A 56,453-nucleotide genomic window follows, 5' to 3' on the forward strand; every position below is an offset into this window, starting at 1 on the left:
TGCTGTACCTGCGCTCGGAGCAGTTTTTCAACGCCATGATGAAAGCTTTGGCCGACAAGACCATGGCGCAGTTCAAGAAACAATTCCAGCAGGTTGATGCATTGCTAATCGACGATATCCAGTTCTTCGCGGGCAAGAACACCACCCAAGAGGAGTTCTTCCACACCTTCAATTCACTGGTGGATGGTAAACAGCAGATCATTCTGACCTGCGACCGCTATCCGCGCGAAGTCGAAAATCTCGAGCCGCGCTTGAAATCGCGGCTGGGCTGGGGTCTTTCCGTCGTGGTGGAACCGCCCGATGACGAAACCCGTGCCACCATCCTGATGGATAAGGCACAACGCCGGGGTATCGATTTGCCGACCGATGTGGCCTGGCAAATCGCCAAGCGTCTGCACTCCAGTGTGCGCGACCTGGAGGGGGCGCTGAACACCCTGGCAGCGCGCGCCAATTTCACCGGAAAACCGATTACGCTTGAGTTCGCCCAGGAAACCCTGCGTGATTTGATGCGCGCACAAGCCACGGTCATTTCTTTGAGCAATATTCAGAAAACCGTGGCAGACTACTATCAATTGAAGCTATCCGATTTGCTTTCGGCACGCCGCACGCGTTCTCTGGCACGGCCAAGGCAGGTGGCGATGGCTTTGGCCAAGGAGCTGACCGAACACAGTTTGCCGGAAATCGGCGAGGCGTTCGGCGGTCGTGATCACACCACCGTACTGCATGGCTGCCGGGTTATTTCTGGCCTGCGCGAATCGGATGGAAAAATCAGGGAAGATTGGGATAAATTGGTTCGGAAATTGACGGAGTAATACAGGTAGGAAGTTGTGGATAATGTGTGGTTGGAAATCTGTGGGATAACTTATCCACAAATGACCAACAGTTCTTATGGTCGCTTTTCACCACCCCTTGCTGTCTTTTATTTTGTTTAAAATCAATGATATATATAGTTATCCCGTTGTTTTCTGGACACTACCACCACCACCAGTTTAAATAATTACTTTTAGTCATTGGAATCCCACTATGCGTTTTAGCCTCTCCCGTGAAGCGTTTCTAAAACCCCTGCAACAGGTCGTGAATGTGGTTGAGCGGCGACAAACGCTGCCCGTGCTGAGCAATTTGTTGGTTCAAGTGCAAAATGGGCAATTGAGCCTGAAAGGCACGGATCTTGAAGTGGAGTTGGCGGCGCGCTGCACTATCGATGATGGTCAGGATGGTGAGGTCACTATTCCCGCACGCAAACTTTTCGATATCGTGCGTGCCCTGCCTGAGGGCAGCAAAATCGTGCTCAGCCATTCCGGTGACAAAGCTACCATCCAGGCAGGAAAAAGTCGTTATACCCTGGCTACCCTGCCTGCCCGTGATTTTCCGGAAAACGACCAGCTCGCCATCATCGAGCGCATCCGTGTGCCGGAAGCCGCTTTGAAAGAGCTGATCGAGCGAACCGCCTTCGCCATGGCGCAGCAGGATGTCCGCTATTACCTCAATGGTCTGCTGTTTGATCTGAAAGGCACAACTTTGCGTTGTGTATCTACTGACGGCCACCGTTTGGCTCTGTGTGAAACCGAGTTGAGCGAAAGCGTCGAGAATCGCAAACAGATCATCATGCCGCGCAAAGGCGTGCTTGAACTGCAACGCTTACTGGAAGAGGGTAGTGACGACATCGAGCTCGAGGTCGGCAACAATCACCTGCGTATCAGCCGCAGTGATGTCACCTTCAGCACCAAACTCATCGAAGGAAAGTTTCCGGACTATGAAGCCGTTATTCCAATCGGCGCTGATAAGGAAATGCGGGTGGACCGCGACTTGCTGCGCAACGCCTTACAGCGCGCGGCGATTCTGTCGAACGAAAAATTCAAAGGCGTCAAGCTCGATATCAACCCCGGAGTGCTCAATATCGTGGCGCACAACCCTGAGCAGGAAGAGGCCCAGGAAGAAATCAGCATTGATTCGGCGATTCAAGGCATCAGTATCGGCTTCAACGTCAACTACTTACTGGAAGCCCTGTCCGCCCTGCGCGAAGACACCGTCCTTATCAAATTACGCGACGGCAATTCCTCAGCCCTGGTGCGCGAGGCCAGTCATGAGCGCAGCCGCCATGTGGTCATGCCTCTGCGTCTGTGATGCATCTGACTGAATTGCAGGGCGCCAACCTGCGCTGCTTCACTGAGTTCATCTTAACGCCCGTTCCGGGCGTTAATCTTTTGCTGGGCGAAAACGGTGCCGGAAAAACCAGCGTGATCGAAGCCATCCATATTCTCGGCTATGGCCGCAGCTTTCGCGGACGCATCCGCGATGGTTTGATTAAACAAGGCGCCGCCAGCCTGCAAATCAGCACCCGATGGCAGGATGCCCATGGCGGAACCCATCAAGCCGGACTGCAACACAGCGGCAATGAGTGGCAGGCGCGCCAAAACGGCGCGGATGTCGATAATCTCGGTCAGTTTTGCAGCCACTTCCCTGTACTCAGTTTCGAGCCCGGTAGCCATGCCCTGATTTCAGGCCCTGCGGATAACCGGAGACGCTTTCTGGATTGGGCCTTGTTTCACGTGGAACCAGAGTTCTTTAGCCAGTGGCGCCGCTTCAACCGCGCCCTCAAACAACGCAATGCCTTACTGAAAGCGCAACCGGGAGCGGAGGCTTTGGCGGCCTGGGACCATGAATTCGCCGAATCCGGCGAGGCCATCCATTATTACCGGCAACGGTACCTGGAGTCCTTGAAGCCTGTATTCCAGGATATTTGCCGGGGTTTCCTCCCGGAAGGCGGCCTTGCCACACTGGGCTATGCCGCGGGCTGGCGCCAACCCCAAATGAGTCTTTTGGACAGCTTACGCCTGAATCGCGATCGGGACTTGCAGACCGGGTTCTGCAATGTCGGCCCGCACCGTGCGGACTGGGAAGCCACACTGAACGGGCAATTGCAGCAGGAACACTTCTCACGCGGGCAGGCCAAGCTCCTGGCCTTATCCGCGCTCTTGGCCCAAGCCAAGAAATTTGTGGACGAAAAGGGGTTTTGGCCCATTCTCTGTTTTGATGATCTGGCCTCGGAGCTTGATTCCGAGCACTTCCGGCGCGTCTTGCGCTGGCTCTCTGGGAGTCGGGCCCAAATTTGGATCAGCGGCACGGACGACCAACCAGCCTATGCCGAAAACTTCAGTTTGCTGCAGCGGTTTCACGTGGAACAAGGCCGTATTGCCGACACTCAATAACTATAGGCTGCCGTAGCGATTTGATGTATAATTGGAGCATTGGTTATTTTAGTTAAATAGCTATATAAAACAAAAGCTTAGCACTCTATTCAGGAGCTTGAAAAATCACATGACGGAACAAGAACGCACGGGTTCGGAGTCGACCTATGATTCCAGTCGCATTACCGTCCTTCGCGGCCTGGAGGCTGTCCGCAAACGCCCCGGCATGTACATTGGTGATGTCCATGACGGCACCGGCCTCCATCACATGGTGTTCGAGGTGGTCGATAACGCTATCGACGAGGCCTTGGCGGGACATTGCGATACGGTCACGGTCACTTTGCACAATGACGGTTCCTGCTCTGTTTCCGATAATGGCCGCGGCATTCCGGTCGACACCCATAAGGAAGAGGGTGTTTCCGCCGCCGAAGTGATTCTGACCGTGCTGCATGCCGGCGGCAAGTTCGACGACAACAGCTACAAGGTTTCAGGTGGTCTGCATGGCGTCGGTGTTTCAGTGGTCAATGCGCTGTCGTCATCGCTGTGGCTGGACATCTGGCGCGACGGCGGCCACTACCAGCAGGAATACGCGCTTGGTGAGCCTGTGTATCCGATTAAGCGGGTTTCCGATTCCAGCAAACGCGGCACCACTCTGCGCTTCCTGCCCAGTGCCGAGATTTTCACCGACGTGGTATTCCATTACGACATTCTGGCTAAGCGCTTGCGTGAACTGAGCTTTCTGAATTCCGGCGTGCGCATCGAATTGATTGATGAGCGCCCGGAGGGTAAGCGCGATCTTTTCGAATACGAGGGAGGCATCGCAAGTTTCGTAGAGCATCTCGCCCAACTGAAGACGCCGCTGCACAGTAATGTCATCGCCGCTAGTGGTGAGAAAGACGGCATCGTGGTCGATATCGCGCTGCAGTGGACGGATTCCTACCAGGAAACCATGTTTTGTTTCACCAACAACATTCCGCAGAAAGACGGCGGCACCCACTTGATCGGTTTCCGTTCGGCCCTGACGCGTACGCTCAGCAATTACATCGAGCAGAGCGGCATCGCCAAACAAGCCAAGATCGCGCCGACCGGCGATGATATGCGCGAAGGCATGATTGCCGTGCTGTCGGTGAAGGTGCCTGACCCGAGCTTCAGCTCGCAGACCAAGGAAAAGCTGGTGTCCTCGGAAGTGCGTCCGGCGGTGGAGGCGGTCATCGGCCAGAAGCTGGAAGAATTCCTGCAGGAGAACCCGTCCGAGGCGAAAGTCATTGCCGGCAAAATCTGTGATGCCGCGCGTGCCCGTGAAGCCGCGCGCAAAGCGCGCGATCTCACCCGTCGTAAAGGCGCGTTGGATATCGCCGGCCTGCCCGGCAAGCTTGCCGATTGTCAGGAAAAAGATCCGGCCTTGTCGGAACTGTTTATTGTCGAAGGCGACTCCGCAGGCGGCTCCGCCAAGCAGGGCCGCAACCGCAAGACCCAGGCCATTCTTCCTTTGAAGGGAAAAATCCTCAATGTCGAGCGCGCCCGTTTCGACCGCATGCTGGGCTCTGCGGAAGTCGGCACGCTGATTACCGCGCTGGGTTGCGGCATCGGCAAGGAGGAATACAATCCGGATAAGCTGCGCTATCACCGTATCATCCTGATGACCGATGCCGATGTCGACGGCTCGCACATCCGTACCCTGCTGCTGACGTTCTTCTACCGGCAGATGCCGGAGTTGATCGAACGCGGCCATATTTACATCGGCCTGCCACCCTTGTTCAAAATCAAGCAGGGCAAGAACGAACTGTATCTCAAAGACGTGCCGGCACTGAACGCCTACTTGGTCAGCAATGCCGTCGAAAACGCCGAGCTGATTCCCGGCGAAGGTGCCCCGGCCATACGCGGCGAGGCGCTAGAAAAACTGATGCTGCAAGTGGTCGCCGCGCAGGAAGTAATGGAGCGATTTGCTTACCGTGTCGATGTCGATGTGTTGCAGGCCGTAATTGACAGTCGCGCGCTGCGCATGAACGATTTCGAAGACGCCGGCACGCTTGCCGAATGGGCGCTCGGTCTGGAAACGAAACTCAACAACCGCGGTGCCGGCAAAGCCCGCTATGCGATTACCGTCCAGCCCGGCAGCGACGAGCAACAGGGCGCCCTGGTCATCGAGAAGCAGCATAACGGGTTGCGGATCATCCAGACGGTTGCCGCCAGCCAGCTGGTGAATGGCGAACTGCGTCTGATCAATGAGGTCGCGCAGGTTTTGCATGGCCTGGTCCAGCCAGGAGCCAGCGTCCAGCGCGGCGGTAAAACCTTGTCCATCAGCCGCTTTGCCGAAGCGCAGGACTGGCTGCTCGATGAAGCCAAAAAGGGCCGCACTATTCAGCGCTTCAAAGGCCTGGGTGAAATGAACCCCGAGCAGTTATGGGAAACCACGGTCAATCCCGAGACCCGTCGGCTGCTCAAGGTCAAAATCGAGGATGCGGTTGCCGCCGACCAGATTTTCTCAACCCTAATGGGAGAGCTCGTCGAACCCCGTCGCGACTTCATCGAAGAAAACGCGCTCAAGGTCGGCAATCTCGATATCTAAATATGAACGGCCCGGGCCGGCTACTTGAGTGAATCGGCGAGAGCAATTACTCTATCCTTTCGGTTGTAAGGGCATTAGGAAAATCCATGAACAAGCAGAAATTCTGGGCAGCAGTTTTGGTTACGACGTTGATTTCGGTTTCGGTACAGGCACAAACGGGCGGTACTCGAGATCGTCTCAAGGCCGAGAAGTGCTTTGACAAAAAAGGCAATCCGGTCGGCTGCGATGAGCAGGCCGAAACCGAAGCCGTTGCACCGGTTGCCAGATACCCGAGCGCCACCCGCATCGAGCCGGTGATGCCAAAGACGAAAATCAAGAAAGAGTGGGAAGCCATGGTAAAGGCGTCCAATGGCAAGGACCCTGCAATCATCAGGGCCGCCGCGGACGCCGTTCTGGCAGCTCCCGAAGTATCCAATGAGGAAAAATCGGAAGCCTACTTCCAGAAGTACATCGCCCAGGTCACCACCGATGCGACCAATTATCCTGCCATGTCGCTGCTGGCTGAGGCGGCCGTCAAGCAGGGCGGCCTCAGCAACAACAAGCATTATGATCTGATGCGCAATCTCGGCCTGTTGAAAATCAATGACAAAAAATATTCCGAGGCCCTTGATTATCTCAACCGGTTCTCATCAGAAACCAGCATTGTCGATGATCTTCAGGTGCTCAAGAACAAGGGCAATGCCAACTATCGTTTGGGCAAATATCCGGAGGCGATTTCAACACTGAAGACCGCTTACACCCTCGACAAGGGCGCTGACCCCAACATCGCCATCATGCTGATGGATTCCTATAATAAAACCGGTCAGAAGGCCGAGGCCAACAAAGTCGCCGAGGATGTCGCCAAGACTGCCGGCACCAGTGCGGCCACCGGCGATAGCAGTGGCCAGGTGAAACAGCTTCTGGTTCTGGCCAATGCAAAGCAGTATGAAAAAGCGGCCAAGATCTTCGATGATCTTTATGCCAAAGGCCAAATCAGCAGTCTGGCCGAATATGAAGCCGGCTATGTGTCCTATTCCTATCTTGAAGGCAAGGAGGCGCAGGCCATTAAAATCATCAATGAGGGCATGGCCAAAGGCATTATCAAACCGGATGCCGGAGCCTACAATATTCTTGCTCAGTCTTACTACTACACCGATCAGCCCAAATCGGCCATCGAGGCCTGGGGCAAGGCAGCCGAATTGTCCGCAAAGGGCGCCTACGATGTCCTTCAGGCCCGTGTCTATGCCGAAGAAAGCGATTATGCCAAGGCCAAGGCTGCGGCTCAGCGGGGGTTAAGCAAGGGTGTTGACAATAAAGGTGACGCTTATTTAATCATCGCCGAGGCGGAATCGGAGTTCGGACTCGATAACCGGGCGGCAATGATTGCGGCACTGAAAGAGGCTGCTAAGGATCCTGAAACTCGGGCCGAGGCCGCCAAGCGCTTGAAACAGGCGGGCGCCAACTAGGCGCTTGGCAGAGCCAGAGGAACTGTTGTAGACTTCTAGGTTCCCGCATATTTGCGGGTCACGGCGCAGAAGCGTCATTGAACATCCATTTAAGCAGAGCCGCCGCCACATGACGGATTTGAATTCTAAATACGAGCAGCAGAACAAACTCAGCTGGCCACGCGTTGCGGCAAACTCCGCCGCCATTACCGTGCATGTGCTGATTTTCATGATGCTTATGGCCCCTGTTTCGGCGCCTGACAGCAAAAAAGGTGAGGACACCGTAACCCTGGTTTCGTTTGCCGAGCCACCACCACCACCACCGCCACCGCCGCCGCCGCCGCCGGATCCGCCGAAAGAATTGAAAAAACAAATTATCCAGACCACGCCGCAGAAGACGCCGCCGCCGCCGGACGAACCGCCGATGGTCTATGACACGCCCGGTCCGATGGACAGCCAGTCGCCCCCGACTCCTCCCGCCCCTCCCGCCGGTCCGCCGGCAGATTTCGGTGGTGGTGATGTCGATGCATCGACCCGCGCCCAGTATCCGATTAAATACCCGCCGGCTGCCGCCCGCGTTGGCGCAACGGGTACCGTTGTCATTCAGGTGACTTACGATGCCAACGGCACGGTGCTCGATGCCTCGGTGCACAGATCCAGCCGTAACCGTGACCTGGATCGTGCGGCCTTGACCGGCGTCCGGAAGTGGAAAATCAATCCAGGCAAAAAGAATGGTCAGCCGGTTGGCGGCTCCGCTCTGGTAAGCGTTGACTTCACGATGTAAATTGACTGTTGTACCGTTTTTTCTTCATTAACTAACTTATAAAGGTATTCCTTATGTTGCAGGACCTCATTTTAACCGCTACTGCCGCCGCTTCCGCTGCGGGCGGATCGTCCAACAACGCTGAAGCCCTGCAGCAAATGGGTTTCAGCCACATGGTGCAGAACATGGATATGGTTGGTTGGGTAGTTTTCATTACCCTGATCATCATGTCGATCGGTTCCTGGTGGTACACCGTAATCAATACGATCAACAATGGCCGCATCGCCGCCAATGCCGATCGCATCGTAGAGACCTTCTGGTCGATCAAGAATCCGCGGGAAGCCCGTCAGTTTCTGGAAGAGCAGAAGCCCAATGAGCCGTTCTCGAAAATCGCCCTGGACTCCATCGAGGCCGCCTCCCACCAGGAAGGCAATGCCTTGGCCCAAAGCCTCAGCAAATCCGAGTTCGTCGACCGTGCTCTGCGCCAAGCCGTCACGCGTGAGGGAGCCAATATGGAAAACGGCCTGACGTGGCTTGCTACCGTCGGCGCGACAGCGCCGTTCGTCGGCTTGCTGGGTACCGTATGGGGCATTTACCATGCTCTGATCCGCATCGGCGCCACCGGTCAGGCTTCGATTGATGCTGTTGCTGGCCCGGTCGGTGAGGCCTTGATCATGACGGCCTTCGGCCTGTTCGTTGCGATTCCAGCGGTGGTGGCTTACAACGCCTTTAACCGCACCAACCGCACGATTTATTCGAAGTTCGACACCTTCGCGCACGATCTGCACGATTTCTTCGCGACCGGCTCACGCGTCGGCAGCAAGTAATTCACTCTCCGTCCGAGGACTCCAGTCATGGCTTTCAGTTCAAACTCCAGCGGCGGCCCAATGGCCGAAATCAACGTGACCCCCTTGGTCGACGTGATGCTGGTGCTACTCATCATCTTTATGATTACCGCGCCACTGATGGCGCACAAAGTGAAGGTTGAGTTGCCGACCGCATCTTTGGATAAAAAGCCCGAAATCCTCGTGCCGCCGGTCACCGTCGCCATCAGCAGCAATGGCGACGTGTTCTGGAACGATCAGCCGATGGGCAGCGTTTCCGATGCACAAAACCTGAAAAACCGCTTGGAGGTCAATCTGGCCACCAATCTGGCCAAGGAGCCGCAACCGCAGGTTGATATCCGTGCCGACGAAGACACCAAGTACGAGAAGATCAAGACGGTCGTAACCATTATCAGGGAGTCCGGCATGCGCAAAGTCGGCTTCGTGTCGATGCCCGAGCGTAACTAAGGAAGTAAGACTATGGCATTCAGCTCCAACTCATCCGGCGGCGCAATGGCCGACATGAACGTGACCCCTTTGGTCGACGTCATGCTGGTGTTGCTGATCATCTTCATGGTGACCGCGCCGCCACTGTCGTATCAGATTCAGGTCGATCTTCCGCAGAAATCGACGGTTGATCCGCCGAAGGAAAAAGAACCGCCGGAGCCCATTGATATCCATGTCCAGGCCGGAGGCACCGTGGCCTGGAACGGTAGCCCGGTACCGATGGCGACTCTGCAGTCGCAGTTCAATGTTGAAGGTGCTCGCGATGTGCAACCGACCATCAACATAACGATTGATCCGGAAGCCGAGTACGAAACTCTGGCGAAGGTGCTGGCACGCACCAAGAACGCCGATCTTAAAAAGATTAGCTTCCAGGAATGAGAACACGCCCCGCAAGGGGCGTTTTTTTTGAAATGAAAATTTTCCTTAGAGTCGGTTTTGTATTCATGGCATTAGTGCTGGCAGGCTGTGTTGCTGTCAGCAAAAAGCCGGATTTGCAGGCGCTTTACAGCACGGCTTACATGAATGAAACCGGTGTACCACTGATTGTCATCCCCGGCATCATGGGCAGCGCCCTTGTCGATGCGGACGGAAAGGAAATCTGGCCGGTGTCGGTCAACAATTTGGCATTCACCCACTATGATGAGCTCGTACCCAGTGCCACTGATGGCGTCCATGCAGGACGCCTATTTGATGAGATAGCCGGCATTGATTTCTACGGCAAGCTCGTCGGCGTACTGGAAAGTGCCGGTAAATACCGGCAGACAAGCCTCGGGCAGCCCGTTACCGATAAAAGCCAGCGCCGGCTTTATGTGTTCGCCTATGACTGGCGCAAGAGCAACTTTGAAGCCGTCTCCGGACTGCATGCCTTGATTGAACAGATCCGCCGCGATTATCGCGATCCCGGCCTAAGGGTCGATATCATCGCCCACAGCAATGGTGGGTTGATTGCCCGCTATTATCTGCAGTACGGGCCGCAACATGTCGAAACACGTCCCGCTCCGCAGCCTTGGGCTGAGGGCGGCCAGCGCATCCGCCGACTGGTGATGCTGGGAACACCCAATCTGGGCTCCATCATCAGCGTCAAGCGCCTGCATCAGGGCTATGACATGGGATTGCGCACTGTTCCAGCCGATATCATGGCGTATTTCGCCACGCCCTTCGAAACCCTGCCCCTGCCCGACACGGTTGCCTTGATCGATGCCAATGGAACGCCTGTGCCGCTCGATTTTTATGATGTAGGGCTCTGGGAAAACAATCGCTGGTCTGTTTTTTCGGCGGAAACCGAAGCCCGCATGCATCCAGCTGCGTTGGCTGCTGCCCAGAGGGTTTTCCGAAACAATCTGGCGCAGGCTCGCCACTTCCAGAACGCACTTGCGCTGCCGATGGCCGATACACCGACCGAGGTTGCCCTGTTCGGCGGAGACTGCAGTCAGACGGAGTCCCGCGCACTGCTTGAAGGGGTTTCTGGCAACTACCATCTTGCCTTCAGCCAAGAGCAAATCAAGAGCCGACGGCAGAACGTCAATTACCAGGGGCTCCTGTTTGCTCCAGGCGATGGTCTGGTCACCCGTGAATCGGCATCGGCGCGCAAGGCCTTCGATTATCTTTCGGCAGTACCGCGCCGGGAATTGTTTCCGGTGGCCCAGACCACCTTCTTCTGTGAACGCCACAGTCTGCTGACCGGTAATCCGTTCTTCCAGAACAATCTGCTCTATTTCATATTCCACTGAAAATCGATGTAATAACCGCTTTATTCAGCACCCAAGCCCCGATATAATAGGGCTTTCCCCAGATTCGGGCTCCGACCTAGACAGGTGTTTTGTGCGTAATCACGATCTTGTGTTCATGAAAAATTTTGCCCAAGTCATCGCCGCTTTGGTGTTGATTACCTTTCTGCTGATTTTTGCCGGAATCTATTTCAATGGAAAACGCCCCGTTGAAGTCACGCCGGCGCAACAGGCCGCAACCCAGGCGCGCATTGCGCCGGTAGGTGCTGTGTATTCCGGACAGACCGGAGCCGCAGCACAAGCTGCCGCCATTGCCGCCGCTGCCGAAGCAGCCAAGGGCCAAGTGGCCTATGGTGGCACCCTTGATGGCGGTGAAATCTACAGCCAGTTGTGCGCCGGGTGCCATACTTCCGGTGCCGCTGGCGCCCCGAAGATGTTGAAGGCCGAGTGGGGCGCGCGTCTGGCCCAGGGCAACGATCTGCTCCATAAACACGCCATCGAGGGCATCCGTGGCATGCCGGCCCGAGGCGGAAATCCGTCGCTTACCGACGAACAGGTCATTGCCTCCGTGGATTGGATGATCGGCAATCTCAAGTAAGCGCGATTTCTGATTTCAAACGCCGCCTTCGGGCGGCGTTTTTGCATGCGTTATACTGGACCGATAATGGCTTTTCCCGTCGCCAATGCCGAAGTCCTGCTGCCCGGCCCTGCCGGCGGCCTGCAGACGCTTGTCGAATTTCCCCAGGTGCATACTGAGACCACCCCTGTAGCGGTGATCTGTCATCCGCATCCGCCCGATGGGGGCAGCATGCACAATAAAGTGGTCAGCACGCTTGCAAAAGCGTTTACCGAAGGCGGCTACATCGCGGTGCGTTTCAATTTCCGCGGCGTCGGCATCTCAGGAGGCGGCTATGACCAAGGCCGAGGCGAATTGGCAGACTGCCGAGCCGTCATTGACTGGGTCCAGGCCCAGCGTCCGCAATCACCCTTGGCTTTGGCCGGCTTTTCCTTCGGCGCCTGGGTGGCGCTGAACGCCGCCGCATTCTATTCGCCGGTGCAGATGGTTTCCATAGCGCCGCCGGTCGGTTTTCGCGACTTCAGCGAGATCCGCCATCCCCGGTGCCCTTGGCTGGCCGTGCAGGGCGAGGCCGATGAAATCGTACCCGCGGCCGGGGTTCTGGAATGGCTGAAGGCGCAGACCCCTCCGCCCGAAATCGTGGCGATGCCAGAAACCAGCCACTTTTTCCATGGCCAGTTAGTGCCCTTGCGGGAACATGTGAAGCACTTCCTGCAGGCCTTATCGTTATGACACCCCGCAGCGTGGGACAGCGCTATGCAGACATGGTCGCCACCGGCGACATCCACGCCGACCCGGCACAGCTGGAGGTTCTCGCCTATTTTGAAGCCTTGGCCAAAGGGTTGCGCGAAGCACAGCATCGGCCCTGGTGGAAGCGCCTTGCCAGTCGGCCGGTGACACTCAGAGGCCTCTATCTGTGGGGGCGTGTTGGCCGCGGAAAAACGCTGCTGACTGAATTATTCATCGAAGATCTGGGCGATATTCCGCATCAGCGCTGGCACTTCCATCGCTTCATGAACCATGTCCATCAGCAGCTTGCAGGAATGCCGGAGACCGCCGATACGCTGGCGGTGCTTTCCGGCAAAATCGCACAGGAATGCCGTTTGCTGGTCTTGGACGAGTTCTTCGTTTCCGATATCGGCGATGCCATGATTCTTCACCGCCTGCTCGATCAATTAATCCGCAGACAGGTTACGTTCATCACTACTTCGAATGTGCCGCCGGACGAACTTTACCCGAATGGCCTGCAGCGCGAGAGCTTCTTGCCGTGCATTGCCCTGCTCAAGCGCGAATGCGCGGTGATGGTGCTGGAAAGCGCGCAGGATTATCGGCTGCGCACCCTGAACCAGGCGCGCACCTATGCGCTTACCGCCGATGCCGACAGCAGAACGCTGCTTGCCGAGCAGTATCGGCGGCTGAGTGGCCGTTCACCCTTGGCGGGGTTCATCGAAATCAATCAACGCGACATTCCCGTGCTTGCGCTGAGCCCGGGCGTCGCCTGGTTCACGTTCGACGCGCTGTGCAACGGGCCGCGCTCGAGTGCCGATTACATCGAAATCGCCCGTGACTTCCATACCCTGCTGCTCTCGGACGTACCGCTTTTCAATGAGGAAACCGAAGATGCCGCGCGCCGGTTCATTCATCTGATCGATGAACTGTACGACCGTCATGTCAACCTGTTGTTGAGCGCCGCCGCCAATCCGGCTTCACTGTATACCGGTCGCCGCTTGCAGCGTGAGTTCGAGCGTACCGCCTCACGCCTGACTGAAATGCAGTCGGAAGCGTATCTGGCCAGCGAACATCGGCCCTGACCGTTCGGTACTGCGCGCTCCGTCACAGAACGCCATCCTCTGCACCGGCCTGTTTTTCCTGTGATAGCATGATTGCAATCACCTGCGGAGAGCTCCCCATGCGTCTGAAATCAACCGCCCTTGCCGTGGCCGCCGCACTGCTGTCATCTATGGCTGCACATGCCGCCGATATCGAGGCCTGGGCCAAGCCGGTCGATGCCAAGGTGTTGGAATGGCGCCGCGATTTCCATGAGTTTCCCGAGCTCGGCAATCGCGAATTCCGGACCTCGAAACGCGTTGCCGAACATTTGCGCAGTCTCGGGCTGGAGGTGACTACCGGAGTTGCGCACACCGGCGTAATCGCCATACTCAAAGGTGCTAAGCCTGGCAAGCGCATCGCTCTGCGTGCCGACATGGATGCGCTGCCGGTTACCGAAAATTCCGGTCTCCCATTCCAGTCCAAACAGACCGCCGAATTTCGCGGCGAGAAGGTTGGAGTGATGCACGCCTGCGGTCATGATTCGCATACCGCTATTCTGATGGGTGTAGCCGAGGCGATGGCTAGACATAAATCCGATATCGCTGGCGAGGTCCTGTTTATTTTCCAGCCGGCCGAAGAAGGGCCGCCGGACGGTGAAACCGGAGGCGCTGACCAAATGCTGGCAGAAGGCATTTTCAAAACCTTCAAGCCGGAAGCGGTTTTCGGGCTGCACGTTTTTTCCACCCTCAATGCCGGCCAGCTCGGATATCGTTCCGGTCCGCTGATGGCGGCCTCTGACCGTTTCAATATCGTGGTAAAAGGTCGTCAGACCCACGGTTCGCGGCCCTGGGGCGGTGTCGATCCTATCGTGGCCGCCGCCGAAATTGTGAGCAGTGCGCAGTCCATCGTGTCACGCCGGCAGAACCTGACCAAGCAGCCGGTGGTGCTCAGTTTCGGTGCCATCAAAGGCGGCATCCGCTACAACATCATTCCTGATTCGGTGGAACTGATCGGCACCATCCGGACCTTCGACGACGAGATGCGTGCGCAGGTGTTCAAGGATCTGGCCAACGTCGCCGAACACGTGGCGGCGGCCCATGGCGCGACGGTCGTTTCCAAAATTCCGGATACCATCGGCAATCCGGTCACCGTCAATGATCCGACCTTAACCGCCAAAGTACTGCCGAGCCTGCGAAAGGTCGCCGGCAAAGACGTGGTGGAAATGACGCTGACCACCGGTGCTGAGGATTTTGCCTATTACGCCAAGGAAGTCCCGGGCTTTTTCTTTTTCGTCGGTGCCACGCCGAAAGGCCAGGATCCGAATACCGCCCCGAGCAATCATTCACCGCAGTTCTTCCTGGACGAATCGGCGTTGCCGCTCGGCACCCGCGCCCTGCTGCAGATCAGCCTTGATTATCTCGCCGGGGCGCCCTGATGTTCGAAGATAGTCTTCTGGGCAAACCGGCCGAATACACCGGCCGCTATGATCCGCGCCTGCTGTTTCCGATCGCGCGCGCCGATGCTCGTGAAGGCCTGGGCATCCTGGAGCCGCTGCCGTTCTTCGGCCAGGACATCTGGAATGCCTATGAATTGAGCTGGCTGGACAAATCCGGCCGGCCCCGCGCCGGCCTGGCCGAAATCGTAGTGCGTGCCGATTCCAGCCACATCATCGAGTCGAAAAGCTTCAAGCTTTATCTCAATAGTTTCAACCAGACCCGGGTCGGCGACAGCGAGCGTCTGCGCCAGATGCTGATGCAGGACCTATCGGAGGCCTGCGGCGCAGCGGTGAACGTGACCATCCTGCCGGCGATGGCCAGCCATGCGTTTCCGATTGATTTATTCAGCGGCGAAGTGATTGACGATCTGGAAATCGACATCAATGATTACGGCCCGCCGGAGCCGCTGTATCTTTCGGTCAGCGGCGACAACCAGATCAGCGAGTCGCTGGTCAGTCACGTGTTCCGCTCCAACTGCCCAGTCACCAACCAGCCGGACTGGGCCAGTATCCAGATCCGATACCTCGGCCGCCGCATCGCACGTGAAGGCCTGCTGCGTTATTTGGTTTCGTACCGCACCCATAATGGCTTCCACGAAAACTGCATCGAGCACATCTTCATGGATCTGATGCGCCAGTGCCAGCCGATGCAGTTGTCTGTCTACGGCCGATTTACCCGCCGTGGCGGCCTCGACATCAACCCCTACCGCTGCACCGAGGGCATGGGCATGCCGGGCAATATTCGCCTGATCCGTCAATAAGTACCGCAAAACATCATGAAAAAATACGTCTATGCATTCCTGGCTCTGGTGTTGGCTCCGGCCGCCATGGCCAACACCGTCAATTATCAATTACGCATCAGCAATGCGGCGCAGCACACCGCCGAAGTCAGCGCCCGCTTTCCGGGCAGCACCAAAGCCAATCCTATCGTGCAACTTCCGAACTGGCGAACCGGACGCTATGAAATTCTGCCACTGGCCAACGGATTGCGCCATGTGGCCGCGAAAACCACCGATGGCAAAAGCGTGCCGATCCGGAAGACCGACAAGGCGACCTGGCAGCTCGCGTTGCCGGCCGGAGTGCCCTACACCGTGTCGTATGAGCTGTATGCCAACGAGCTCGGTCTGCGCACCCGTCATATTGATGATTCCCATGCCTATCTGAATGCCAGTGCCGTATTCGTATACAGTCCCGAATTCCGCGCCGCCCCAATCACCGTCAAGCTCGAGGTTCCGAATGATTGGCGGTCGCGCTCCGGTATGCCCGCGGGCGACTGTGGCCACTGTTTCACCGCAACTGATTATGATGTGCTGACCGACTCGCCGATTGAAACCGGCATCCACCGTTTCTACCAAACCATGGTGGATGCCAAGCCGATCGAGCTGGTGATCTGGGGCAACGGCAATCACGATGGCGAGACAATGCTGAAGGATTTAGCGGCCATCAGCAAAACCACTAACGCCCTGTTCGGAAGTACGCCTTATGCACGCTATCTGTACATCGTGCATGCTACCGACGGCGCCCGCGGCGCCACCGAGCACTTGAATTCCACCGTTATCCAGGTCGAGCGCTGGAGTTTTCAGCCGCGCAGCGAATACCTAAAGTTTGCGCGTACCGCCGCCCATGAATTCTTCCATACCTGGAACGTGAAAGCCTATCGGCCGTCCGAAATGGTCCCGTATGATTACCAAAAGGAAAATCCTACGAATCTGCTTTGGATATCCGAAGGTCACACCAGCTATTTCGAAAATCTGATTGCTCTGCGCGCCGGTGTGCAGGACGAGAAACAGTATCTAGGCGATATCTCCAACACGCTCGATGCCTATCTGCGTACGCCCGGCCGTTTCGAGCAGAGCGCCAATGAATCGAGTTTCGATGAGTGGGTCCAGCCGGACGGCGACCGTCATGCCAATGCCTCAGTCAGTATTTATCCAAAAGGGGAAATGCTCGGCTTGGTCATGGATCTGATACTGCGTAAGGAAAGCGGTGGTCGTAAAAGTCTGGCCGATGTCCATCGCGGACTCTGGCAAAAACATAAAGTTTCCCAAGGCGGTTTTACCGAGGCCGATATCCTGGCCTTGCTGCAACAGGTGTCCGGTCGAAGCTGGCAGGATTTCTGGAATCGTTACGTGATCGGTATCGAAGAGCTGCCGTTGCAGGCACTGTTGAAGGATGTCGGTATCGATTTCATGGCCGACAAGAAGCCCGATGACGGCAAGCCATTCTATGCCTGGGGCTTGAGCATTGCGCCCGGTGATGATGGTGCGTATGCCAAGGTCATCGCTGTGGAAAAGCACGGCCCGGCCTGGAAAGCCGGCATCACCGCCGGGGATACCCTGATTGCAGTGAATGGTAACCGTTTGAGTGCGAAGAATTTCACGGCCCGCAGCCAGCAGTTCGGTGGCGGTGCGCTGACCGTCGATTATTTTCGCCGGGACGCCAAGACCAGCACCGTGCTTATGCCGAAGCGCCAGGATGGTGCTGCCATGAAACTGCAGTTCAATGAAACGCCGAGTTCCGCGCAGCTGGCCCTGCGCAAAGCTTGGCTTGGAAACTAATTCGCCGTTCTAGGTGGCCGATTTCGGCCACCACCTCCGCCATCGCCAGCTTTTCGATCTCGGCCAGGCCCGAATTTCAGGCGTCCATCAGCAGGATGACGCACAGTACATGGCCATAGATAGCCGTGTTCACGGTAAACTACTCTTCCCAGAATGCTCTGCCAATAATGCCCCTTTCCCTATGGCCGAAGCGTCGTTATCCATGCCGAGTCTGCCTGAAGCCTATCAGGCATTGGCTTCGGGACGTTTCGCCGAAGTGCTGGTCTGGAGCGAATGTGTCCAGGCTACGGATACTTCAGCATTATCATGGAAAGCCCTGCGCGCCGTGGCCTTGAGTCTGTCGCAACGTCCGCAGGAAGCATTGCCAGAATATCAGTGGCTGTGCGCGCATGAGCCAGGCAATCCGGCGCACTGGTCAAATCTCGGCAATTGCCTATGCGAACTCGACCGCGAACGTGAGGCGCTCGAACCGCTGCAGAAAGCACAGCTGCTGGGCGCCACCGAGATCGCCCTGCATTTCGGACTGGCACGCGCCTATGCCGCCGATAGCCAATTGGAATTGGCGCGGCGGCATATTGAAACTGCCATCACGCACGATCCGGACGATATCGAATTTATGCTGCTGCACCTACGCATTCTGCAGGCGCAGGATTGCTGGCCGGAGGCCTTGCGGTTGGCCGAGCGTTTGCAGAACCTCCCCTTGGCCGAAGGCCAACGCATCGACCTGGGCTATCTGCTGTTCCATGGCCAATGGTACGACCAGGCCATCGCTCATTTCAGTCCGCCGGTCATTGATCCCGATCTCGCCATCGATGCCCGCATCGGTTTGATCATGGCCTATGAGCGTACCAACCGTATCATGCAGGCAGAGGCACTGCAGGCCACGATGGACGAAAGTGCTGTCTGCCATCATCCGAAACTTTTGGACAACTTCTTGCAGATGCAAGCCAAAATGGCCATGCGCCGAAAGGATTATCCGGCCGCGCGAGCGTTGTCTGAACGCATTCTGATGGCAGCGCATGCCGATCCGGTGCTGAGGCTTGGCCTGCAATTCGAATATGCGGCCGCGTTGGACAAGTGCGGCGACCACGATGCCGCCATGACCGTGCTGCAGACCGCCCATGCACTGCGCCGCAGATCAGTTAATCGCAGTCATCCTGCGTTGCAGGACAGGATCCAAGCTTTTACGGTACTCGAGCAGCCGGCGCCACATTGGAATCCGGCGGTACATATCCACGATGCCCATGCCGATCCGGTATTCGTGGTTGGCTTTCCGCGCTCGGGCACGACCCTGCTCGAACAGCTACTGGATGCCCATCCCGAACTGGTATCGTTCGACGAGCAACCGTTTCTGCAGAATCTACTAGGCCAAATCGGCGGTGATGACGAGGATGTCTGCCAGCTTATAAATTCATTGACGCCCGAGCAGACGGCCAGCGGACGTAGTGCCTATTTTGCCGAGGTCGCCGGCGTTGTTCCGACCATAGACCGCCAGCGCGCCGTCGACAAGAATCCGCTGAACATGGTGCGTCTTCCGCTGCTGCAGAATTTCTTCCCGCGTAGCCGCATCATTCTCGCCGTGCGCCATCCCTGTGATGTGGTGTTGAGCTGTTACATGCAGAATTTCCGCGCGCCAGCCTTCGCGCTGACCTTTGAAACCCTGGAAAGCACCGCTCATATGTATGACCGGGTCTTCGCGCATTGGTATGCCGCCGCAGCAGCGCTGCAGCTGCCGGTGCTGATTTGGAAATACGAAGATCTGGTAGCCAATACCGAAGGCCGGGCGCGCGTCCTGTTCGATTTCCTGCAGCTGCCTTGGCAGGACTCCCTGCTGGCCTTCACTGAGCGCGCCAAAGACAAAGGCGTCATCAAGACGCCTTCGTATACGCAGGTGGTGCAGCCGGTCAACGCGCGTGCCGTCGGGCGCTGGCTGGCGTATGAAGCCTATTTCACGCCGGCCGTGATGGCGCACTTGACGCCGTGGATTGCCCGCTTCGGCTACTGAGCTGCCTGCGCCGCAATCCAGGCATCCATGTGTTTTTCCAGGGCATCGAGCGGAATCGATCCGGTGCCGAGCACTTCATCGTTGAAAGCGCGTAGATTGAAACGGTTGCCGAGGCGATCTTGGGCGCGCGCACGCAGTTCGGAAATCTTCAGCTGGCCTATTTTGTAGGCCAGTGCCTGTCCGGGCGTTCCGATGTAGCGGTCGATTTCATTGACGATGTCTTGCTCGGTTTTCGGGGCATTGGCCTTGAAGTAATCGATGGCCTGCTGGCGCGTCCAGCCTTTGGCGTGCATGCCGGTATCCACCACCAGACGCACCGCCCTCCACATTTCGTACGTTAGCTGACCCATGCGGTCATACGGATCGTCGTACAGGCCCATGTCGTAGCCAAGCTGTTCGGCATACAGGCCCCAGCCTTCGCCATAAGCCACGAAGTAGGCGGTACGCCGGAACATCGGCATTTCCGGAAGTTCCATCCCGCGTGCGAATTGGAAGTGATGACCGGGCACGGCTTCATGCAGGCTGAGCGCCATCATTTCCCATTTCGGCCGGACTTCCGGTTTGTACAGATTCACATAATAGAACCCGGCCCGACTGCCATCGGTGGCGCCGGGCTGGTAATAGGCGGTGGTCACATCCGGGGCGATGCTGGCCGGAATCGGACGGACGCCATAGGTCATCCGCGGTAATACGCTGAAGACTTTCACCAGCTCCGGATCGATGCGCTTCGACATGGCCTGATAGCCCTCGAGCAAGGCTTCCGGAGATGTGTAGAAGAAACGCGGATCACTGCGCAGGAAGTTGAAAAATTCTGGCAGACTGCCTTTGAATCCGGTTTCGGCCTTCACCGCTTCCATGCGCGCGCGGATGCGCGCGACTTCCTTCAGCCCGATGCCGTGGATTTGGTCGGCGCTGATACCGGTGGTGGTGTAATAGCGCGCCAGCAGGTCGTAGTAGGCTTTGCCATCGGGCAGGGTGGCGGCGGCGATGCTGCTGCGTGTGGCTGGCAGGTATTCGTCATTGAAATAACGCCCGAGTACGATATAGGCCGGCACGACTTTTCCGGCGATGATTTCACGGGCTTCCTTGGACAGCGCCGCGCGCTGCGTAGCGGTGAACGATTCCGGATAGCGTTTGAACGGTGCGTAGAATCCGCTTTTCTCGGGATCGGAGACGATCTGTGCCGCGATCTGCGCCGACACCCGGGTCATGATTGCCTTCGGCGGCGTCCGCCCGCTGCGCACGCCTTCACGCATGAGCGTCATGGTCTGCTCGATCAGGGCCGGCAGTGCATTCAAGCGCGCCAGCCAGTCCCGGTAATCCTTTTCGGTGGTGAAGGCGAGCACTTCGGTGAGGCCGTCTGCGGTCTGTACGCCGACCTGGTGGGTCATCGGCATCAGGTATTCGCGGAACGGCTGGCGTTCGATGTCTTTCTTCAGCAACCACTCGAAGGTGTCGTAGTGCAGCTGGTCCGCTGCGCTCAGGATCTTGCGGTCGATGGCGTGCAGACGGGCCATGGCCGCGCGGTCGGCGGCTTCGCTATCGGCAATCGCCTTCAGGCTCAGATCAGCCCAGCGGTCATTGAAGCGCAAGTCGCCATAGTAAGAGGCGTACTCCGGACTTTCGCGCATGGATCGATCCCACTCGTCGGCGAACAGCCGGTGCAATGCGGGGTTGCCGTTATTGGCATAGGCGGTCGGTATCAGGGTGAACAGCAGGAACAAAAGGGCGGTAAATCGCATGAGTGAGCCTCTCTGGTTGATTTCCAAAGTGTATCAGCTACGGCCGAAAAAAACCGCAGCCTGGGGCTGCGGTTTCGTTTTCGATCATGGAAGATCAGAAGTTAACGGTCAGACTCGACCAATAGTACCGACCGACGGTGTCGAAGGTACGTTCGTCGGTATTGCCGTTCAGCGAGTTGTTCTCGTACAGGAGCGGTGGCTGCTTATCGAGCAGGTTGTCGATGCCAAGACGCAACTTGATTTTATCGATGGTGATACCGGCCTGCAGGTTGTGATAGGTCACGGCGCCGATCGAGAACTGGCAGCCGGGGCTGCCGGAAGGCAGACCGAGGTTGGCACAGGTACCGTCCGGTTCGGTGCTACCAACAGTGAAGCCATCAAGGAAACGCATGGTCCAGGACACGTCGAAGATGTCCTTGCTCCAGCCCAGGTTGCCAAGGGCGCGCCATTGGCTGTAGTTGCCGAGACCACCATTGCCCGAGGACAGGAAAGTACCGGCATTTTCCTGCCGTTGAAGAACCTTGCCGTTGTAGATCACGTCTACGTCGAATGTGTCGAGGTAGGTCGCATCCAGGCTGGCGCGGAACTTGCCGAACCAGGCGTCCTTGTGGTACTCGAAGCCGATGTCGACACCGGAAGTATCATATTTTCCGGCGTTGGCCTTGCGGTCGAAGATGATTTCCATCTCGCCGTTCGGGCGGCGACTGAACAGCGAGCACAGTGGCGACCGATCGGCGGAAGTGCTGTTGAAGCAAATGTTCAGAATGTTCTGTGAACCGATCGGATTAATGGCGTCGTCGAGCTTGGCATTCCAGAAATCGATTGTGCTCGAGAAGCCGTCAAGCCAAGACGGTTCGTATACGAAGCCAACCGTGATCATCTCCCCTTCTTCCGGCCTCAGATCAGCGTTGCCACCTTTGATTGCGTTCAGCTGGGTATCGGTCTGGCCAAAAGCGCCGTTGGCAGTGACATTGGAACAGGCTGGATTGGTCGAGAGGCCTCCACCAGTCTGAGTGATGCCATTACAGGGGTCGGAGAAGGTGTCCGAGGAAGCAAACTGACCACCATACAGATCGCTGATGGTGGGCGCCCTGAACACTTCGGCGTAAGTGCCGCGGAACAGCACTTGTTCCCACGGACGCCATTCCAAGCCCAATTTACTGTTGATCGAGCTTCCGAAGGCCGAATAATCTGACCAGCGGCTACCGATCAAGGCATTGAAGACTTCCGTCACCGGAATCAGCACTTCGCCGTAAATTTCCTTAACGGTCAGCTCGCCTTTGGTCGGTGCGGTACACAGCTCCGAAGAGATGCCGCAGGTATAGCCGGCGTTTGGATCGATGATAGCGGCGTCGAAGGGATTGAAGTCCAGGAAGTTCTTGCGGTACTCCACGCCCACGGCAGCCTGAAGGGTGCCAGCCCCGAGTTCGAACAGATTGCCGCTAAAGTTGGCTTGGAAGCCCTTTTGGGTTTCCATCGATTGGTGCAGCACGTCCAGACTGATGGCATCCAGTGCCGCCAGTTGGGCCTGACCCGCCGCGGTGGCCGGGTCGAAATGACCCACAAAGTCGATCGGTGTGCAACCCGGAATGGGCGTGGTGAAGCTGCCGTCGGTATAACAGATGCCGCCTCGCGACGGACCGAGACCTTTGGCCAGAGCGGTATAGTCAATGTAGCCCTGATTGTCATTTTCCTGCTTGATCTTGCCGTAACCGACGTTGAAGTCCCATGACCAGGAGCTCTCACCGATGCCGCCCTTTAAGCCAGCATTGAATTGTGATACGTCGGTCACGTATTCATAGCGGCGATTGCCGAGACGACTCAGGCGCAGACGGATATCGAACACATCCTGACCCCAGACGTTGTACTGATTAAATCGTGAGAGTGAAATTCCATCGGAAAGACCGTCGAAGGGCAGTGGCGCGATCTGTGAAGCTGAACGGGTCTTGTTGGCGAAGGCATCGACATACGCAGTGACATTATCGGCGATGCCGAAGTTTGCAGTGACGAACAAACCCGAACGCTCTTGCGGAGTCAGCTGCAGGCTGCCGACAGCCTGATAGTTGAATGCGTCGCGTCCGAAGCTCCAACAACGGAAATCGCTAGTGGCGGTACCCGGATTGACCGGATTGAGGGTGACCGAAGAGCAAGGATAGCCGGATACGAAATAACGGCCGGTGATAGCCCTGCTGGAGCCGCCCAGCACCACGCCGGTGCTGGAGGTCGAACCCAGCGACAATGCATAGTATGAATAAGCGCGGGATGAAGCACGCACCTCATCCTGTTTATTGTAGTTGGCGCTGATGATGATGTTGCCGCGCTCGCCGGAGGCCCCCCAGGTGATGCTGGCACCTTGGCGCTCGCCATCCTGGCGCGAAGAGATGCCGAAATCCACGCGGGCTTCAAGACCATCGAAATTGGGTTTCAGGATGAAGTTGACTACGCCGCCAACGGCATCGGAACCATAAATCGCGGAGGCACCGTCTTTCAGGACTTCCACGGCCTGCACCATCGACATCGGGATAGCGTTGACGTCGCGGATAACGATGCGGCGGCCATTGACCAGAATCAGGGTGCGCTCATCACCCAGACCGCGCAGGGATACAGTAGCAGCACCGGTACCGCCGCCATTGTTGACGGCGGGGTTGGTAGCGGCACCGGCAACCACCGGAATATCCTGCAGGAAATCACCGATGGTGAGCGCGCCAGTCTTGTCGATGGCTTCGCGTTCGAGTTGGAATACTGGGCTAGCAGTTTCGGTGTCCACGCGCATGATGCGCGAGCCAGTCACCAGCACCGTGTCGATGGTTTTAGCGTCTTCCTGGGCTTGGGCACCAGGAGCCAGCATGGCTCCGGTGCCCAGAATCAGGGCACTGCGCACAGCAGCGCTGAGCTTTTTACGATTGATCATGAGATGACACCCTATAGAAGATATAGTTCTTTGGAGCAGCTATAATTTTTTGGCGCCTCGCCCTGAAATCGGCGAATAGAAAAGACAGGCGATTTAAGGCCATTATTAAGAGTTTTTTAACACTTTGTCGAGTGCCTGCCCTTAAAAACCATCAAGCTCCTTGACGAGTTCTCTGAAATTGACGGTATCTATACTATCCTCAAGGGCATCGGTATCATGAGCACTTAGCTGTGCAATGTCTTCAATAAAACCGTGTAGAACACTATTCACCGCCGGAAATTCAGCGGCAATGGCGAAACCACCACGATCCGACATCCCTTAAGCGTTCAACTGATGACTGAAATCCGATTTGAATTGAATGATGAATTCATTGAGCTTAACCAGCTGCTGAAGCTGGTCGGATTGTGTGACAGTGGAGGCATTGGCAAGCAGATTGTGGCCAGTGGCATCGTGTCGGTGGATGGCCGGCCGGAGCTGCGTAAAACCGCCAAAATCCGCAGTGGTCAGACGGTCACCCTCGAGGATGTTCTTATCCGAATCGTCTGAACGCACCGCGCCTCAGGCCGAAACCGCCAGCTTTTCGTTATGGTAGCGGCGCGCTGCGATCCACCACAGCACCGCGCCCATTCCGAAACCGCAGGCCAGATAGACGCCCCATTCGGCAGTACCGATGGTTTCGCTACGCACGATTTTCAGGATCATCTGGTTCTGCGCCAGGAACGGCACCGCGAACTGCCAGAGCGCGTTCTTCATCGGATTGACCATCAGGATGATGGTCGGCAAGATCGGCAGCATCATCAGGATCGACATATAGCTCTGCGCTTCCTTGACCGATTTGGCACCGGCGGCGATCACGGTCAGCAGACCTGTACCGATCAGGACGATGGGCACCAGCACCAGCAGCATCTGTGCGATCTGCAGCCAGCTCAGCGAAAGTTTGATACCGAGGCTCGGCGCCAGCATGAACGCGGCCTTGAACGACAGCAGGGTCAGCAGCAGAGTCAACATGCCAAAGACACAGGCCGCCAGAATCTTGCCGCTCATGATCAGACCGCGCGCGGCTGGCGTAGCCAGCAATGGCTCCAGCGATTGCCGTTCGCGTTCTCCGGCGGTGGCGTCGATGACCAGATACGCGCCACCGATGAAGCCGCTCAGAATCAGCATATAGGGCAGAAACGCCAAGGCCTGCCCAATACGGCTTTCCGCTGTAGCCAGATCCTTGCGCTCGACCCGCACGGCTTGCGCCGCAGTGGGGCTGATGCCGCGCGAGAGCAGGCGCAGGGCGCCGGTGCTTTGGCTGTAGTTTTCCAGCAGACCGGAAACCCGCTCCACCGGAATGCGTGCGTCGTCGCGCGAACTATCGTGCCAGATCTCGACCGGCGCCGGTTCGCTGCCGCGCCATTTATCGGCGTACTCGGCCGGAATCATCAGAATCACCTCGATGTTCTGTGCGGCGATTTCGCCTTCCGGATTGGCCGGCGCCGGTTTGATCACGACATTGCGGCCGGACAGCCAATGCACCAGATTCGGCGCGTGCTCGGCACCGATCACCGGCAGCTCCAGCGGTTTTTCTAGCTGGGTGCTGACCCGGTTGCTGGCCAGCTTGCCCAGACCCAGAATCAGCGCCGGAAACAGCAGCGGGCCCATCAGCAGGGAAATGGCCACGGTCTTGCGGTCGCGGAACAGATCCAGCAGTTCTTTTTTCATTACGGCAATCATGGCGTTCATGCGTGCAGACCCTCCTCGCTACCGATGACTTTGACAAAAGCTTCTTCCAGATTGGTCTCCCCGGTCTGGGCGCGGATTTCGTCCGGCGTGCCGTTGGCCATGACCTTGCCGTGCGCGATCACCACGATGCGGTCACACAGCGCGGCCACTTCCTGCATGATGTGGCTGGAGAAAATCACGCAACGGCCCTCGGCTTTGAGCTGCAGCAGGAATTCGCGCAGGGCGCGGGTGGTCATCACATCCAGGCCGTTGGTCGGTTCGTCGAGGATGACATTTTTCGGATCATGCACCAGCGCGCGCGCAATCGCGGTTTTGGTGCGTTGGCCCTGCGAGAAGCCTTCGCACTGGCGGTCGATGAACTCGGCCATGCCCAGCGCCGCCACCAGACGCTCGGTGCGTTCGGCGATCAGCGCCTCGCTCATGCCGTGCAGACGGCCGAAGTAGGCGATGTTCTCACGCGCGGTCAGGCGCTTGTACACACCGCGCGCATCCGGCAATACGCCCAGACGCGTGCGCACGGCGGCACTGTCGGCAGCAGCCGAGAAGCCGTCAACCGCGATGCTGCCGGTGTCCGGCTGCATCAGGGTGTACAACATGCGCAGCGTGGTGGTTTTGCCGGCGCCGTTCGGGCCGAGCAAGCCGGTAATCTGGCCATCCGGTGCCGTGAAGCCGACGCCCTGTACGGCATGCACCGTGCCGGTTTTGGTTTTGAACTGTTTGTGCAGATCGTTGACGGTAATCATGGTGTTTCCTCAGGGCTCCCAGCCGTTCAGGCCGGTGAACATCGGTGCGTAAGTCAGGGTTTTGATGCAGGCATCGTCCAGATTTTTGGCGTCGGCACTTTCCAGAAACTTGGCGAACAGACGCGGCATGCAGCCGACCGGCAGCACGTTGTGGCCCTGGCCTTTGGCGATGATGTGTTTGGAATTGGGCAGATGCTTGGCGACCATGTCGCCGTAACGCGGCGGAGTGACCGGATCGAACTCGCCGGACAGGATCAGCACCGGCAGGTCGCCTTGCAGCGGCGTGCGGAAATCGGCCGGCCGGGTTTTGTGCGGCCAGACCCCGCACTGCGCTTTCATCAGCTCCACCAGGCCGGTGCCGAGCAGGCGCGTGCTGTCTTCCGGATCGACCACCAGATCGGGCACATCTTCGCCGCACATCACCGACAGCTGCATGCCATGCATGATCTGGTCGGAAATATCACGGGTCATCATTTCACTCAGTGCCATCAGAGTATCGACGCGGCCCTGGTTGGCTTCGGCGAATTGCAAGGGCAGCAGGCTGGCGGCCTGCGGCTGATAGGCCAGCAGACGGGTCAGCACGGCCAGATGGCCGCTGCTGAATTGCCCGTCTTTCCATTCGCCGGTGATGGCGTCGCGGTAGCGCACCGGCACCGGGCTCTTGGCCAGCGTGGCCAGCAGCGTATTCAATTGCGCGCGCGGATCGCCGAGTTTTTCACGGCAGGCCTTGTCCTTGGCGCATTGCGCGAATTGCAGATCGAGCGAGCTTTCCAGATTTTTCGCATGATCCTGGCCGAGCACGCTTTCCAGCGGCGCGATGCCGTCGATGGTGATGGTGCGCGTGTGCTGCGGATAGCGCTTGCCGTACAGCTGGGCCATGCGCGTGCCGTAGGAAATGCCGATCAGGTTGATCTGTTCGGCGCCCAAGGCTTTTCGGGCGGCATCCAGATCGCGGATGGCATCCGAGCTACTGAACTGGGCGACATCGACCTTGCCTTCGAACTGCGCGGCGCAGCGCTTGGCGAAGCTGGTAGCGGCATCGGTGGTGTAATCTTCGTCATCCACCACCGCGCTTTCGCCTTTTTCGTTCACGCACTTGAGCGGACTGGAGTCGCCGGTGCCGCGTTGGTCGAGCAGGATGATGTGGCGTTTCCTGCGCGCTTCGGTGAAGGCGCCAGACACCATCGGAAAGCTGCCGCGTGCGGCCTGGCCCGGCCCGCCGGCCAGCATGAAGATCGGATCCGGTTCGGCTTCGCCACTGGCCGGCAGCCAGGAAATCGCCAGCGTGATTTTGCGGCCATCGGGGGCGTCGTGGTTTTCCGGCACCTGCAGCGTGCCGCAGTAAGCCATCAGCGAATCGGTGCCTTTGGCCAGCGTGCACGGCGTGAAGCGGATGCTGCCGAGCAGGCGGCTGTTGTCGACCTTGTTCACGGCGGCCTTGGGTTTGCCGGCCTCGGGCTTGTCCGGCATCAGATACGGCTTGGCCAGCCATGCCGCGACGAGCAGCAGCACCGCGGCATTCAGCCATTTCTTGGGTTTGTCCTGCATGTTCAGTCCTCCTGAAAAATCGTTTCGATCGGCAATTCGAACAGGTGCGCCAGTTTGAATGCCAGCTTGATGCTTGGATCATACTTCTCGGTTTCAATCGCGTTTACGGTCTGACGCGAGACATCGAGGCGCTCGGCCAGCTCGGCCTGCGACCAGCCGAACTGTTCGCGCAGTTGCCGGACGCAGCTCTTCATGCCCGGAAGCGCCAGATGCCGATGTAGCGGGTGATCATGTACGCCAGGCAGATAATCAGCACCAGTAAGGTCAGTATGTCGCGCGTGTTCAGCTCCAACACCTGGAACCGGTGCAGCAGCAGCAAGGTATAGCCGGCCAGCAGGCCGGTCATCGAGGACACCGCCATGGCATCCATTTCAATCTTGCGTTCCAGCTCGTCGCATTCGCCGAGGTAGCGGAAGTACAGCCAGAAAAGCCAGACCAAGGGCAGCATCGGCAGCACGGCCAGTCCGGCTTTGATGGCCAGTGAGGACACCGAAGGCTCTAGAACAGATGTACCGATAATCAGCCCGATGAACAGCAGGAAGGGCAGGATGGATTTCACGTAATAGCGTTTCAGGGGTGCGCGCATGGGAATAGAGTGTCAAGTGAGCTTGACAAAATATTCGTATAATCTGAATGGCGGGTCAAGCTTGCTTTACATATTGTTTATTCCGCCGCCGGTCGCGCCCGCATCCGGGGTTTCGGGCCCGGGGCGGCCTGTTGCGCCGTGGTAGGGTAGGCCGAGGCCACCAGTGCGTAGAAATCGCCCGTCTCGCCCGGCGCTTTGGCCAGGGCGTCGTACTCGCGGTAAAGGGCCAAGAGCTTGCTGTACAGTTCCTGGGCCTGAGCCGGGCTGAGCTTCATCACGGTCCGGTAGGCCATCAACGCGCCCACCTCCGGCGGCAGCTTGCCGCTATCAATCCGGCCGCTGCGCAGGCCGTTGCTGATGTCGTGCCGGGTCTGGTCGAACACGAAAGCGAGCAGGGCCTGGCTACGGGCCGGGTCTTCCTGGCCGTCGGTGTTGCGGTCGATTACGAAGGCGCGGGCACTGGCCCGGTAGTACTTTTCAAAGATGCCGGACACCTTGCGGGTGCGCTCCACGAAGATCAGTCCGTGGCTCTGCAGTAGCTTCAGGTGGTAGTACAGGCGGGTGATCGGGCAGTCCATTTCCGCCGCCAGCTGCTTGGCCGACTTGGCGCTTTCGCCCAAGCGATGCACCAGCAGCGAACGGTTCGGGTCGGCCAGCACCTTGAAACTGGCCGAATCGATAACTTGTTGTTCTGAAATGGTTCGGGCCATATTTATTTTATTTGAAAGCATTAAACATTCAATATAATTGAATATTATGCCTCCGCCTTGCCCCTGTCAATTCCGGGGCGCGGGCGGCGCCCGGTCGCGGTATGATGGCCTATGCCCAAATCCCGCGACTTTCTGCTCTGTGATGTGTTCTCCGACCGCGTTGGCGCCGGCAACGGCCTGGCCGTGGTGCTCGACGGCAGCGGCCTGAGCACGGAACGCATGCAGGCCTTCGCGGCCTACATCAACCAGTCGGAAACCACCTTCGTGCTGCCGCCCACCCAGCCGGACGCCAGCTACCGCATCCGCATTTTCACCCCGGTCTCGGAACTGCCCTTTGCCGGGCACCCCAGCGTGGGCAGCGCGCATGCGGTGCTGGAAGCCGGATTGGCGCAGGCCAGCAATGGCGAACTAGTGCAGGAATGCGCGGCCGGTTTATTGCCGATGCGTGTGGATGGCGAAGGCGCCAACCGGGTGATTTCGGTGCGGGCGCCGCGTGGCCAACACATGGCAACAAGCGATGCAGCAAAGGCCTTACTGCCTGCGGCCTTGCAGGGTATGCGTTTGGGCGAACTGGCGCCGGCCTTGATCAACAACGGGCCGCTGTGGTGGTGCGTGCCATTGGCCGATGAAGCGGCGGTACGCACTTTGCAACCGGCGCAGGCCGCGATTGCCGCACTGAACTTCGCTACCCAGTCGGTGGGTTTTGCGGTGTTTGCCCCAGCCGATGCCGCCGATTATCAACTGGTGGTGCGCGCGTTCTGCCCGGCCGACAATATTCCCGAAGATCCGGTGACCGGCAGCGCCAATGCCGCCATTGCGGCGTATTTGCATCAATGTGGCGCGCTGGCACCAATTGGCAATCCGTACACCGCCAGCCAGGGCCGCGAACTCGGCCGAGATGGTTTGGTGCAAGTGCGGGTGGATGATGAAGGTGAGGTGTGGATTGGCGGAAAGACGCAGACGGTGATCAACGGAACTATGGATTGGGAATCCCAGGAGCGCGCATAAATTTTTGCGCGATGCGTGAATTTCCTCCACAAAAATTGAACAGAGATTATTTGCTGGACACGTACTTTTCGCGGCGGATGTGCTGCACCGACAGTCCGAATTCTTTCAGGGCTTCGAAACTGGCATCGACCATGTTCGGGTTGCCGCACAGGTAGGCGATATCGTGCGCGCCGTTCGGCACCAGTTCGGCCAGTTGCTCCTGCACATAGCCGCGCCGGGCATCGGCGGTGGCGTTGGCCGGCACTTCGCGGGAAAAGCAGGGCATGAAGCGGAATTTCGGATTTTCCGCGGCGAAGGCGTAGAAATCCTCGCGGTAGATCAGATCTTCTTCGGTGCGGGAGCCGAACAGCAGCACCACGTCCACGCCACGGGTGTCCATCATGTGCTTGAGCTGCGGCAGCATGGCGCGGTAGGGGGTGACCCCGGTGCCGGTGCCGATCAGCAGATAGCGGGCGTTCTGGTCTTTCTCGTTCAGGCAGAACCGGCCATAAGGGCCGCTGCATTGGATCTGCTGGCCTTCATCCAGCGCGGTGAACAGGGCCGAGGCGGCGCCGCCGGGCACGAAGCTGACCGCGATTTCAACGGTGTCGTTCACCCCGAAGGCGTGGTCGTGCTGGGTTGCCAGCGAGTAGCTGCGTTTGGTCGGGCTGCCGTCTGGGGCGTTGAAATGCACCTGGATGAACTGGCCGGCGATGAAATCAAGGGCTTGGCCATCATCGCGGGCGAATTCCAGATGGCGCACACTCGGCGCCAGCATGCGGCTGTCAACCAGTTTCAAGGGGAAATGTTCTGCCACAGGGACCTCGGTATCAAAAGAAAGATTCAGTGCGGGCGGCGAGCCCGATATACTAGACGTCTGAAAGTGAAAGACCCGCCACGTCGGAAAATCGCATGACCCAGCCCGCGCTCTGCATTACATCCTTGCACAAGACCTATGATAACGGAGTGATGGCCCTCAAGGGGGTCTCGCTGGACGTGGCCCCCGGTGATTTCTTCGCCCTGCTCGGCCCGAACGGGGCCGGTAAATCGACCCTGATCGGGGTGGTCAGCTCGCTAGTCAACGCCACCTCCGGCAGCGTCTCGGTGTTCGGCATCGACCTGATGGCCGACCGGTCCGCGGCCATGCGCCAGATCGGCTTGGTGCCGCAGGAAATCAATTTCAATATGTTCGAAAAGCCGATTGATATTCTGGTCAATTACGCCGGGTTTTACGGGGTGCCGCGCGTGCAGGCGCTGGAGCGCGCCGAACGGCAGTTGAAGGCCGCACAGCTCTGGGAAAAAGCCGAAGTGATGAGCCGCACCCTGTCGGGCGGCATGAAGCGCCGGTTGATGATTGCCCGCGCCATGATGACCGAACCCAAGCTGCTGATCCTGGATGAACCCACCGCCGGCGTTGATATCGAAATCCGCCGCGGCATGTGGAAGACCCTGCAGGACGTCAACGCCGCCGGCACCACGGTGATTCTGACTACGCATTATCTGGAAGAAGCCGAAAGTCTGTGCCGCAATCTGGCCATCATCGACAAGGGCGCCATCATCGAGCAGGGCCCGATGAAAACCCTGCTGGCCAAACTGGATGTGGAAGGCTTCGTGCTCGACATCAATGGCGAGCTGCCTGCCGCACTGCCGCAGATTCCGAAAGTCGATCTGCACGCCGCCGACAGCCGTACCCTGGTGGTGGAAAAGCCGCGCGATCTGCCGCTGAATGCCCTGTTCGATGCCTTGGCCGAATCCGGCATCACCGTGCGCTCGATGCGCAACCAGACCAACCGTCTGGAAGAACTGTTCGTGCGTCTGACCGGCAAGGAGCAGGCGGCATGAGCGGCCCGAATTTCACCGCGTTCAAAACCATCGCCCGCCGCGAAGTGGCGCGCATCCTGCGCATCTGGGGCCAGACTCTGGTGCCGCCGGCAATCACCATGACCCTGTACTTCCTGATCTTCGGCAAGCTGATCGGTTCGCGCATCGGCGACATGGGCGGCTTCGATTACATGGATTTCATCGTGCCCGGCCTGGTGATGATGTCGGTCATCCAGAATGCCTACGGCAACATCAGCTCCAGTTTCTTCGGCGCCAAGTTCGGCCGGCATGTGGAAGAACTGCTGGTCAGCCCGATGCCCAATCACGTCATCCTCGCCGGCTATGTGGCCGGCGGCGTACTGCGCGGTCTGATGGTCGGCCTGATCGTGCTGGCCATCGGCATGGCCTTCACCCATGTGCGTGTGCCGCATCCGCTGATCATGATCAGCACCATCCTGCTCGGCGCCACCATCTTCTCGCTGGCCGGCTTCGTCAATGCGGTGTATGCCAAGAAATTCGACGACATCGCCATCGTGCCGACCTTCATCCTGACCCCGCTGACCTACCTGGGCGGCGTGTTCTATTCGGTGCGCGTGTTGCCGGAATGGGCGCAGACCGCGACCCAGGCCAATCCGATTTTCTATATGGTCAACGCCTTCCGCTATGGCCTGCTTGGCGAGAACGCCACCGACATCAACATCGGCATCTCGTATGCGGTCATGCTGTTCTTCGTGGTCGCGCTTGGCGCCCTCGGCCTGTGGCTGCTGAAACGCGGCACCGGTCTACGCAGCTAAACGACTTATGTCCGGATTGAATGCGCCGCAGCAAGCGGCGGTGGCGTATGTCGAGGGTCCCTTGCTGGTGCTGGCCGGCGCCGGCAGTGGCAAGACCAAGGTCATCACCGAGAAGATCGCGCACCTGATTCACAGCAAGACCTTCCCGCCCGAACAGATCGCCGCCATCACCTTCACCAACAAGGCCGCGCGCGAAATGCGCGAGCGCGTGGCCAAGCGCATTTCCAAAACCGCGGCCGAAGCAGTCACCGTCACCACCTTCCATTCGCTCGGGCTGCAGTTCCTGCAGGTCGAAGCCAAGCTAGCCGGATTGCGCCGCGGCTTTTCCATTTTCGACACCGACGACCAGCAGGGCATTTTGAAGGAATTGTTGCCAGCCGGCGCCGATAAGGATGCGCTGTACGCCGCACACAACTGGATTTCGAAAGTAAAGAATCTGGCGCTGTCGCCCGAGCAGGTGGCCAAAACCGCGGCCAGCGTGCGCGAACGCCAGATCGCCGAACTGTACGCGCGTTATCAGGCGCGTCTGCAGGCCTTCAACGCGGTCGATTTCGACGACCTGATCCGCCTGCCGCTGCAGGTGCTGGAAGCCGATGTCCAAGCACGCACACGCTGGCAGGCCAAGATCCGCTACCTGCTGGTCGACGAATGCCAGGACACCAACGGCGCCCAGTACCGCATGATCAAAGCCCTGGCCGGAAGCCGCGGCATGTTCACCTGCGTCGGCGACGACGACCAGAGCATTTACGCCTGGCGCGGCGCCCAACCGGAAAATCTGGACGAACTCGGCCGTGATTATCCGGGGCTGAAGGTCATCAAGCTCGAACAGAATTACCGTTGCAGTGCGCGCATCCTGCGTGCCGCCAATGCTGTCATTGCCAACAACCCGCATGCGCACCTGAAGCAGCTCTGGTGCCAGCACGGCGAGGGCGCCCGCATCCGGGTCTGGTCGTGCAAGAACAACGAACACGAAGCGCAGCGCGTGGCCGCCGAAATTCAGTATCTGGTGCAGGCGCACAGCCTGCCGTATTCCGAATTCGCCATCCTTTTCCGCGGCAACCATCAATCGCGGCCGTTGGAAAAGGAGCTGCAGCTGCTGAAGATTCCGTATCACATCACCGGCGGCACCGCCCTGCTTGAGCGTGGCGAAGTCAAAGACGTGATGGCCTGGCTGCGCTGCATCGCCAATCCCGATGACGATGCCGCGTTCCTGCGTGCGGTCACTTCGCCCAAGCGCGAAATCGGCGCCACCAGTCTGGAGAAGCTGGCGCATCTGGCGCAGCAGGCGCATATCCCGATGGCGCTGGCGGCGCAGAACAGCAGCATGCGTACCGCACTGTCGGCACGCCCGGCCGCGGCCCTGGCCGAGTTCGTCGGTCTGCTCGGCCGTCTGCGCGAACACGCCAAGAAAGCCCCGGCCGCCGACATCGTGCGTGCGGTGGTGAACGACTCCGGCATCCTCAACCAGATGCGGGTGGAAACCAAAAACGAAGCCCTGTTCCTGCGCCGCAAGGAAAATCTGGAAGAGCTGGCGCAGTGGTTCGGTGCCGATCGCCGTGCGTCTGGGGCCGGCGATCTGGCCGCGCAGTTGGCCTTGCTGTCGAATGCCGACCGCGGCGAACCCGGCAATCAGGTGCGTCTGATGAGCCTGCATTCGGCCAAGGGTCTGGAATTCCGCACTGTGTTCATCGTTGGCTGCGAGCAAGGCAGCCTGCCGCATCAGGTCAGTCTCGACGAAGGCCAGCTGGCCGAAGAGCGCCGTCTGTTCTATGTCGGCATCACCCGCGCCAAAGAGCGCCTGATTCTGGCGCACAGTGCCGAGATCAAGCGCTGGGGTGAACAGGTCAGCCTGCTGCCCAGCCAGTTTCTGGCCGAACTGCCGGAAGCCGATCTGCACCGGGACGGCGTGGTGGTGGAAGGCCAGGAAGAAGAAAAGCAGGCGCGCGCCAGTGCTCACCGGCAGGCGATTTCGGCGCTTTTTGACAGCTGATTCCGGCAACTTTGCTATGCTTGAAGCCTGCCCCCGCAACGGAGTTGCCGTGCTGCTGAACCGTTTGTCCTGGATTGTCCTGCTCGGCCTGCTGATGCTGGCCGGTTGCCGCGCGCCCTGGGATGCGGCCAAGGCCGAACAGGCCAAAGCCGATGCCGAGGCCATCATGTTCAGCCTGCAGGGCCCGGACATGCTGCGTTACCGCAGCTTGACCCTGCCGCCCGAGCAGCAGGCGGCGCTGGCCCGGGCTTGGCCGACGATCCGCCGGAAAGTCGCGCTGGATGCCAGCGAACAGGAAACCTTCAACAAACTCTTGACCCGCTTCATCGAGCCGCGGGCTGAGGCGCATCTGCAGCGCGATCTGAACGCCAAGATTAAGCCGCTAAAAAGCGAAATTGACAGCAAATGGCCGCTGATGCAGAGCAGTTTGACGCTTTTGCTGCAAGGGTGGATCGAAACCAATGGCCAGCTCAGTGTGTCTGAAAAGGCCCATGGTAAGGCCCTGGTCAAGGCCATCATTGAGCAGATGCCGGCCGAATGGTTGCAGGACAAGGACTTGCGCCAGCGCGCCTTCAATCAGATGGCGGTCATTGCCCGGGAATCCGGGATTCAGAACTATCAGGATTACAGTTCGCTGGATTACACGCAATTTCACAGCAAATTGGCGAATTTTCTCGCCGGTTTAAAGGAGTTGGGCCTAATTTACGGTCTGGACTGGAACGCCGGCCAAAAGCGCCTGCAGGTGACGGTCATTGCCCAGTCCGGCAACACCGCCCAGGTCCGCATTCGCTACCCCTTGGGGCAAAAATGGGTAGAATTCCCCATGGATTTGATTGAACACAACGGCCATTGGTACGACGCCTCGGCCACCGCCCTGCTGCAAACCTCGCTCGCCGCGCGCTGAGCCCCTGCCCTATGCCCGACGCCAAGCAGGCCACCTTGCCCTTTCCGGTTCACTACGAAAAGCCGCCGCTGTGGCTGCGGGTGGCCGCCTGGTTCCTGCGCCCGTGGATCGACATTTCACGGGAGCCGCTGGTACCGCCGTTCCAGGTCGACCGTCCGGTCTGTTATGTGCTGGAAAACTACGGCCTGACCAATCTGCTCATTCTCGACCGCGCCTGCCGCGATGCCGGGCTGCCCTCGCCCTTGGCCTCCCTGCCCGGCAATCCGCTCGGGCGCAAGCGTTCGTATTTCGCGCTGTCGCGCCGGGGCGGCTCCAGCGGTATCAATGCCGCCAAGAACAAACGCCATTCCGATGCGCTGTCACGGGTAATCATGGCGCATCGCCTGTATCCCGAGCAGGATGTGCAGTTGGTGCCGGTGTCGATTTTCGTCGGCCGCGCACCGACCCGCCAATCCGGTTGGTTCTCGGTGCTGTTCTCGGAAAACTGGGCGCTGGTCGGTCGCTTCCGCCGGTTTGTGTCGGTGCTGCTCAATGGCCGGGACACCTTGGTGCGCTTCTCGCCGAGTTACCGCGTACGCGACATGCTTGCCGACGACATTCCGCACGAGCGTCTGGTGCGCAAGGCTCAGCGCCTGCTGCGCGCCCACCTGCGCAAGGTGCGCGCCGCGGTCATCGGTCCCGATCTATCCACGCGTCGCTTGCTGGTCGACCGCGTACTGGACGCCGAGCCGGTGCGCAAGGCCATCGCCGAACAGGCGCGCCGTGATAAAAGCAGTTACGCGCAGGCCTGGAACAAGGCGCACGAATGCGCCTGGGAAATCGCCGCCGATTATTCGCATCCGGTAGTACGTTCGCTGTCCTTCGCGTTGACCGGATTCTGGAACCGCATCTACGACGGCGTCATCATCCATCATATGGAGCTGCTCAAGGAAGCCGCGCCCGGTCATGAAGTGGTATATGTGCCCTGCCACCGCAGTCACATGGATTACCTGCTGCTCAGCTATCTGCTGTATACCAAGGGCATGGTGCCACCGCATATCGCGGCCGGGGTCAATCTTAATCTGCCGGTCATCGGTCCGATTCTGCGCCGCGGCGGCGCCTTCTTCCTGCGCCGCAGCTTCAAGGCCAACGCCCTGTATTCGGCAGTATTCTCGGAATACGTGGCGCAGCTGGTCGGCGGCGGCTATTCGCTGGAATACTTCATCGAAGGCGGCCGTTCGCGTACCGGGCGCCTGCTGGCGCCGAAAGCCGGCATGATTGCAATGACGGTGAAGGCCTTCCTGCGTGCACCGCAGCGGCCGGTGGTATTCCAGCCGGTATACATCGGCTACGAGCGCCTGATCGAAGGCAAAAGCTACCTCGATGAACTGTCCGGTCAGCCCAAAGAAAAGGAAACCATCTGGGCGCTGATCAAGGCCGCGTTCGAGGTGTTGCGTGAACATTACGGCAAGGTCACCGTTAATTTCGGCGAGCCGGTGTATCTCAATGACAGTCTGGCCCGGCATGCGCCGGAATGGCGGGCCGAACGTGACAGCGAAGACGGCAAGCTGCCGTGGCTGTCGACCGTGGTTGACGAACTGGCACAGAACATCCATGTCAACATCAATCGTGCTGCCGACGTCAATCCGATCAATCTGCTGGCCTTGGCGCTGCTGTCCACGCCCAAGCATGCCATGGATGAAAACGATCTGATTGAACAGATCGAGCTGTCCAAACGCATCCTCAGTTGCGAACCCTATGGGCCCCGCGTGACCGTGACCGCCATGGATGCGCGTGCCGTGATCGCCTACGGCGAAGACATGGGTGTAGTCACCCGCACCAAACACCCGCTCGGTGACGTATTGTCGATGCCGGGCGAGACCGCTGTCCTGCAGAGCTATTTCAAGAACAACATCCTGCACCTGTTCAGTGCTGCAGCGTGGATTGCGTTGTGTTTCCAGAACAATCGCCGGCTGTCGCGCCACGGTCTAGTCAGTCTCGGCCTGAACGTGTATCCGTTCATGAAGAGCGAATTGTTCCTGCCTTGGAACGATGTTGAATTCGCCGAGCGCCTGAATCGCACCATTGATCTATTCATTCGCGAAGGCTTTTTAACCACCACCGGCGACGACAGCGAAACCCTGTACCGCGCACCCGGCCAGACCGACGAAGTGTTCCATCTGCGCGCCATCGCGCACAGCATGCAGCAGGCCTTCGAGCGCTATTTCATCGCCATCACCAGCCTGGTCAAGAACGGCAGCGGCATGCTCAGCGCCTCCGAGCTGGAAAGCCTGTGCCATCTGACTGCGCAGCGGCTGTCACTGCTTTATGCGCCGGCGGCGCCGGAGTTCTTCGACAAATCCCTTTTCCGCGGCTTCATCGCCAACATGCGCGAACAGAAACTGATCTGGCTGAATGAGTTCGCCAAGCTGGAGTTCGACCAGCATCTGAACGATTGGGAGCAGGATGCCCGTCTGGTGCTCAACCGCGAGCTCCGGCACACCATCCATAAGATTTCACCGGATGCGCCGGCACCGAAAACGAAAACGCCGGAATCAGGCGTTTAAGTCGGGTATCAGCAGGTTTTCCAGAGCCGAAATCTGGTCTTTGATTTTCAGTTTGCGTTTTTTCAGGCGCTTGATGCCGAGTTCGTCATCGGGCCGGTTGCGGGTGAATACTTCAATGGCGGCATCCAGATCGCGGTGCTCGCTGCGCAGCTCGAGTAGCATGGCGGTGTATCGGCGCTGGGTGAATGGGTCGAGCATTCGGGAGTCCGCGGGCGGGGCAACACAGGTAGAATAAACCAAGCCGTATCTCTTTTGGAATCCATATGTTTTTCCGCAATATCATCCTGTTCGCCCTGCCTGAAATCCATCGCCTCGATCTTGAAACCCTGGAAGACGTGCTATCCGCCCATGCCCTCAAACCGGTCGGATCGTTGGCTATGCAATCACGTGGTTTTGTGCCGCCTCTGGGTAATGGTGCCTATGTGCAGCGCGCCGGACATAGCTTCTGGCTTAGCCTCGGTGGCGAAGACCGTATCCTCCCGGCGGCGGTGGTGCAGCGCGAGTGGCAGGCGAAAATCGCCAAACTGGAAGACTCCAAGGGAGTTCCGCTCGGCAAGCGTGCGCGCAGCCAGCTCAAACAGGAAACGCTCGACGAATTGATGCCGCGCGCCTTCATCAAACCCTCGCACACCCATGCCGTGATCGATCCGAAAGCCGGCATCATCGCTATCGATACCTCGTCCCTGAAAGCGGCCGAAGCACTGGTCAGCAAGTTGCGCGAGGCCTTCGGCAGCTTTCCGACGCTGCCCCTGCAGACCGCACAGTCACCGCGTGCGATGCTGACCCGTTTCCTGCTCGGCGAGGCTCTGCCGGAAAACTGGTTTCTCGGTGAGGAGTGCGAGCTTACCGATCCCGCCGAAAAAGGCGCGGTGGTGAAGTGCCTGCGTTCCGATCTGGCCAGCGAGGAGGTGTTAGCGCATCTGCATGCCGGCAAGCAGGTGACCCGGCTTGCGATTCTTGCCGATACCCAGCTGGCCTGCGTGATCGGCGACGACCTGGTGCTGCGCAAATTCAAATTGCTGGAAGGTGCGGTCAACGGTCTTGAAAATACCAACACCGAATCGGTCGAAGACGAGCTGATGGCGCGTTTCGCGCTGTTCGGCGCCGAGCTTGCACGTTTTTATGCCATATTCGCCAAGGCCTTCAGCGTAAGCGCCAAGGCGGCCTGATGTTCGGCCGTGACCGGAAAGCCGCTGACGGCCAATGGCTCGAGCGCGATGATGAACGCTTCTGGTTGCCCTGGAAGCGGCATGCCAGGGCCCGACGGTTGAAGTTGCTGGTTGGCAGCAATGGTCCGCGCTTGACCCTGCCAGCACGCGTTTCGGAAAAAGCAGCACGCGCCTTCGTGGATGAACACACCGAATGGCTATGGTCGCAGTGGACGCGGCACACCGACATCCAGCAATCACCCTTGTCCATCGGGGAATCCGCGGAACTACCCTGGTTCGGACAGCGGCTTCCGGTGCAATGGTATGCCGACCGCGCCCTGCACATCCTGCGCCAAGACATGCACTGGCGCATCCACACCAGCACCCGCAGCAGCGATCGGCAACTGCAGGCCGCTCTGTTGCAGACCTACCGGCAGTATGGCCAGGGCTGGTTTCTGCAGCGCGCACAATCCTATCTGTCACAGCTTCCAAAGAGTCCCGCGGCAGTGCGTGTGAAACCGCTGCGCTCCCTGTGGGGCTCGCTCAATGCCACCGACACCATCACGCTGGATGTGGCGCTGCTGTTCGCACCCGAGCCGGTCGCTGAATATGTGCTGGTGCATGAGCTCTGCCATCTGCTGCAGCGCAATCATTCCCCGAAGTTCTGGCATGAAGTGGAAGCACGCTGCCCGGATTGGCGCGATCACCGCGATTATCTCCGCACACACGGACCGACCATCAAGGCCGAGGCGCGGAGGCTGTTCGGTTAATTGCCAGACGCTTCCTGACAACGCACGCCGCGCTCAAGACAGAACGTGACCTGGATCAGGTTTCCGGAACGGCGAACCGGCTTGCCGTCCTTCACCGCCGGAAGGTATTTGCTCTGCTTCAGCGCCGACAGCACCGGGTAGGACAGGTAATAGCCTTCGTGCCGGATGAAATCGAAATTCTCCGCACGCCCAGTTTCGTTGATGTCGAATCGGATCTGCACGTTGTAAGTCCGGCCTGGGTCGGCGGTCTTAACCCAGCTGATCGGGGTCTGGAAAATCGGATTGGTCAGAAACATCGGTTCCCGGTCCGCCCGCGCGAATAATTTGTCGAGCTCTTCGCTGCGGCAGAGTTCGAAGGCATCCGGATTGGCATCAAGCGCGTCCGATAGCAGCAGCGCGCGGTATAGACCCTGACACGCCTGGTCCAGCGGCTTCATGTCATTGAGGTCATGATATTGCCGGATCTGTGCACGGTATATTCCAGCTGCTTCACGGTAGCGGCGCTCGGCAATCAGAATCTCCGGATTGGCCCGGCTCTCGGCGGCGACGCTGCCGTTTTCTATCGGAGAAGGCGTGCTGGTACGGCCACTGACCACCTCGAAGCGGTCCTTCAGCTGCGCTTCGGCAGATAGGCAGACCGCCGATAACGCGAGCGTGACATGTAGTTTCATCCACATGGTGATTCCCCTCACGCATGGTATAGCCAGATTATGGCAGGTTCGCGCGGGATGTCCAGAATGCCGAAATCAGCGCCGCCACCTCGCCCGCTTTATCCATGTGTACATGGTGCGTGCCTGAAATCACGTGCATCTCGCCGTGTTTCAGGCAGTCAAAACGGGCATTGCGGATTTCCGGCTGGAAATATACCGGAGCCGGATCGGCGGCGACCAGCAGCACCGGGCATGCAATGGCCGTCAGCCAGTTGCGCACCGAGACCTCTTCGGCGCGCATGTGCGAGGGCCACATCAAACGTGGATCGCTGCGCCATTGATAGCCGCCTGCCACCGGTTTCAGATTGCGCTCTACCAGCAGCCGTGCGGCCGCTTCCGATTTTTCAGTGGCCTGCAGGCGGGCACGTACGGCGGTGGCGATATCGGGAATAAGGCGCGGCACGGAGGCCGGCTTGCGGCGGCCGGTGATGGCTTTGCGCAGGCGTTCGGTAGCCTGTTCACCCGGCCACGGCGGTGGACCGAGTGCTTCGATCAGCGCCAGCGACAGCACGCGTTCCGGCGCGCCGGCGGCAACCACCGTGGCCAGTGCGCCGCCGAGTGAATGCCCGAGCAGATGCGCCTGTGACCAACCGAGGGCATCGAGCACATCGAGGATGTCGTGCAGCCAGTCGACGAAGGCGTAATCGTAACCGGTCGATATGTGCGTGCTGGCACCGTGACCGATCATGTCGATGGCGACCAGATCGGCATCCGCCAGATAGGGCGCCATCGGAAGGAAACTGGCCGCGTTGTCGAGCCAACCATGCAGTGCCAGCACTTTCGGGCCCTTCGGGTTGCCCAGCCGCAATGCGGCGATGCGACCACGCGCGGTCTCCAGCATGAATTCCTGATGACCGCTCATCCGTTGCTTTCCAGCACCCGCGCCAGTGCCGCCACATGGCCCGGTTCATCATTTAGGGCGCCGATGTAACGCAGTTCCTGGCCGCCGGCCTGTTGGAACAGATGTGCATTTTCCACGCTGATCTCTTCCAGGGTTTCCAGACAATCCACGGCAAAGCCGGGGCAGACCAGGTCGAGGGTTTTCATACCGTCGGCGCCGAGCCGCTCGAGGGTTTTGTCGGTATAGGGCTGCAACCAGGGTTCGCGCCCGAAGCGGGATTGATAGGTCATCAGCCAGTGCTCCGGTGCAAGCTCTAGCCGCTCGGCAATGGCTTCCGCGCTTTCGCGGCAATGCTGCGGGTACGGATCGCCGCGCTCGGCGAAGCGTTGCGGGATGCCGTGAAAGGAAAACAGTAGGCGCTCGCCGCGTCCATGCAAGTCCCAATGGTTTCGGATACGCGCTTCCATCGCGTCCAGCCAGGCCGGGTGACGGTAGTATTCGCGGATGAAACGCAGATTCGGCACGCGCTCTTGTTTGAGGTAGAACTTGGCTACCGCATCGAACACCGAGGCAGTAGTGGTGGCTGAATATTGCGGATAAAGGGGCAGCACGGTCAATTCACGCAGATCCGGATAATCGGCCAGCACCGAGGCAATCGACGGATTGCCGTAACGCATGGCTAACCGCACCTCGGAATTCGGCATCTGGTGCTGCAGTTTATCGGCCAGACCCTGCGAGTACACCAGCAAGGGTGAGCCTTTCGGTAGCCAGATTTTGGCATAATTTTTGGCCACGCGGCCCGAGCGTACCGGTAGGATGATGAAATGCAGCAGGATGCACCACAGCCAGCGGCTGAGATCGACCACGCGGTAGTCATGCAGGAACTCGGCCAGATAGCGCCGCACCGCGCCGGCGGTCGGGGCATCCGGGGTTCCTAGATTGACCAGCAGAATCAGGCGTTGGCGGTTTTTCATCGACATGGGTTGAACTTCCGGCGCTAAAATGAATCCAAGGTAAACAATTGTAGGTGAACCCGGCGTCAGGGGTTATCATTATCCAATACGCTGAGGCCTGCCTCCCACTATAAAGGAACCCGCTATGCGTGCCCTGTTTGCCGTCATTCTGCTGTTCGCTGCCACCAGTGTTTCCGCCAACACCACCCCGGATGAACGTACCCGTTCGGCGACCACCGTGCTCAAGGAAATGTCGGCGATTCCGGAGAACTCGATTCCCGAACGCCTGTTGGCCGAGGCTTATGCCATCGCCGTTGTTCCGAAGCTCACCAAGGCTGCGCTGGGGATCGGTGGTCGGGGTGGCAAGGGCCTAATTTCAGTTCGTGGTGCCGACGGCGTCTGGTCAAATCCCAACTATATCAATGTCGGCGGCGGCAGCCTGGGCTTCCAGGCCGGCGTGCAGAAATCCGACTTGATTCTGGTATTCACCAGCAAAGACGGGGTCGATGGCATCATCAAGGGCAAATTCACCCTCGGTGCCGATGCCGCGGTTGCCGCCGGTCCAGTCGGGCGTAATGTGCAGGCCAGCACCGACGAGAACCTGAAAGCCGAAATCTACAGCTATTCCCGTTCCAAGGGCCTGTTTGCCGGCGTCGCGCTTGACGGTACCGTCATCCGCATCGACCGTAAAAGCAATGAAGTCGTATATGGCGACATGGCGTCACCGGCCTCGATTTTCGATGGCCGCACGCAGACCCAGAACCCGGCCATCATCGACTTCCGCAATCAACTGGAAGAAGGTAGCAGCCGTCAGGCCAAGAAATAATCCGCGGTAAATTCATCTCAGGAGCAGTGTCATGGTAGGTATGCGGGAATTGATCATCATTCTGGTCATCGTATTGCTGGTGTTCGGCACCAAGCGGCTGGCCAACATCGGTAGCGATCTGGGTGGCGCCATCAAAGGCTTCAAAAAGGGCATGAAGGATGACGATGCCAAGCCGGAAAGCCTTGATCAGAAAAAACCCGACAACGACAGCCAAGCCTAAACATGTTCGACGTCGGTTTCAGCGAGCTGCTGATCATCGCGGTGGTCGCCTTGCTCGTGCTCGGTCCGGAGCGACTTCCGAAAGCAGCACGTTTCACCGGTCTATGGATCCGCAAGGCCCGTGCGCAGTGGTATTCGGTGAAATCGGAACTGGAGCTGGAGCTGGCCCAGGAAGAAATGAAGAAGCATCTGCAGGATGTCGAAAACAGCATCAAGGCCCCGGTGCAGGCCTTGACCGACGATTTGCAGCAGTCCGAAGCCGACATCAACCACGAGTTTGAAGCCGTTGCCGAGGCTGCAAGCTCCGGGCACCGTAGCGAAGCCGGCAACACCGCCGCTGAAATGGATGTGCCGCCGGAAGCCGCCACACCGGCACCGGATGGCCCGGTCGACGAACGCCCGGCCGAAGACGGCCCGGATGACACCCACCCCAAACAGGGCGCGCTCTGGTGAATGCCGGTAACGAACAATCACTGATGTCGCATCTGCTGGAGTTGCGCCAACGCCTGTTATACGCAGTGGTGGCGGTGTTGGCGGTATTTCTCGTACTATTGCCGTTCGCCAATCCGTTGTATGCCTGGCTGGCCGTGCCGCTCAAGCAGACCTTGCCGCCGGGTAGTCAGTTGGTCGCCATTGAAGTGGCATCCACGTTTTTCGTGCCGATGAAACTGGCATTTTTCGCCGCACTGTTCATCGCCGCACCCTATATCCTCTACCAGATTTGGGCATTCGTGGCCCCGGCTCTGTACGAGCGTGAGAAAAATATGGCGCGCCCATTGCTGCTGGCGGCGACGCTTCTGTTTTATCTCGGCTGTGCCTTCACCTATTTCGCACTGCTGCCGGTGATGTTTGCCTACCTGAACTCGACCGCGCCCGAGGGGGTTGCGATGATGACCGACATCGGCAAGTATCTTGACTTCGTGCTGGTACTGCTGTTGGCTGGAGGTGTCAGTTTCGAAGTGCCGATTGCGGTGCTGGTCGCCGTACTGTTGGGTTGGGTCAAGGTCGAACAACTGGTCGAATGGCGCGGTTATGTCATCGTTGCCTTCTTCATCATCGCCGCTATCATCACGCCACCTGACGGCCTATCGCAGATTATGCTGGCGTTGCCGATGTGGGCCCTTTACGAAATCGGTATCGTGGCCGCACGTCTGCTGCTAAAAGCCAAAGCCCATAGCACGCCGGTATCCCCGGTGAAATAAACCATTACATTCGTTTGCAGGGCCGTTAAATGCGGCTCGGCTGCACGGTTTTGCTATGCTAGGCGATGTGTTCATCCGAGTCCCGGCCCAGGCCATAATGACTGCTCCCGCATTCCTACTCTTCGGCGCCCATGGCGATTTGGCCCTACGCATGCTCTGGCCGTCGTTATTCCGGCTGCATTGCGATGGCTCGCTGCCTCAGGATATGGCGCTTTACGGCGTCAGCCGCAGCGGAACTACCGCCGAGCTGCACGCCCGTTTGCACAGGGTGCTCTCCGAAGAACTGAACGACGGCAACCGTCATCGGCTTGCGGCATTTCTGGCCAAGATCGAATTCATCAATCTTGATGCCGGCCGTGCTGCCGATTATGCCGATCTTGCCGATAATCTGAGGCGTGCCGGACGCCATGTCGCCATCAGTTACCTATCGATGCCGCCGGATTTGTTTACGCCGATCGTAGCCAATCTGCAGGGCGCCGGCCTGATCGATCCGCGTACGCGGGTAATTCTGGAAAAACCAATCGGCAAGGACCTGGCTAGCAGCCGCGCCATTTCCGACGGCATCGCTAATGTGCTGGCCGAGGTACAGACTTACCGCATCGACCATTACCTCGGCAAGGAGGCGGTGCAGAATCTGCTGGCTCTGCGTTTCGGTAATGCCATCTTCGAGCCGCTTTGGAACAGCCACCATATCGAAAGCGTGCACATCACCATCGCTGAGTCACTGGGCATTGGTGGCCGCTGGGCCTATTACGACAAGAGCGGCGCGTTGCGCGATATGGTACAGAATCACATGCTGCAGCTGATTTCGCTGATTGCCATGGAGCCGCCGGTGAACGGCAGTTCCGAGGCAATCCGCAATGAAAAAATCAAAGTGCTGCAGGCCTTGCATCCAATCACCGCAGCCAATTTCATCGACTGTGTTATTTTCGGCCAATATACGGCTTCCACTGAAGGCCATATGCCGGGATACAACGATGAGCCCGATGCTGCTGAGATCAGCAATACCGAAACCTTCGTGGCCATCAAGGCGCATGTCGACAACTGGCGATGGAAGGGCGTGCCGTTTTATCTGAAAACCGGCAAGCGTCTGGCATCAAAACATACCGAAGTGATCATTACCTTCAAGGAAGTGCCGCAATATCTGTTCGGCCAGAAACCGGATACCGATCTGTGCAACCGCTTGGTCATCCAGATGCAGCCCGATGAGTCGATTACGCTTGAAATCTTCAACAAGACCCCGGATGTGCATGAGTTCATACTGAAGCCGGTGGCGCTGAATCTGGAAATCACCGATGCCGGCAATGGCAAGATCCGTCACATCGCCTACGAACGTCTCATCCGTGATGCCATCAAGGGCGACCGTACCTTGTTCGTGCGCCGTGATGAACTCGAACAGGCTTGGGCCTGGGTTGATCAGATCCATGCCGCCCGCAAGACCACGCAAGCGCCATTGCTGCATTATCCGGCCGGCGGCAACGGGCCGGATTTCGAATGATGCCGACCGCTCAGCCACAAGCCGCGCGCTGGCAGGTGCATGCCGATGCCGCCACCATGGCCGCGGCACTTTCACGGCATCTGCAGCAGCTCAGTCACGATGCAATTGCCGACCATGGCAGCGTTCGTATCGGTCTGGCCGGCGGTAGTACGCCGATGGCCGCCTATGCCGATTTCGCTGCTGCCGCCATGCCATGGCCTAAGGTGCGGATGGCCTTGATCGACGAGCGTTGCGTACCGCTGACCGACCCCCAGAGCAACGAACGCGCCATCGCGGCAGCATTCGCAGACGTCATGGCGCAGCTCGGCGCCTGGCAGGGCCTGTATACCGAGGCTGCTGATCCGGCTTGCGCTGCCGATACCGCTGTTCGTGGTTTCGGATTGCCGTTCGACATCACCGTGATCGGCATGGGCGCCGACGGCCACATCGCTTCGCTGTTCGCGGAGAGCGCCGATTACCAAGCGGCCATGGAGGCCGCTGCCGGACGTGTGGTAATGCCGATGCGATTTGCCCCCGGCGTCGGTAAAACCGACCGCCTCAGCTTCACCTTGCCGGCGTTGCTGCAGACACGGCACGTGCTGTTCTGTATCAGCGGTGCCGATAAGCGCGATGTTCTGGAGCATAGTCTTGATGGCCGCGCCCGGCACTACGCTGTAGCCCGTTTTCTGGCCGAATACGCTGGTCCTGTCGATATTTTCTGGAGTCCCGCATGAGTCTGCATCCGGTCATCGCTGCCGTTACCGAACGAATCATTGAACGCAGCTCTGATCTGCGTGCCGATTACACCGGCCGCATGCAGGCGCAGGTGCGCTCTACCCCGGCGCGTTCGCGCCTGTCGTGTTCCAATCTGGCGCACGTGATGGCGGCCAGTGGCGGCGATAAGTCTGCTCTAGGCTTCGGCGGGTTTCCCAATATCGGCATCGTCACCGCCTACAACGACATGCTCTCGGCGCATCAGCCGTATGAAACCTATCCGGCAAAAATCCGCGATTGGGCACGCGCCTGCCAAGCCACGGCACAGGTCGCCGGCGGCGTGCCGGCGATGTGCGACGGTGTGACCCAAGGCCAACCCGGCATGGAACTGTCCCTGTTCAGCCGTGAAGTCATCGCACTGGCAACGGCCGTAGCCTTCACGCATGACGCGTTCGATGCCGGACTGATGCTGGGCGTCTGCGACAAAATCGTGCCGGGCCTGTTTATCGGTGCCGCCGCCTTCGGGCATCTGCCCGTGGTCTTTGTTCCGGCTGGACCCATGCCGTCCGGCATTGCCAATGCGGAAAAAGCCAAGGTTCGCCAACGCTACGCAGACGGCCTGGCCAGCCGCGAAGAATTATTGGCCGTGGAGGCCGGTTCTTACCACGCCGCAGGAACCTGCACGTTCTACGGCACGGCCAACTCCAACCAGCTGCTCATGGAGATGATGGGTCTGCACATCCCCGGCAGCGCGTTTGTGCCGCCATCGGGCGATTTACGCGAGCGCCTGACCGAATTCGCGGTACAGACGGTAGCCCGCCACAGCGCCTTGGGCAATGAGTTCCTGCCGTTCCATCAAGTCATCGATGCCCGTTCCTTGGTCAACGGCATCGTCGGCTTGATGGCGACCGGCGGCTCGACCAATCTGATGATCCATATCATCGCCATGGCGCGCGCGGTTGGTTATGTTTTAACGCTGGATGATCTGGCCGAGTTGTCCGCGGTCACGCCCTTATTGGCCCGCATTTATCCGAATGGCTCGGCCGACGTCAATCAGTTCCATGCGGCCGGTGGCATGGCGTTTATCATTCGCGAGCTGTTGGCGGCCGGATTGTTGCATGCCGAAGCACGGAGCGTCATCGGTGAACCGATCTCGTCGTATGCGCGCGAGCCGAGTCTGGTACAGGGTCATCTGTACTGGAAAGATCCGCCGCTGCAGTCCGGCGATGAAAGCATATTGCGCCCGGCCAGCAATCCGTTCTCGCCGCAGGGCGGCTTGTGCAAGCTGGCAGGCAATCTCGGCCAGGCGGTGATCAAGATTTCGGCATTGGATGAGTCGAAATGGGCAGTCTCGGCACCGGCCCGCGTTTTCGACAGCCAGATCGCGATGGCAAAAGCCCACAAAGCCGGTGATTTGAATGGTGATCTGGTCGCCGTCGTGCGCTTCCAGGGGCCGCGTGCCAATGGTATGCCGGAGTTGCATCAGCTCATGCCGCTTTTGGCGAATCTGCAGGATAAAGGCCATCGCGTGGCTTTGGTCACCGATGGCCGTTTGTCCGGCGCATCCGGCAAGGTACCGGCCGCGATTCACCTCAGCCCTGCTGCCGATGAAGGCGGTCTGATTGGTAAAGTTCGCGATGGCGACCTCATTAGCATCGATGCGCGCTCCGGCGCGCTGCACCTGCATGTCAGTGAGGCGGAATTGGCCAGTCGGCCTTCGTCATCCTGTACTGAATCCGGTCATCAGACCGGCCTGGGCCGTGAATATTTCCAATTATTCCGTGACCATGTATCCGGCACGGAAACCGGCTGCAGTATCTTTTTCGGAGAGAAACCATGAGCGAGGCCATCCGGCGTTTCTTCGGCAATCCGGTGATTCCGGTCGTGGTCATCGACGATGCCGCGCAGGCCGTGCCGTTGGCGGAAGCCCTGCTCGATGCCGGCATCAGCGCCATTGAAATCACCCTGCGCACGCCACAGGCGCTGGCGGCCATGGAAGCCATCGCCAAGCAGGTGCCGGCCATGCAATTGACCGCCGGCACCGCCGTGAATCGCCGTCATCTGCAACAGGTCAAGGATGCCGGTGCGGAATTGGTGGTATCGCCGGGTATCAGTACGGAACTGCTCGAGGGTGCCCGCGATCTGGGTCTGGACCTGTTGCCGGGCATCGCTACCGCATCCGAGCTCATGTTCGGCCTGAATGCCGGACTGACCCATTTCAAACTGTTTCCGGCCAGTGCCATTAACGGCATCGCTTTGGCCAAGGCCTTCGCCGGCCCCTTTCCAGAGGCCTGCTTCTGCTGCACCGGCGGCATCACCGAAGCCGATCTGCCGGTGTATCTGGCCGAAGCCAACATCCCGAGCGTGGGCGTGTCCTGGCTGGCCGCACGCCCGGCCATTGCGGCCGGACGCTGGGACGAAATCCGCGCTGCGGCGCTTAGATCAAAACTTCCGAATCGCTGACAGTCGCGGGCTTGCCACCGCCACCGAGGACATCGCGCCAGAACAGATACTGGAACGAGAACATCAGCGGATAAATGAACAACAGTAACAGGATGTATAACACGGCACCGAGCGCCAGAGCGATGTTGCTGTTGAGCATGCTGATCGCTGCGATGAGCAGCCCTGCGAGCAGCGCGATCACCAGTGCTGCGGCAATCACGACCAACAGCATGGCGAGCATGAATAGCAGCAAGCTGCCGAGATTTTTCAGGGTCGCGGCAATGCCGTCCTTCACCGAATCGACGGCACCGGTGTCGGTCAACGCAACCTGACAGAAGCCGAGCATGAACGCAGTCTGTAGCACGGAGCCAATTAGGATGATGCCGGCATAGGCGGCCCAGAAGCCTGAGGAAAGACCGGCCATGGCTTCCGGATCATTGTTCAGCTGCGCACTCATGAACTGACCGATGTCGTCGCTGCCGATACCCAGTGCCATGCAGATTAGGATGTACCCCCCCTGCACGGCGATGTTCAGTACGGCGCCGATGAAACCGAAGGCAATCAGCTTCTTCCAGCGGGTAGCGTCACCGTATCCGGAGAATAAATCACCGAGCGAGGCCGATTGGCCGTCGGCCAGTTTGCCGGTGAGTACGAACCAGCCCGCGATGAATGGCGGCACCAGAATCAGAGCCACTAACAGGATTGCGGCATACATCAATGCGATTTTCTGCCAATCGATGCTGTTGACATCGCCCATGGCGGCGCCGGCCGCGCCCAGGCCGATGACCAGGCCCGCCACAAATGCCAGTAGGAAGATGGCGGCCAGGCTGACCAGGGCGGCCAGCATGAAGGTGCCCCAGTACTTTCCGACTAACTTGAAGCTACTGATAAGCCAGCCGAACATATCGGAAACGCTTGCCTTTCTGATTTCCATGAAAACCTCTCTGTAAGTGCCTGACCGCGGCGAACAGCCTTTATAATAGCCACATTCACCGAAAAGAGCGAAACCGCCATGTCGGCACCGAGTTTCCAAGACATCATCCTGCGCCTGAACCAGTATTGGGCCGCCCAGGGCTGTGTGCTGATCCAACCCTTCGACATCGAAGTCGGTGCCGGCACCTTCCATCCGGCGACCTTCCTGCGTGCGCTCGGGCCGGAGCCGTGGAACGCGGCCTATGTGCAGCCGAGCCGACGCCCGACCGATGGCCGTTACGGCGACAATCCGAACCGCCTGCAACGTTACTACCAATATCAGGTGGTGTTGAAGCCGAACCCCGACAACATCCTCGAGCTGTATCTGGATTCGCTGAAGGCGCTCGGCATCGATCCGTTGGTGCATGATCTGCGTTTTGTGGAAGACAACTGGGAATCGCCGACCCTCGGCGCCTGGGGTCTGGGTTGGGAAGTCTGGCTCAACGGCATGGAGGTCACCCAGTTCACCTACTTCCAGCAGGCCGGCGGCCTGGAATGCAAACCGGTCACCGGTGAAATCACCTATGGTCTCGAACGTCTGGCCATGTATCTGCAGAATGTCGACAACGTGTACGACCTGGTCTGGACCACCGGTCCGCAGGGCGTGGTCAAGTACGGTGATGTCTATCATCAGAATGAAGTCGAGCAGAGTGCCTACAATTTTGAACACGCCGATGTGCCCGAACTGTTCCACCGTTTCGATGCCTGCGAGAAGGAAGCCCTGAAGCTGGTCGAACTCGGTCTGCCGTTGCCGGCCTATGAACAGGTGTGCAAGGCCTCGCACAGTTTCAATCTGCTCGATGCCCGTCGCGCCATTTCGGTGACCGAACGCCAGCGCTACATTCTGCGCGTGCGCACCCTGTCGCGTGCGGTGGCTGAAGCTTATTACGCCCAGCGCGAGAAGCTGGGCTTCCCGAACCTGAAAACGGTGTCCGCATGAACACGCAAGCCCTGTTGATCGAGCTCGGCACCGAAGAACTGCCGCCGAAAGCCCTGCCGGAGCTGGCCAAGGCCTTCGCCGAGGGCATTGCCGAAGGTCTGCACAAACGCGGCCTGGCCATGGGCGAAGTGCACGGCCTGTATTCGCCGCGCCGGCTTGCAGTGTGCATCGATGCGGTGCAGAGCGAACAGCCGGCACAGCATGCGGAAGTGTTCGGTCCCTATGCCACTATCGCACTCGATGCCGCCGGCCAGCCGACACCGGCCCTGCAGGCATTTGCCCAGAAGAACGGCCTGACCATCGCAGAACTGTCGCGCATCAGCGACGCCAAGGGCGAACGTTTCGTCGCCCGCAGTTCCCGGGCCGGCGGCCTGACGCTCGAATTGTTACCGGACATCGTCAACGAAGCGGTGAAGGCCATGCCGATTCCGAAACCGATGCGCTGGGGTAGCCGCGATACCCAGTTCGTGCGTCCGGTACATTGGCTGGTGGCTCTGTATGGCAATGTCGTGGTGCCGATGACGGTACTGGGCCTAAAGGCCGGCCGTGCCTCGCATGGACATCGCTTCCACGCGCCGGAGGCGGTCGATATCGCTCATCCGGAAAACTACGTGGACATCCTGCGTGCAAAACAGGTGCTGGTGAATCCGGCCGAGCGCCGGCAACGGATTGCCACGCAAATCAGTGCCGCCGCCGCGACCGTCGGCAAACAGGCGGATATTCCCGATGCGCTTCTGGAAGAGGTGAACTGCCTGGTCGAGTGGCCAGCCGCCATTCTCTGCCAGTTCGAGCCGGCGTTTCTGCGTGTGCCGCACGAGGCGCTGGTGTCCACTATGCAGGCTAACCAGAAATTCTTCCCGCTGCGCGAAACCGACGGCGCACTCTCCGAATACTTCATCGGCATCGCCAACATCGATTCGAAAGACCCGGCGCAGATCAAGCAGGGTTACGAGCGCGTCATCCGTCCGCGCTTCGCCGATGCCGCGTTCTTTTACGATGAAGACCTCAAGCAGGGCGTTGCCGCCATGGCTGAAGGCCTGGCTTCCGTTACGTATCAGCAGAAACTCGGCAGCTATGCCGACAAGACCGTACGTATCGCGGCCTTGGCGGAAAGCATCGCCCGCGATGCCGGACTGAATTTCGCCCAGGCCCGACGCGCGGCAGAACTGTCCAAGGCCGATCTGCAATCGCGCATGGTCGGTGAGTTCCCGGAACTGCAGGGTATCGCCGGCCGTTACTATGCCAAGGCCGCCGGTGAGCACGAGGCCGTGGCCATAGCCATTGATGAAGCCTATCTGCCGCGCTTTGCCGGTGATGCCATCGCCGCTTCCAAGCTGGGCCAGGTGCTGGCCATCGCCGAGCGTCTAGATACGTTGGCGGGTGGCTTCGCTGCCGGGTTGAAACCGACCGGCAACAAAGATCCATTTGCGCTGCGACGCAATGCGCTTGGCTTGGCGCGGACTTTGCTCGAAGGCGGGTTTGATTTGCCCCTTGCTAAATTATTGAATCAGGCGGTACAACTTCAACCGGTTCAGCCTGCTGAATCAGCATTTGACATGGCCGGTTTTGTATTAGATCGACTAAAAAACTATTTCTCTGACAAAGGCCTTACAGAGCAACAGTTCGAAGCGGTATTGTCGAGTGAAGCACACAGAGCAGATTGGGGATTGGCGCTACCTGATTTCGCCAAGCGTCTGGCTGCCATTGCCGAATTCGCCAAACTGCCGGAAGCGGCGGCTTTGGCAGCCGCCAATAAACGCATCGGCAATATTCTGAAAAAATCCGGCAGTGAAGCAGGAGCTTCGGTATCGGAAGCCTTGTTGCAGGAAAAAGCCGAGAAAGACCTATGGCACGCCGTTCAAACGGTGGCGCAAAACAATGCAGCTAAGCTGGCTGCCCGCGATTATGTGGCTGTTTTACAGGCCTTGGCCGGATTGCGTGTGCCGGTGGATGCCTTTTTTGAGGGCGTAATGGTGAATGCTGACGAGGCGGCTATACGCGGCAATCGTTTGGCTTTGCTAGGCAATCTGGCCGCTCAATTTAATGCGGTTGGGGATATTTCGGTCTTGGCATAAATCCGGCATAATCCTAGTAACACCGCAACGAGGAGATCGCCATGTCCAAAGGCATGAACCAGAAGAAAGAAACCAAGAAGAAGCCGGAAAAATCCCTGAAAGAAAAGCGCGCCGAGAAAGCCGCCAAGAAAGGCAAATAATCCGACCCTATGGGCGGCCCTGACGGCCGCCCGCAATCAGGTTGTGCGCAATTCCTTCTTGCCGTAGATGCGCTCGAAAATCGGCGTGGCCATCAAGGTGGTTGCCACCGCCATCAGCACCATGATGGTGAACAGCGTCGGCTCGATGATGCCGCGTTCCAGTCCGATGTTGAGGATGATCAGTTCCATCAGGCCGCGCGCATTCATCAGTGTGCCGATGCCCATCGCTTCCTTGTGCGGTTCACCGCTCCAGCGTGCCGCCAGATAGCAGGCCACGCCTTTGCCGGCAATCGCCACCAGCAGCACCGCGCCGGTAAGCGCCCAAAGCGCCGGCGTATTCACCAAACCGATTTTGGTGTTGAGGCCGGAATACACGAAGAATACCGGCAACAACAGGGCCACGGTCAAGGGGTACATGGTCCGATGCAGTTCGGCGGCGAACTTGCCGCGCGGCATGGCCACGCCCATCATGAATGCACCGAACACGGCATAGATCTGGATGAAATCGGTGAACCAGGCGCCCAGCATCACCAGCATCAAGGTGAATACCAGCATGTCCGGGCTGATCACGCCGCTTTTTTCAACGCGTTCGCCCATCGGCTGCAACAGCCGGCGGACCAAGGTCAGGCAAACGACAGCGAAGAAAATCCCGCCGCCAATCGCAATGAAGGCGATGCTCCAATCCGAATGAAAGCTGGCCAGCACCACGGCTAGTACGCACCATGCGGCCATATCATCCATGCTTCCGGCCGCCAGCGCCAAAGTACCAAGCGAAGTTTTGGTCAGGCCTTGTTCGAAAATGATGCGCGCCAGCATCGGGAAGGCGGTAATGGCCATGGCCGCACCCATAAACAACACGGCTTCTAAGCTGGTGGTTTTTTCAGCGAATAGTTGCGGATCATCGGCGATGAAATAGGCCAGCGTGCCGCCCAATAAAAATGGCGCCACAATACCGGCGATCGAAATGCTGGCTGCGCTGCGCACGCGTTTGCGGATAAGATCGACATCGAACTCGACACCGATCAGGAACATGTACAGCACCAAGCCAAGCTGTGCAACCGAAAACAGGATGGCCTTGGATTCCGTCGGAAACAGGTAAGCTGAAAATTCCGGAAACAGCCAGCCCATCAGCGAGGGGCCCATCAGCACGCCGGCAATCATCTCGCTGACCACGCGCGACTGTCCGATTTTCATGAACAGCCACGCGGTCATGCGGCACACCGCGAGAATGAACGCCATCTGCAGGAAGAACATGACGGATAGTTCAAATGGGGTCATCGAAAATCAACTCGACATATGGATGAACAAGGGTTCGGCTTCGTCGTTACATCGCCATCGGCGGCGCTTTGCAGTTCTTGGCGATGAACTCCTCGTGCGTCGGCATCAGCTTGACCACGCCGTGCATGACTTCTTTCACGTTGTTGACCATCTTCTCAATCAGTTCTTCTGATTTGGCATCGACCAGCGGGTGGTAGCCCTGCGGCGTGATGCCCTGCCCGAACATGACCTGGAACCAGCTGACTTCGGTGAACAGTTCGTTGTTGAGGCGGTAGATGCGGCCGTTGGCGCGGAACAGATCCATCTTCTGCTGCAGACTGTCGGGTATCGGCATGTTGCGCACGTAGTTCCAGAACGGGGTGTCGTCGCGTTTGGTGGCCTTGTAATGCAGAATGATGAAGTCACGGATCTGCTCGAATTCGGCCGTGGCCTGGCGATTGAACTCATCGATGTTGACCGGGTCGAAACCGGCATCAGGGAATAACGACACCAGCCGGGAAATGCCTTTCTGGATGAGATGGATCGAGGTCGACTCCAGCGGCTCCATGAAGCCGGATGCTAGCCCGATGGCGACCACGTTTTTATTCCAGAACTTCTTGCGCTTACCGGTTACGAAGCGCAGCGGGCGCGGGCTGCCCAAGGCTTTGCCGTCGAGATTGGCCAGCAGCACAGCTGCTGCCTCATCGTCACTGATGTATTCGCTGCAGTAGACGTGGCCGTTGCCGGTGCGGTGCTGCAGCGGAATCCGCCACTGCCAGCCGGCGCCATGCGCGGTCGAGCGCGTGTAGGGCGTCAGTGGCGATACCGACTCGCAGGGTACTGCCAGCGCACGGTTCATCGGCAGCCAGTGGCTCCAGTCGTCGTAACCGGTTTTCAGGGTTTCCTCGATCAACAGACCGCGCCATCCGGAGCAGTCGATGAATAGGTCACCGGCATGCACGCTGCCGCTTTCGAGCGTCACCGAAGTGATGAATCCGGTTTCCGGATGCTGCTGGACCGAAGCAATTTTGCCTTCAGTGCGCACAACTCCTTTGTTCTCGGCATAGCCGCGCAGGAATTTGGCATATAGGCCGGCATCGAAATGGAACGCATGTCCGAGATCCTTCAGCGGCGAATTCGGAATATCATGCTGTGCACGCAGGAACTTGTTGTGTTCGCAGGCCAGCAGGTTTAGCGAATAATCTTTGATGCAGTCAGCCTTGCCGGCCAGATGCATCTTCAGCCAGTAATGGTGAAAGTCGATTATCCCGGTGCTCTGGCCCATGCCGCCGAAACCGTGCACGTAACGCTCGCCCAGACCGCCCCAGTTGCGGAATTCGATGCCAAGTT

General features: G+C 58.8%; 53 protein-coding genes (1 of these 53 running past the window's edge). 36 read left to right on the forward strand and 17 right to left on the reverse strand.

What is annotated here, in order from left to right:
* The 17 genes from dnaA to ACIQ0Q_RS02050 form a co-directional block, all read left to right on the forward strand.
* On the forward strand, positions 1 to 812 hold an 812-nt coding region (dnaA, locus tag ACIQ0Q_RS01970), incomplete at its 5' end, for a chromosomal replication initiator protein DnaA (protein ID WP_395771265.1).
* A gap of 211 nt (positions 813 to 1,023) precedes the next feature.
* A complete protein-coding gene (gene dnaN, locus ACIQ0Q_RS01975) occupies positions 1,024 to 2,124 on the forward strand; it encodes a DNA polymerase III subunit beta (RefSeq protein WP_395771266.1) in 1,101 nt (366 codons plus the stop codon).
* Complete coding sequence (recF, locus tag ACIQ0Q_RS01980; RefSeq protein ID WP_395771267.1) at positions 2,124 to 3,209, forward strand: DNA replication/repair protein RecF; 1,086 nt, start codon at positions 2,124 to 2,126, stop codon at positions 3,207 to 3,209. The genes dnaN and recF overlap by 1 nt, the downstream gene beginning before the upstream one ends.
* A 109-nt stretch (positions 3,210 to 3,318) precedes the next feature.
* A complete protein-coding gene (gene gyrB / locus ACIQ0Q_RS01985; protein WP_395771268.1) occupies positions 3,319 to 5,757 on the forward strand; it encodes a DNA topoisomerase (ATP-hydrolyzing) subunit B in 2,439 nt (812 codons plus the stop codon).
* Between the two features lie 86 nt (positions 5,758 to 5,843).
* On the forward strand, positions 5,844 to 7,202 hold the full coding sequence (locus ACIQ0Q_RS01990; RefSeq protein ID WP_395771269.1) for a tetratricopeptide repeat protein: 1,359 nt from the start codon (positions 5,844 to 5,846) through the stop codon (positions 7,200 to 7,202).
* A gap of 109 nt (positions 7,203 to 7,311) precedes the next feature.
* On the forward strand, positions 7,312 to 7,965 hold the full coding sequence (locus ACIQ0Q_RS01995) for an energy transducer TonB (protein WP_395771270.1): 654 nt from the start codon (positions 7,312 to 7,314) through the stop codon (positions 7,963 to 7,965).
* Between the two features lie 53 nt (positions 7,966 to 8,018).
* On the forward strand, positions 8,019 to 8,771 hold the full coding sequence (locus tag ACIQ0Q_RS02000; RefSeq protein WP_395771271.1) for a MotA/TolQ/ExbB proton channel family protein: 753 nt from the start codon (positions 8,019 to 8,021) through the stop codon (positions 8,769 to 8,771).
* A 27-nt stretch (positions 8,772 to 8,798) separates the two neighbouring features.
* A complete protein-coding gene (locus ACIQ0Q_RS02005; protein ID WP_395771272.1) occupies positions 8,799 to 9,236 on the forward strand; it encodes an ExbD/TolR family protein in 438 nt (145 codons plus the stop codon).
* 12 nt (positions 9,237 to 9,248) lie between these two features.
* The gene (locus ACIQ0Q_RS02010; protein WP_395771273.1) at positions 9,249 to 9,653 is read left to right on the forward strand and encodes an ExbD/TolR family protein; all 405 of its coding nucleotides are present in this window, start codon (positions 9,249 to 9,251) and stop codon (positions 9,651 to 9,653) included.
* 32 nt (positions 9,654 to 9,685) lie between these two features.
* Positions 9,686 to 11,005: a hypothetical protein gene (locus ACIQ0Q_RS02015; RefSeq protein WP_395771274.1), complete on the forward strand. Its 1,320-nt coding sequence runs from the start codon at positions 9,686 to 9,688 to the stop codon at positions 11,003 to 11,005.
* A 91-nt stretch (positions 11,006 to 11,096) separates the two neighbouring features.
* On the forward strand, positions 11,097 to 11,600 hold the full coding sequence (locus tag ACIQ0Q_RS02020) for a c-type cytochrome (RefSeq protein ID WP_395771275.1): 504 nt from the start codon (positions 11,097 to 11,099) through the stop codon (positions 11,598 to 11,600).
* A gap of 66 nt (positions 11,601 to 11,666) precedes the next feature.
* On the forward strand, positions 11,667 to 12,311 hold the full coding sequence (locus ACIQ0Q_RS02025; protein WP_395771276.1) for an alpha/beta hydrolase: 645 nt from the start codon (positions 11,667 to 11,669) through the stop codon (positions 12,309 to 12,311).
* Positions 12,308 to 13,390 (forward strand): cell division protein ZapE, encoded by a 1,083-nt coding sequence (zapE, locus tag ACIQ0Q_RS02030; protein WP_395771277.1) that lies wholly within the window; start codon positions 12,308 to 12,310, stop codon positions 13,388 to 13,390. Before ACIQ0Q_RS02025 ends, zapE begins: the two co-directional genes overlap by 4 nt.
* A gap of 68 nt (positions 13,391 to 13,458) precedes the next feature.
* Positions 13,459 to 14,784, forward strand: a complete 1,326-nt coding sequence (locus ACIQ0Q_RS02035; protein WP_395771278.1) for a M20 family metallopeptidase — start codon at positions 13,459 to 13,461, stop codon at positions 14,782 to 14,784.
* Positions 14,784 to 15,605 (forward strand): NADPH-dependent 7-cyano-7-deazaguanine reductase QueF, encoded by an 822-nt coding sequence (queF, locus tag ACIQ0Q_RS02040; RefSeq protein WP_395771279.1) that lies wholly within the window; start codon positions 14,784 to 14,786, stop codon positions 15,603 to 15,605. Before ACIQ0Q_RS02035 ends, queF begins: the two co-directional genes overlap by 1 nt.
* Before the next feature lie 15 nt (positions 15,606 to 15,620).
* Positions 15,621 to 17,402 carry a M61 family metallopeptidase gene (locus ACIQ0Q_RS02045; protein WP_395771280.1) on the forward strand — a complete coding sequence of 594 codons (1,782 nt, stop codon included), beginning with the start codon at positions 15,621 to 15,623 and terminating at the stop codon, positions 17,400 to 17,402.
* Positions 17,403 to 17,604: 202 nt separating this feature from the next.
* Complete coding sequence (locus tag ACIQ0Q_RS02050) at positions 17,605 to 19,407, forward strand: sulfotransferase (RefSeq protein ID WP_395771281.1); 1,803 nt, start codon at positions 17,605 to 17,607, stop codon at positions 19,405 to 19,407.
* Here ACIQ0Q_RS02050 and ACIQ0Q_RS02055 read toward each other — a convergent pair.
* From ACIQ0Q_RS02055 to ACIQ0Q_RS02065, 3 genes are all read right to left on the reverse strand, one after another.
* The gene (locus tag ACIQ0Q_RS02055) at positions 19,401 to 21,149 is read right to left on the reverse strand and encodes a DUF885 domain-containing protein (RefSeq protein WP_395771282.1); all 1,749 of its coding nucleotides are present in this window, start codon (positions 21,147 to 21,149) and stop codon (positions 19,401 to 19,403) included. The genes ACIQ0Q_RS02050 and ACIQ0Q_RS02055 overlap by 7 nt on opposite strands.
* Positions 21,150 to 21,243: 94 nt before the next feature.
* Entirely contained in the window at positions 21,244 to 24,060 is a 2,817-nt protein-coding gene (locus ACIQ0Q_RS02060; protein ID WP_395771283.1) for a TonB-dependent receptor plug domain-containing protein, read from the reverse strand.
* A 141-nt stretch (positions 24,061 to 24,201) separates the two neighbouring features.
* The gene (locus ACIQ0Q_RS02065) at positions 24,202 to 24,375 is read right to left on the reverse strand and encodes a hypothetical protein (protein ID WP_395771284.1); all 174 of its coding nucleotides are present in this window, start codon (positions 24,373 to 24,375) and stop codon (positions 24,202 to 24,204) included.
* An 18-nt stretch (positions 24,376 to 24,393) separates the two neighbouring features.
* Between ACIQ0Q_RS02065 and ACIQ0Q_RS02070 the strand changes: the two genes are divergently transcribed.
* The gene (locus tag ACIQ0Q_RS02070) at positions 24,394 to 24,606 is read left to right on the forward strand and encodes an RNA-binding S4 domain-containing protein (protein WP_395771285.1); all 213 of its coding nucleotides are present in this window, start codon (positions 24,394 to 24,396) and stop codon (positions 24,604 to 24,606) included.
* 12 nt (positions 24,607 to 24,618) lie between these two features.
* Here the strand turns inward: ACIQ0Q_RS02070 and ACIQ0Q_RS02075 are convergent, their stop codons facing one another.
* The 6 genes from ACIQ0Q_RS02075 to ACIQ0Q_RS02100 all read right to left on the reverse strand — a co-directional run bounded on the left by ACIQ0Q_RS02075 (position 24,619) and on the right by ACIQ0Q_RS02100 (position 29,375).
* Positions 24,619 to 25,788, reverse strand: a complete 1,170-nt coding sequence (locus tag ACIQ0Q_RS02075) for an ABC transporter permease (protein WP_395771286.1) — start codon at positions 25,786 to 25,788, stop codon at positions 24,619 to 24,621.
* Positions 25,785 to 26,531, reverse strand: a complete 747-nt coding sequence (locus ACIQ0Q_RS02080) for an ATP-binding cassette domain-containing protein (protein ID WP_395771287.1) — start codon at positions 26,529 to 26,531, stop codon at positions 25,785 to 25,787. The genes ACIQ0Q_RS02075 and ACIQ0Q_RS02080 overlap by 4 nt, the downstream gene beginning before the upstream one ends.
* 9 nt (positions 26,532 to 26,540) lie before the next feature.
* On the reverse strand, positions 26,541 to 28,079 hold the full coding sequence (locus tag ACIQ0Q_RS02085) for an alpha/beta hydrolase (protein WP_395771288.1): 1,539 nt from the start codon (positions 28,077 to 28,079) through the stop codon (positions 26,541 to 26,543).
* A 2-nt stretch (positions 28,080 to 28,081) separates the two neighbouring features.
* Positions 28,082 to 28,273 carry a helix-turn-helix transcriptional regulator gene (locus tag ACIQ0Q_RS02090; RefSeq protein ID WP_395771289.1) on the reverse strand — a complete coding sequence of 64 codons (192 nt, stop codon included), beginning with the start codon at positions 28,271 to 28,273 and terminating at the stop codon, positions 28,082 to 28,084.
* Positions 28,270 to 28,665, reverse strand: coding sequence for a hypothetical protein (locus ACIQ0Q_RS02095; RefSeq protein ID WP_395771290.1), 396 nt, complete (start codon positions 28,663 to 28,665; stop codon positions 28,270 to 28,272). The genes ACIQ0Q_RS02090 and ACIQ0Q_RS02095 overlap by 4 nt, the downstream gene beginning before the upstream one ends.
* A 77-nt stretch (positions 28,666 to 28,742) precedes the next feature.
* Positions 28,743 to 29,375, reverse strand: coding sequence for a helix-turn-helix domain-containing protein (locus ACIQ0Q_RS02100; RefSeq protein ID WP_395771291.1), 633 nt, complete (start codon positions 29,373 to 29,375; stop codon positions 28,743 to 28,745).
* 111 nt (positions 29,376 to 29,486) lie between these two features.
* Here ACIQ0Q_RS02100 and ACIQ0Q_RS02105 point away from each other — a divergent pair, with 111 nt between their 5' ends.
* Entirely contained in the window at positions 29,487 to 30,383 is an 897-nt protein-coding gene (locus ACIQ0Q_RS02105) for a PhzF family phenazine biosynthesis protein (protein WP_395771292.1), read from the forward strand.
* A gap of 46 nt (positions 30,384 to 30,429) precedes the next feature.
* Here ACIQ0Q_RS02105 and ACIQ0Q_RS02110 read toward each other — a convergent pair whose 3' ends face one another.
* Positions 30,430 to 31,179 carry an FAD-binding oxidoreductase gene (locus ACIQ0Q_RS02110; RefSeq protein ID WP_395770650.1) on the reverse strand — a complete coding sequence of 250 codons (750 nt, stop codon included), beginning with the start codon at positions 31,177 to 31,179 and terminating at the stop codon, positions 30,430 to 30,432.
* 95 nt (positions 31,180 to 31,274) lie between these two features.
* Here ACIQ0Q_RS02110 and ACIQ0Q_RS02115 point away from each other — a divergent pair, with 95 nt between their 5' ends.
* Genes ACIQ0Q_RS02115 through plsB form a run of 5 tightly spaced genes read left to right on the forward strand, consistent with a single transcriptional unit; the run spans position 31,275 to position 38,417 of the window.
* Complete coding sequence (locus ACIQ0Q_RS02115; protein ID WP_395771293.1) at positions 31,275 to 32,204, forward strand: ABC transporter ATP-binding protein; 930 nt, start codon at positions 31,275 to 31,277, stop codon at positions 32,202 to 32,204.
* Complete coding sequence (locus tag ACIQ0Q_RS02120) at positions 32,201 to 32,977, forward strand: ABC transporter permease (RefSeq protein WP_395771294.1); 777 nt, start codon at positions 32,201 to 32,203, stop codon at positions 32,975 to 32,977. Before ACIQ0Q_RS02115 ends, ACIQ0Q_RS02120 begins: the two co-directional genes overlap by 4 nt.
* 7 nt (positions 32,978 to 32,984) lie before the next feature.
* Positions 32,985 to 34,967, forward strand: a complete 1,983-nt coding sequence (locus tag ACIQ0Q_RS02125) for a UvrD-helicase domain-containing protein (RefSeq protein ID WP_395771295.1) — start codon at positions 32,985 to 32,987, stop codon at positions 34,965 to 34,967.
* Between the two features lie 49 nt (positions 34,968 to 35,016).
* The gene (locus ACIQ0Q_RS02130; protein WP_395771296.1) at positions 35,017 to 35,871 is read left to right on the forward strand and encodes a hypothetical protein; all 855 of its coding nucleotides are present in this window, start codon (positions 35,017 to 35,019) and stop codon (positions 35,869 to 35,871) included.
* Positions 35,817 to 38,417, forward strand: a complete 2,601-nt coding sequence (gene plsB / locus ACIQ0Q_RS02135; RefSeq protein WP_395771297.1) for a glycerol-3-phosphate 1-O-acyltransferase PlsB — start codon at positions 35,817 to 35,819, stop codon at positions 38,415 to 38,417. The genes ACIQ0Q_RS02130 and plsB overlap by 55 nt, the downstream gene beginning before the upstream one ends.
* Here the strand turns inward: plsB and ACIQ0Q_RS02140 are convergent.
* Positions 38,406 to 38,615: a DUF465 domain-containing protein gene (locus ACIQ0Q_RS02140; RefSeq protein ID WP_395771298.1), complete on the reverse strand. Its 210-nt coding sequence runs from the start codon at positions 38,613 to 38,615 to the stop codon at positions 38,406 to 38,408. The two genes, plsB and ACIQ0Q_RS02140, sit on opposite strands and share 12 nt — an antisense overlap.
* A gap of 65 nt (positions 38,616 to 38,680) precedes the next feature.
* Between ACIQ0Q_RS02140 and ACIQ0Q_RS02145 the strand changes: the two genes are divergently transcribed.
* Positions 38,681 to 39,586 (forward strand): recombination-associated protein RdgC, encoded by a 906-nt coding sequence (locus ACIQ0Q_RS02145; RefSeq protein ID WP_395771299.1) that lies wholly within the window; start codon positions 38,681 to 38,683, stop codon positions 39,584 to 39,586.
* Positions 39,586 to 40,335 carry a M48 family metallopeptidase gene (locus ACIQ0Q_RS02150; RefSeq protein ID WP_395771300.1) on the forward strand — a complete coding sequence of 250 codons (750 nt, stop codon included), beginning with the start codon at positions 39,586 to 39,588 and terminating at the stop codon, positions 40,333 to 40,335. Before ACIQ0Q_RS02145 ends, ACIQ0Q_RS02150 begins: the two co-directional genes overlap by 1 nt.
* Here ACIQ0Q_RS02150 and ACIQ0Q_RS02155 read toward each other — a convergent pair.
* From ACIQ0Q_RS02155 to hemH, 3 genes are read right to left on the reverse strand one after another with little or no spacing between them, the layout of a single operon-like run.
* On the reverse strand, positions 40,332 to 41,012 hold the full coding sequence (locus ACIQ0Q_RS02155) for an energy transducer TonB (protein ID WP_395771301.1): 681 nt from the start codon (positions 41,010 to 41,012) through the stop codon (positions 40,332 to 40,334). The genes ACIQ0Q_RS02150 and ACIQ0Q_RS02155 overlap by 4 nt on opposite strands.
* A gap of 31 nt (positions 41,013 to 41,043) precedes the next feature.
* Complete coding sequence (locus tag ACIQ0Q_RS02160) at positions 41,044 to 41,907, reverse strand: alpha/beta fold hydrolase (RefSeq protein WP_395771302.1); 864 nt, start codon at positions 41,905 to 41,907, stop codon at positions 41,044 to 41,046.
* Positions 41,904 to 42,860 carry a ferrochelatase gene (hemH, locus tag ACIQ0Q_RS02165; RefSeq protein WP_395771320.1) on the reverse strand — a complete coding sequence of 319 codons (957 nt, stop codon included), beginning with the start codon at positions 42,858 to 42,860 and terminating at the stop codon, positions 41,904 to 41,906. The genes ACIQ0Q_RS02160 and hemH overlap by 4 nt, the downstream gene beginning before the upstream one ends.
* Before the next feature lie 124 nt (positions 42,861 to 42,984).
* Here hemH and ACIQ0Q_RS02170 point away from each other — a divergent pair, with 124 nt between their 5' ends.
* The 8 genes from ACIQ0Q_RS02170 (at position 42,985) to eda (ending at position 49,740) form a co-directional block, all read left to right on the forward strand.
* The gene (locus ACIQ0Q_RS02170) at positions 42,985 to 43,665 is read left to right on the forward strand and encodes a lipid-binding SYLF domain-containing protein (protein WP_395771303.1); all 681 of its coding nucleotides are present in this window, start codon (positions 42,985 to 42,987) and stop codon (positions 43,663 to 43,665) included.
* 31 nt (positions 43,666 to 43,696) lie between these two features.
* Positions 43,697 to 43,885, forward strand: coding sequence for a twin-arginine translocase TatA/TatE family subunit (gene tatA, locus ACIQ0Q_RS02175; RefSeq protein WP_395771304.1), 189 nt, complete (start codon positions 43,697 to 43,699; stop codon positions 43,883 to 43,885).
* 2 nt (positions 43,886 to 43,887) lie between these two features.
* On the forward strand, positions 43,888 to 44,337 hold the full coding sequence (gene tatB / locus ACIQ0Q_RS02180) for a Sec-independent protein translocase protein TatB (protein WP_395771305.1): 450 nt from the start codon (positions 43,888 to 43,890) through the stop codon (positions 44,335 to 44,337).
* Positions 44,334 to 45,086 (forward strand): twin-arginine translocase subunit TatC, encoded by a 753-nt coding sequence (tatC, locus tag ACIQ0Q_RS02185; RefSeq protein ID WP_395771306.1) that lies wholly within the window; start codon positions 44,334 to 44,336, stop codon positions 45,084 to 45,086. Before tatB ends, tatC begins: the two co-directional genes overlap by 4 nt.
* 97 nt (positions 45,087 to 45,183) lie before the next feature.
* The gene (gene zwf, locus ACIQ0Q_RS02190; RefSeq protein WP_395771307.1) at positions 45,184 to 46,584 is read left to right on the forward strand and encodes a glucose-6-phosphate dehydrogenase; all 1,401 of its coding nucleotides are present in this window, start codon (positions 45,184 to 45,186) and stop codon (positions 46,582 to 46,584) included.
* Complete coding sequence (gene pgl, locus ACIQ0Q_RS02195; RefSeq protein WP_395771308.1) at positions 46,581 to 47,297, forward strand: 6-phosphogluconolactonase; 717 nt, start codon at positions 46,581 to 46,583, stop codon at positions 47,295 to 47,297. Before zwf ends, pgl begins: the two co-directional genes overlap by 4 nt.
* Positions 47,294 to 49,117, forward strand: coding sequence for a phosphogluconate dehydratase (gene edd, locus ACIQ0Q_RS02200; protein ID WP_395771309.1), 1,824 nt, complete (start codon positions 47,294 to 47,296; stop codon positions 49,115 to 49,117). Before pgl ends, edd begins: the two co-directional genes overlap by 4 nt.
* Positions 49,114 to 49,740, forward strand: a complete 627-nt coding sequence (gene eda, locus ACIQ0Q_RS02205; RefSeq protein ID WP_395771310.1) for a bifunctional 4-hydroxy-2-oxoglutarate aldolase/2-dehydro-3-deoxy-phosphogluconate aldolase — start codon at positions 49,114 to 49,116, stop codon at positions 49,738 to 49,740. The genes edd and eda overlap by 4 nt, the downstream gene beginning before the upstream one ends.
* On the opposite strand, the gene ACIQ0Q_RS02210 is transcribed toward eda, so the two are convergent.
* On the reverse strand, positions 49,715 to 50,653 hold the full coding sequence (locus ACIQ0Q_RS02210; protein WP_395771311.1) for a hypothetical protein: 939 nt from the start codon (positions 50,651 to 50,653) through the stop codon (positions 49,715 to 49,717). The two genes, eda and ACIQ0Q_RS02210, sit on opposite strands and share 26 nt — an antisense overlap.
* A gap of 78 nt (positions 50,654 to 50,731) precedes the next feature.
* Here ACIQ0Q_RS02210 and glyQ point away from each other — a divergent pair, with 78 nt between their 5' ends.
* Both glyQ and glyS read left to right on the forward strand, forming a co-directional pair.
* Complete coding sequence (gene glyQ / locus ACIQ0Q_RS02215; RefSeq protein WP_395771312.1) at positions 50,732 to 51,631, forward strand: glycine--tRNA ligase subunit alpha; 900 nt, start codon at positions 50,732 to 50,734, stop codon at positions 51,629 to 51,631.
* Entirely contained in the window at positions 51,628 to 53,706 is a 2,079-nt protein-coding gene (glyS, locus tag ACIQ0Q_RS02220) for a glycine--tRNA ligase subunit beta (RefSeq protein ID WP_395771313.1), read from the forward strand. The genes glyQ and glyS overlap by 4 nt, the downstream gene beginning before the upstream one ends.
* 176 nt (positions 53,707 to 53,882) lie before the next feature.
* On the opposite strand, the gene ACIQ0Q_RS02225 is transcribed toward glyS, so the two are convergent.
* Positions 53,883 to 55,124 carry a cation:proton antiporter gene (locus ACIQ0Q_RS02225; protein ID WP_395771314.1) on the reverse strand — a complete coding sequence of 414 codons (1,242 nt, stop codon included), beginning with the start codon at positions 55,122 to 55,124 and terminating at the stop codon, positions 53,883 to 53,885.
* 46 nt (positions 55,125 to 55,170) lie between these two features.
* Positions 55,171 to 56,453 carry the 3' portion of a tryptophan halogenase family protein gene (locus ACIQ0Q_RS02230; protein WP_395771315.1) on the reverse strand. The gene runs 235 nt beyond the window's last position, so only the last 1,283 of its 1,518 coding nucleotides appear in the window; its start codon lies beyond the right edge, outside the window; the stop codon is at positions 55,171 to 55,173.

The sequence above is a fragment of the Arenimonas sp. genome, from assembly GCF_044348765.1.
In the GTDB taxonomy this organism is placed as follows: domain Bacteria; phylum Pseudomonadota; class Gammaproteobacteria; order Xanthomonadales; family Xanthomonadaceae; genus Arenimonas.

Bases quoted from the DNA above. Each gene is read 5' to 3' on its own strand.
- ACIQ0Q_RS02055 (WP_395771282.1), bottom strand. From the start codon at position 21,149: ATGCGATTTACCGCCCTTTTGTTCCTGCTGTTCACCCTGATACCGACC.
- tatA (WP_395771304.1), top strand. From the start codon at position 43,697: ATGGTAGGTATGCGGGAATTGATCATCATTCTGGTCATCGTATTGCTG.
- ACIQ0Q_RS02035 (WP_395771278.1), top strand. From the start codon at position 13,459: ATGATTGCAATCACCTGCGGAGAGCTCCCCATGCGTCTGAAATCAACC.
- ACIQ0Q_RS02080 (WP_395771287.1), bottom strand. From the start codon at position 26,531: ATGATTACCGTCAACGATCTGCACAAACAGTTCAAAACCAAAACCGGC.
- ACIQ0Q_RS02090 (WP_395771289.1), bottom strand. From the start codon at position 28,273: ATGAAGAGCTGCGTCCGGCAACTGCGCGAACAGTTCGGCTGGTCGCAG.
- recF (WP_395771267.1), top strand. From the start codon at position 2,124: ATGCATCTGACTGAATTGCAGGGCGCCAACCTGCGCTGCTTCACTGAG.
- pgl (WP_395771308.1), top strand. From the start codon at position 46,581: ATGATGCCGACCGCTCAGCCACAAGCCGCGCGCTGGCAGGTGCATGCC.
- ACIQ0Q_RS02070 (WP_395771285.1), top strand. From the start codon at position 24,394: ATGACTGAAATCCGATTTGAATTGAATGATGAATTCATTGAGCTTAAC.
- ACIQ0Q_RS02155 (WP_395771301.1), bottom strand. From the start codon at position 41,012: ATGTGGATGAAACTACATGTCACGCTCGCGTTATCGGCGGTCTGCCTA.
- ACIQ0Q_RS02115 (WP_395771293.1), top strand. From the start codon at position 31,275: ATGACCCAGCCCGCGCTCTGCATTACATCCTTGCACAAGACCTATGAT.
- ACIQ0Q_RS02210 (WP_395771311.1), bottom strand. From the start codon at position 50,653: ATGGAAATCAGAAAGGCAAGCGTTTCCGATATGTTCGGCTGGCTTATC.
- tatB (WP_395771305.1), top strand. From the start codon at position 43,888: ATGTTCGACGTCGGTTTCAGCGAGCTGCTGATCATCGCGGTGGTCGCC.
- queF (WP_395771279.1), top strand. From the start codon at position 14,784: ATGTTCGAAGATAGTCTTCTGGGCAAACCGGCCGAATACACCGGCCGC.
- ACIQ0Q_RS02145 (WP_395771299.1), top strand. From the start codon at position 38,681: ATGTTTTTCCGCAATATCATCCTGTTCGCCCTGCCTGAAATCCATCGC.
- hemH (WP_395771320.1), bottom strand. From the start codon at position 42,860: ATGAAAAACCGCCAACGCCTGATTCTGCTGGTCAATCTAGGAACCCCG.
- ACIQ0Q_RS02170 (WP_395771303.1), top strand. From the start codon at position 42,985: ATGCGTGCCCTGTTTGCCGTCATTCTGCTGTTCGCTGCCACCAGTGTT.
- ACIQ0Q_RS02160 (WP_395771302.1), bottom strand. From the start codon at position 41,907: ATGAGCGGTCATCAGGAATTCATGCTGGAGACCGCGCGTGGTCGCATC.
- ACIQ0Q_RS02225 (WP_395771314.1), bottom strand. From the start codon at position 55,124: ATGACCCCATTTGAACTATCCGTCATGTTCTTCCTGCAGATGGCGTTC.
- ACIQ0Q_RS02065 (WP_395771284.1), bottom strand. From the start codon at position 24,375: ATGTCGGATCGTGGTGGTTTCGCCATTGCCGCTGAATTTCCGGCGGTG.
- ACIQ0Q_RS02100 (WP_395771291.1), bottom strand. From the start codon at position 29,375: ATGGCCCGAACCATTTCAGAACAACAAGTTATCGATTCGGCCAGTTTC.
- dnaN (WP_395771266.1), top strand. From the start codon at position 1,024: ATGCGTTTTAGCCTCTCCCGTGAAGCGTTTCTAAAACCCCTGCAACAG.
- ACIQ0Q_RS02000 (WP_395771271.1), top strand. From the start codon at position 8,019: ATGTTGCAGGACCTCATTTTAACCGCTACTGCCGCCGCTTCCGCTGCG.
- ACIQ0Q_RS02025 (WP_395771276.1), top strand. From the start codon at position 11,667: ATGGCTTTTCCCGTCGCCAATGCCGAAGTCCTGCTGCCCGGCCCTGCC.
- ACIQ0Q_RS02095 (WP_395771290.1), bottom strand. From the start codon at position 28,665: ATGCGCGCACCCCTGAAACGCTATTACGTGAAATCCATCCTGCCCTTC.
- glyQ (WP_395771312.1), top strand. From the start codon at position 50,732: ATGTCGGCACCGAGTTTCCAAGACATCATCCTGCGCCTGAACCAGTAT.
- zwf (WP_395771307.1), top strand. From the start codon at position 45,184: ATGACTGCTCCCGCATTCCTACTCTTCGGCGCCCATGGCGATTTGGCC.
- ACIQ0Q_RS02010 (WP_395771273.1), top strand. From the start codon at position 9,249: ATGGCATTCAGCTCCAACTCATCCGGCGGCGCAATGGCCGACATGAAC.
- eda (WP_395771310.1), top strand. From the start codon at position 49,114: ATGAGCGAGGCCATCCGGCGTTTCTTCGGCAATCCGGTGATTCCGGTC.
- ACIQ0Q_RS02045 (WP_395771280.1), top strand. From the start codon at position 15,621: ATGAAAAAATACGTCTATGCATTCCTGGCTCTGGTGTTGGCTCCGGCC.
- ACIQ0Q_RS02005 (WP_395771272.1), top strand. From the start codon at position 8,799: ATGGCTTTCAGTTCAAACTCCAGCGGCGGCCCAATGGCCGAAATCAAC.
- glyS (WP_395771313.1), top strand. From the start codon at position 51,628: ATGAACACGCAAGCCCTGTTGATCGAGCTCGGCACCGAAGAACTGCCG.
- ACIQ0Q_RS02060 (WP_395771283.1), bottom strand. From the start codon at position 24,060: ATGATCAATCGTAAAAAGCTCAGCGCTGCTGTGCGCAGTGCCCTGATT.
- ACIQ0Q_RS02015 (WP_395771274.1), top strand. From the start codon at position 9,686: ATGAAAATTTTCCTTAGAGTCGGTTTTGTATTCATGGCATTAGTGCTG.
- ACIQ0Q_RS02150 (WP_395771300.1), top strand. From the start codon at position 39,586: ATGTTCGGCCGTGACCGGAAAGCCGCTGACGGCCAATGGCTCGAGCGC.
- ACIQ0Q_RS01995 (WP_395771270.1), top strand. From the start codon at position 7,312: ATGACGGATTTGAATTCTAAATACGAGCAGCAGAACAAACTCAGCTGG.
- zapE (WP_395771277.1), top strand. From the start codon at position 12,308: ATGACACCCCGCAGCGTGGGACAGCGCTATGCAGACATGGTCGCCACC.
- ACIQ0Q_RS02120 (WP_395771294.1), top strand. From the start codon at position 32,201: ATGAGCGGCCCGAATTTCACCGCGTTCAAAACCATCGCCCGCCGCGAA.
- ACIQ0Q_RS02050 (WP_395771281.1), top strand. From the start codon at position 17,605: ATGCCGAGTCTGCCTGAAGCCTATCAGGCATTGGCTTCGGGACGTTTC.
- ACIQ0Q_RS02075 (WP_395771286.1), bottom strand. From the start codon at position 25,788: ATGAACGCCATGATTGCCGTAATGAAAAAAGAACTGCTGGATCTGTTC.
- gyrB (WP_395771268.1), top strand. From the start codon at position 3,319: ATGACGGAACAAGAACGCACGGGTTCGGAGTCGACCTATGATTCCAGT.
- ACIQ0Q_RS02105 (WP_395771292.1), top strand. From the start codon at position 29,487: ATGCCCAAATCCCGCGACTTTCTGCTCTGTGATGTGTTCTCCGACCGC.
- ACIQ0Q_RS02125 (WP_395771295.1), top strand. From the start codon at position 32,985: ATGTCCGGATTGAATGCGCCGCAGCAAGCGGCGGTGGCGTATGTCGAG.
- ACIQ0Q_RS02085 (WP_395771288.1), bottom strand. From the start codon at position 28,079: ATGCAGGACAAACCCAAGAAATGGCTGAATGCCGCGGTGCTGCTGCTC.
- ACIQ0Q_RS02140 (WP_395771298.1), bottom strand. From the start codon at position 38,615: ATGCTCGACCCATTCACCCAGCGCCGATACACCGCCATGCTACTCGAG.
- ACIQ0Q_RS01990 (WP_395771269.1), top strand. From the start codon at position 5,844: ATGAACAAGCAGAAATTCTGGGCAGCAGTTTTGGTTACGACGTTGATT.
- edd (WP_395771309.1), top strand. From the start codon at position 47,294: ATGAGTCTGCATCCGGTCATCGCTGCCGTTACCGAACGAATCATTGAA.